This is a genomic window from Marinobacter sp. DUT-3 (genome assembly GCF_050379435.1).
Classification (GTDB): Bacteria; Pseudomonadota; Gammaproteobacteria; order Pseudomonadales; family Oleiphilaceae; genus Marinobacter.
The window spans coordinates 1-49,394 of record NZ_JBNRMG010000018.1 but is presented as its reverse complement, the minus strand read 5'-3'; the positions used below and the strand labels follow the sequence as shown (position 1 = coordinate 49,394).

Sequence of the window (49,394 nt, the reverse complement as noted above, 5' to 3'; positions counted from 1 at the left end):
CCCCCGTGCTCCCTCCCCCCCCACAAACAAGAACACAAACACAACACAATTTAATGAACCTTAAGCAAAATCCAACTGTCCAAGTTTCCGAGCGTGAACTAAGCTCAAAGTAACCAAACCGAAATCGGCCGCGCACCGTAAATCGGTTTGAAGTATCCATTTCTTCCACTAATAACCAGACACACCGCCCAGGTTGGCGGCGCCGACTGCAACAGGGATATTGCGTGAACTGAAAGCTGAAGAACAGCGAGCGAGGGGCCATCTATGAGCATTGTGCAGCACTTCAAAGACCGGTATGAATCAACTCAGGAGGAAGAATACTCCCTTGAGGAATACCTGGAGATCTGCAAAAAGGACCCAACGGCATACGCCACTGCCGCGGAGAGGATGTTACTGGCCATTGGCGAGCCAGAGTTAGTCGACACTTCCCGTGACTCCCGGCAGTCACGCATTTTTTCCAACAAGGTTATCAAACGCTACCCCGAGTTTTCCGAGTTCTATGGTATGGAAGATGCCGTGGAAAACATCGTCTCGTTCTTCCGTCACGCCGCCCAGGGGCTGGAAGAAAAGAAACAGATTCTCTATTTGCTGGGCCCGGTCGGTGGCGGTAAATCGTCACTGGCGGAAAAGCTCAAGTTTCTGATGCAGAAAGTCCCCTTCTATGCCATCAAGGGATCACCGGTAAACGAGTCGCCCCTTGGGTTGTTTGATCCGGGCGAGGATGGACCGATTCTTGAGGAAGAGTACGGCATTCCCCTTCGGTACCTGCAAAACATCATGTCGCCCTGGGCGGTGAAGCGCCTGCACGAATACGGCGGAGACATCAGCAAGTTCAAGGTGGTGAAAAAATACCCCTCGGTACTCGACCAGGTAGGTGTCTCCAAGACCGAACCCGGCGACGACAATAACCAGGACATTTCCGCGCTGGTGGGCAAGGTGAATATCCGCATGCTGGAGGATTTTTCCCAGGACGATCCGGATGCCTACAGCTTCAGTGGCGGTCTGTGCCGGGCCAATCAGGGGTTGTTAGAGTTTGTGGAGATGTTCAAGGCGCCGATCAAGGTGCTTCATCCGCTGCTGACAGCAACCCAGGAAGGCAACTACAACACCACCGAAGGCATGGGATCGGTGCCGTTTGACGGCATTATCCTGGCCCACTCCAACGAATCCGAGTGGCAGACCTTCCGTAACAACAAGCACAACGAGGCGTTCCTTGACCGGGTGTACATCGTCAAGGTGCCCTACTGTGTGCGGGTATCGGAAGAGATCGAGATCTACAAAAAGCTGCTCAAGAACAGCTCCCTCGCCGGCGCGCCCTGCGCACCGGATACCCTGGACATGCTGGCCCAGTTCTCGGTGCTGTCGCGGATCAAGGAGCCGGAGAATTCCAGCATCTTCTCCAAGATGCGGGTTTACGATGGCCAGAATATCAAGGACACCGACCCGAAAGCGAAATCGATGCAGGAGTACCGCGACGCGGCCGGGGTCAACGAGGGCATGGACGGCCTGTCCACCCGGTTTGCCTTCAAGATTCTCTCCAAGGTGTTTAACTTCGACACCTCGGAAGTGGCGGCCAACCCGGTCCATCTGCTGTATGTCCTGGAAAAACAGATTGAGCAGGAACAGTTCCAGCCGGAAACCCAGGAGCGCTACCTGCGCTTCATCAAGGAGTTCCTGGCGCCGCACTACGTCCAGTTCATCGGCAAGGAAATTCAGACCGCGTATCTGGAGAGCTACAGCGAATACGGCCAGAACCTGTTCGATCGCTATGTGACCTATGCCGACTTCTGGATTCAGGACCAGGAATACCGGGATCCGGAAACCGGCGAAATTCTCGACCGCTCCGCCATCAACGACGAGTTGGAGAAAATCGAGAAACCGGCCGGCATCAGCAACCCGAAGGACTTCCGCAACGAGGTGGTCAACTTCGTGTTGCGGGCGCGGGCGAACAACCAGGGGCGCAACCCCTCCTGGCTCAGCTATGAGAAGCTGCGCAGCGTGATTGAGAAGAAAATGTTCTCCAACACCGAGGATCTGCTGCCGGTTATCTCTTTCAACCCGAAAGCCAGCCAGGAAGATCAGAAGAAGCACAAGCAGTTCGTCGAGCGTATGGTCGATCGAGGCTACACGGAGAAACAGGTACGGCTGCTGGCCGAATGGTACCTGCGCGTCCGCAAGTCTCACTAAGTCAGTGAATGTTCACTGAACTGGAGTAAAGCTATGGGTATGACCCACATAGTCGACCGTCGCCTGAACGGCAAAAACAAGAGCGCAGTGAACCGGGAGCGGTTCCTGCGCCGCTACCGGCATCACATCAAAAAAGCGGTGGCTGACGCCGTACAGCGCCGCTCCATTACGGATATTGAGCGGGGTGAGAAAGTCAGCATCCCCTCCCGGGACATTGAAGAACCCATTTTTCATCACGGCCAGGGTGGCAACCGCGAGGTTGTTCACCCCGGGAACAAGGAGTTCGTTGCCGGCGATACCCTGCCCAAACCCCAGGGCGGTGGCGGCCAGGGGCAAGGACAGGGTCAGGCAAGTCCAGACGGGGAAGGCATGGATGAGTTTGCCTTCCAGATCACCCAGGAGGAGTTTCTCGACTTCCTGTTCGACGACCTGGAGCTGCCCAACCTCGCCCGCAAGAAACTCAAGGATACCGAAGCGTTCAAGTATGTCCGCTCGGGGTTCACCACCCAGGGCATACCCGCCAAGCTGGATGTGGTGCGTTCCCTCCGGGGCGCCCATGCCCGACGACTTGGCCTGGGGGGCGCCCGCAAGAAGAAGATTCGTGATCTGGAAGAACAGCTCGCCGCGCTGAAGTCCGCCCCGGATGATCTGGACGCGGCGTTCAGCCATGACGATCAGGTTCAGGCGCTTGAGGAGGAGATCGCGCGGCTCAAGGCCAACGTGAAGCGCATTCCCTTCATTGATGAAATCGACCTGCGCTACCGGCAGCACGTCAAGCAACCCCAGCCAGCCACCAGTGCGGTGATGTTCTGCCTGATGGATGTGTCCGGTTCGATGACGCAGATGCACAAGGACATCGCCAAACGCTTCTTCATTCTCTTGTACCTGTTTCTCAGGAAGAACTACAAGAAGATTGAAGTGGTCTTCATTCGCCACCACACCAGTGCCAAGGAGGTGGACGAGGAAGAGTTCTTCTACTCCCGGGAGACCGGCGGCACGATTGTGTCGAGTGCGCTGAAGCTGATGCACAAGATTATCGAATCCCGCTATTCCCCCAGTGAATGGAACATCTACGCCGCCCAGGCGTCGGATGGGGATAACTGGAACGACGACTCGCCCGTGTGCAGCAAGATTCTGTCGGAGAGTCTTCTGCCCCTGGTGCAATACTTTGCCTACGTGGAGATCACCCCGCAGGACCACCAGATGCTCTGGTACGAGTATGAGAAGATCCAGGAGCAGTTCCCCCAGAGCTTTGCCCTGCAACAGATCGCCGACCCGGGTGAGATCTACCCGGTGTTCCGCCAGTTGTTCGAGAGGAAAGCCGCATGAGTGACATCATCGACCGCCCGAACATTCCGGACAATGATCAATCGAAGGCCAGGGAACCGATCTCCACCAGTTCGGAATGGACCTTCGATCTGATCCGGCAATACGATGAGGAAATCGCCAAATGCGCCGAAGAATTCGGTCTGGATACGTACCCGAACCAGGTTGAAGTCATCAGCGCAGAGCAGATGATGGACGCCTACAGCTCCGTGGGCATGCCCGTGGGCTATCATCACTGGTCCTTTGGCAAACAGTTCCTGAGCACGTCCAAGGGTTACCAGCGTGGCCAGATGGGGCTGGCCTATGAAATAGTCATCAACTCCAATCCCTGCATCGCCTACCTGATGGAGGAGAATACCCTGCCGATGCAGGCGCTGGTGATTGCCCACGCTTCCTACGGCCATAATTCCTTCTTCAAGGGCAACTACCTGTTCCGCACCTGGACCGATGCCAGTGCGATTATCGATTATCTGGTCTTTGCCCGGCATTACGTCGCCGAGTGCGAGGAGCGTTACGGGGTGGATGCGGTTGAGGAAATTCTCGACTCCTGCCACGCGCTGATGAATTACGGCGTCGACCGCTACAAGCGGCCGGCGCCGATCTCGGCGGCAGAGGAATCAAGACGCCAGAAGGAACGGGAGGAATACCAGCAACGTCGCATCAATGACCTCTGGCGCACCATTCCCAAAATGGACGATGACGACGATCCGGTAGGGCGCAAAAAACGCTTCCCGGAGGACCCTCAGGAAAACATTCTCTATTTCATCGAGAAAAACGCCCCGTTGCTGGAAACCTGGCAACGGGAAATCATCCGTATCGTGCGCAAGCTGGCCCAGTACTTTTATCCCCAGCGCCAGACCCAGGTGATGAACGAAGGCTGGGCTTCTTTCTGGCATTACACTTTGCTGCACCGCCTGTATGAGAAAGGTCTGGTGAACGATGGTTTCATGCTGGAATTCCTGCAAAGCCATACGGCGGTGGTCTACCAGCCGCCCTTTGACAGCCCGTGGTATTCCGGCATTAACCCTTACACGCTGGGCTTTTCCATCTACACGGATCTGAGGCGGATCTGTGAAAACCCCACTGATGAAGACCGTCAGTGGTTCCCGGACATCGCCGGCACGGACTGGGTGGAAACCCTGCATTTCGCGATGAAGAACTTCAAGGACGAAAGCTTCATCCAGCAGTTCCTGTCCCCCAAGGTCATGCGGGATCTCAAACTGTTCTCGATCCAGAACGACGACCAGGAAGATGTTTACCGCATCACCGCCATTCACGACGAGGACGGTTACCGCGCCCTGCGGGAAAAACTGGCACGCCAGTACAACCTCAGTTACCGGGAACCGAACATTCAGGTGTGGAACGTGGACGTCAGGGGTGACCGCTCACTGACACTGCGACATATCCCGGTCGACCGGGTTCCGCTGGGCAATGAAACCGATGAGGTATTGCGGCACGCCCATCGTTTGTGGGGTTTTGACGTTCACCTGGAAAGTGTCGAGGAGGGCACGGTGGTGGAAGACCATCACTGCCCGCCGAGGGAGCTCGATGACGAGTAGCGTCAGAATGCCCATTCCAGGCCGGCGTAGAATGTTCGTCCCGGCCCCGGCTCGAAGTAGCCACGCTCTTCAACGGGTCGATCTGCGTTGGCGTTGATGCGCACGTTGGCAAAATAGTCTTCATCCAGCAGGTTGCGTACTCCCGCGTACAGGCTGAGGATCTGATCCGACACTCTCAGGCTGTCGCCTGCCCGCACCCCCAACAACCAATAATCACTGACCCGGGTCTGGTTGCTGTTTTCTGCATACAGATCCCCCGTGTATTGCCATTCCAGCGCGGCAAACCGGCTGCCCTGCCCCCGCCATTCCAGCTCGCTGACCCATTGTTCACGGGGCAGGCCCGGCAGCCGGTTTCCACTGGCATCGTTACCCTGCTCATCGGTGAATTCACGAAGCTTGTAATCCGCCAGTGTCAGCGCGCTGGTGACCCGCCAGGCGTAGGACAACTCCCAGGCCATACCCAGTTCGATGCCATCCCGATCGGTGCGGCCGGCATTCTCATAGAAGGTCCGACCACCCTGTTCAAAGGGCAGGATCTCGTCATCCACCCGAATGGAAAACACCGCGATATCGTAGCTGACACCATCACCGATGACCCCGCGCACCCCCACTTCCCGGTTCAATGCCTCCTGGGGGGCGATGTCCGGATTGAATCCGCCGCTGCCATCGGGGTTGGCGAATTCGGTGAAGGTCGGGGACTCGAAGGCCGTGCCGATGGTGCCGTAGATCTGATGCTGGGGCGCCAGGCGGTAACTGAGCCCCGCGACACCACTGACTTCCCGGAACGTCCGGCTGCCGGAATCGTCACCGTCTTCCCGGCGATGGTCACTGATGGAGAGTCTCAGGCGATCAAGGCGCGCCCCCAGGGAGAGGTTCAGCTGGTCCGTCAGCGCCAGGTCGCCCTGGGCAAATACTGCCGCATTGGTGGCGTTCTGGGTTTCATCCTGGGTCTGGCCCGTCACCTCGCCATCAAATGACACCTGATAGCGCCGCCGCTGATCCGACTGGCGATGTACATCCACCCCCGCGACCCAGGTCAACGGCAGGCCCGCCAGCTCGGACTCCTGCTGATAATCGGAGCTGATGCCATAGAACCGGCGATCATAGGCAACCCGGCTGGCGCCCGGGAACGGTAACTGCTGGGCAAAATCCCGCCGGCTGAAAAAGGTATTGAGGGTAAGCTGGCCTTTCAGCGCCGCGGCCTCTTCATACTGAAGCCCCAGGGTCTGCTGATTCACACTTTGGCCGGCATCCAGCCGTTTGGCCAGGAAGGTAGCCTGTTGCGGGTCCTCTTCGGCCTGGCTGCGGGTTAGCCCGCCGGGGTCTTCCGACTGCGGGTTGTGCAAGGCATTCAGGGTTGCGGTCAGCCGCCGACCCGGCTCCAGCTCATGGGAAACACGGCCGTTAAACAGGCCCTTTTCGGCCTCGCTCTGCTCCCGGTGACCGTTGACGTTGAGCCAGGACATGGTGGCGATGGCACTGGTAGAACCGGATGTGCCATTACCCTGAACCGTCGCCTTGCGGTAATCATGGCTGCCGCCATCAAGTCGAAGCCGTCCGCCGGCGGGCAGCTCATCCCCGCGTGCGGTGGTGATATCGAGTACGCCACCGGCGGCATTGCCATACTGAACCGATGACGGGCCGCGGATCACTTCGATGCGCTGGGCGGAGTCCAGGTCCACGGCGTCGATCTGGGACTGGCCATCCGGCAGGGTATAGGGAATGCCATCCACCTGAAGGCGGATACCGCGGATACCAAAAGGCGCCCTGGCGCCAAACCCACGGGTCGACAGTCTCAGGTTCTGGGCGAAGTTATAACGGTTCTGGAAAAACAGGCCGGGTACGGTGTCCAGGGATTCGTCCAGCTGCAACCGTTGCTGGCCCTGCCGAATTGCCGGCGCATTGACCACCGACACCGCCGCAGGCGTTTCATACAGATCACGAACCAGGCGCGGAGAGGTTACCTCCAGTACCAGTTCGTCATCCGTCCCGGTTGTCTGCTGTGCCAGTAGCGGTGAGCCGCAGCCCGCAGCTGCCAACACCGCCGCCAGTGATACCTGCCTGCCCCGTTTGATCCTGTTCAATGTAACCACCTGTCAGGGAGTCCATGAAATCCACAGCCAGAGCATAACCATTACGGTGACGGCTGAATACCCAGCAACAGTCGGAAGCCGGTGTCCCACCAGGCCGGAATATAGGTCACGACAAGCAACGCGGTCCCCATCACCAGTATCGGCAAAATGAAGCGGAAGTTCCTTTGCCAGAAGGTGCCGTGAAGGCTTTCCCACGCCGTTGGCAGGCCGACCACCTGACGGGTCAGCAAGTGGTTGAGGGCGACCGGCGGCGTCAGGTAGCCCATTTCGAAGGCCAGCACCGTCATTACCCAGAAATGCAGGGGATCAATTCCGTTCTTCAGAGCGATCGGCGCCAGGGTGGCGTTAACCAGCAGCACCGCCCCGTAGGGATCCATAATCATGCCGATAAATACCAACAGGCCCATCAGCAGAGTCAAGGTCAGCCAGACCGAGCCCAGCTGTTCCGGAAACAGTTCCAGCAGGCCCGACCGCTCGATCAGCCCACCAACACTCACCGACAGTGCCATCAGCATCAACAGGGCGCCAATCAACCCACTGGAGTCCCGCGTGGCTCGCATGACCGATTGAGAGAATCCCGCGGGAGGGAGGGCATTGCCCTGAGGGGCAGAATCGTCCTCATCCGGGTCACCGACTTTCAGGACCCATCGTTCATAGCCCACGACGAGCAACAGGATCAGCGGCAGGATGGCGGGGGCGGAGAACTCATCCAGCCCACGGTCCAGCAGGACATTCCACAGAGCCACCACTCCCGCAAAAATCGCAATGTACGGCAGTAAAGGAACCAGCGCACGGAGGGTGCCCGGCACCGCTTCCCGTAACGGAGCGATGCGGCCTGCGGATGCACCGCCCAACAGGAATACGTATACCGCATAGACCGTGGCCGTCAGCAACAGTACGCGGGCACCGGCACTGAACAGCTCATCCGTGGTGACACTGTTGTTGAGAGTGGCAACGATCACCACCAGCAAGCAGGGTCTGAGCATGGTCCCCATGGAGCCGGAGATGGCGGTGGTTGCCAGCGCCAGTTGCTCGGAAGTGCCGGCCCGCCGCAGTTCCCGGTAGAGGGTCAGGCCGGCGGCGAGAATAAAGATACCGGAAGCGCCGCTGTAGGCGGTGGGCAATGCCGTCAGCAACAATACCACCACGCCCAGCCATTTCGGTGGCAACTGCCAGGGACGGATAACATCGAAAACCTTACGGGGTAAATGGGTTCTCGCCAATAGCATGCCGACCCAGACATAAAGCCCCAGATTCAGGAACAGCGCCGACAACTCCGCCATCATGTTCAGGTAAACGGCGATGCCATGGTAGAAGCCGTGAAAGGCAAACTGCACGGTGGCGCTGATACACATGTAACTGTAGAGCGGCACACTCAGCAGCGAACGGGGCCAGCTGCCGCCAGGGGCCAGATCCGGTCTTGGCTGCCGAAATTGCCAGAGGGAGATCAGGGTCAGCGCGCCAAACCCCGCCACCCAGATGTCGTGCATGAAGAGATGGGCCAGGGGTATGCCTGCGTCCGCCTGAGCCAGTTCCTGCTGACGATAGAGCCAGGCCGAGGCCGTCAGCAGGCTGTTTGCGATCAGTTGGGCAAGGGTTGCCATCCGGTCGTCCCGACGGGATTCGACCGGACGCAACGCAATGTGCTGCCGCCCGAGGGTCGCCGCGGCGGCGCAGAACAACAACATGAAGCCCAGCAGCACACGCCGGTTGCCGGTGATCAGGACAACCGCCCGGGACAGGCCGGTCTCCATCAATGCAAAGGCCTGCACACCAGGGCCATTCAGGGATTGCAGACGATCCCATTCGGCACGCCGCTTCTTGCACGCAGCCGAAGTCGACATCACCGATGAGCGGATCTCTTCCCTGTCCAGATTACCGCCAAAGACATCGGCAAACGGATCAGCAGCCATTTCTGCCTTCTTCGCCGCCACCGCCAGTTCCACGGCGGCGTCAGCATCCGCTACCACCTGGCAATCCGGCGCGGAGATCTGCTCAATCACCCGCAAGTTGAAGTAATCCGGCCAGGTTTCCCCGCCAATCTCCAACAGACGGGAATGCAGCGTCTCCCCCACTGAGGCCAGCAGGGTGAGCACCAGGATTACCAGCATCGGCAGACTGGTCAGTGTGATGGACAGGGTGCGGCCACGACTGGCCGGCAGGTGTCGGGCGTCGGTGGTCATCCGTTACTCCACCGGATCGGTGCATTCCTCCCGGGCGCCATTCGCCCGGCACCGGATCTTGCGCTGCAGGGTCAGCATGTCCGCACTGTAGTAGCCCTTATCACGTAACTCCACCCGCGCCTGCTGCATCATTCGGTCGTATTCCCGGCGGTCCTCGGCGGGAATCTCAATCCACCACTTATCCGGCACTTTCTCTTCTTCCATGCGAACCCGGCTGATGATTTCATCGAACCCCTGGTAGAACGCTTCCCGGACGAATTGCGCCAGCTCGTTGGGTACCACTTCCGACCGACCAATCAACTGCGCTGTGATGTGGGTCAGGGGCAGATCGACAATACCGCCATCAGGCTCAAGCCCCTTGTATAGCTCCATGACTTCATAGGCGGCCAGTGGCGCCGCCAGCACATCCACAACACCGGTATTGAACATGTTCGGGGCGTTGACGATGTCCGCCACCACCGGGGTTGCCCCAATGCCGGAGATCATTTCCGCCTGGACCGGATCGTAGTCCAGTACCGCCACCCGTTTACCCGCGGCCTTGGCCAGGGTGTTGATTTTACGGTCATCGACGAACACATGCGCGGCTCCTGCCGGTGCAATGCCCATCACCACGTAACCGTTGCTGACCATGCGCTCGGCACTGCGGGAATCGGCCATCAGCTTCAGCCCCAGGCGCATCTGTTCCCTTTCCGGAAATCCGCCAATGGAATCCAGGGTACCGGTGTAACGGTTGAACAGCCGTGCCCTCAGCCCACTCATCAAGGCAGCATCACAGGTTCCGGATTTCAATTCCTCCACCATCACCGATTCACTGGTGTAAGGCACCATCTCGACATTAACGCCGAATTCAAGAATCTTCTTGCGCTGCTCCTGTGCTGCCCCGAAGACGGGTCCGGACCGACCGAAAATGTCCCAGATACACACCCGGTAAACGCGATCCGGGTCCGGCTCCAGGCCGGTCAGTTCCTGAAACGCTGCCACGCGCTCCTCAAGCGGAAGGGACTGGTTATAAATCGTGGATCGCAACTGGTCTTCATCGGACCAGGCAGCGGTGGAAAGCATGAGCAGCAGGCAGGCGGCCATCACCCGCATGACTATTGCGGAATTATGGGTAAGGTAAAACGTCATTGTTATTGTCCTGAGCTCCAGAGCGAAAGCTCAGGGTACCAGTGAAAGGCAACGGCCCCTCTGTCTCTGGTGGCAAGGGGGCCATGGCAAAAGTGTCAATAGCGCTGTCAGGAGGCCGGCGCCTTGATGGAGGATTGCGGAATGATGCTTCGACCATACATAGCCAGCACAAAACCGATCGGGAACATCAACACCCCGTATACCGCTGCCGGAATGGACATGGCACTGGATTCAAGCAACGTCAGGGTCACCATCAGCGCGATGGTCCCATTTTTGACCCCGAGCTCGACGGCGACCGCCAGGGACTCCCTTTGGGTCAGCCCAGCGCCCCGCCCGACCAGTAAGCCCAGGGCAATGCCGGCAATATTCAGCAGGATGGTGGCCGGGCCAGCCTGTTTCAGAAGATCCCATATCTGGTCACGCACACCGTAAATCAGGCCGACAATCAACACCGCCAGCACGACACCCCCAAAGATGCTGACCACACCCTCGGCCTTCTTCGCCATCGCCGGGTTTCGGGTCCGGACCACCATGCCGATGGCAACCGGGAACAGCACAATGCCAATAAGCATTCCCACGGTCTTCCATACCGGCAAGACGACGGCTTCCTGGGTGCCCATGTAGAAATCCAGCGCCAGATTGGTGAACAGCGGCAGGGTGAGAATGGTGATCAGGCTGGCACTCACGGTCAGGACAATGGACAGCGCGATGTTTCCACGGGCCAGCAGGACAAACAGATTGGACGTGGTTCCACCCGGGCAGGCAGCAATAATCACCAGGCCCACGGCAATCGCGGGTGGAACAGCCAGCAGGCTGGCCAGGGCAAAAGCCACCAGCGGCATCACCAGAATCTGAGCCACGGTTCCGACGATCATTCCCTTCGGATACACCGCAACCTGACGGAAATCGCGAACCGTCAGGGTCATCCCGATACCGATCATGATAATAAACAGGGCGACCGGTAACCCGGCTGAAATCATTGGGCTGGATTCCACACTGCCTCCAGATTGTTGTTTTTATGAAGTTAGTTGGCCATGAAAGGTAGCACAAGCCGGTCCCTCCCGGTGACAGACATTTCGCAACAACATGTAACGAACGCATCCCGTCACAGCGACTGACGATAGGGAACCATTGCCCCGGTTATTCGTGTGATTGATCCGTAATGTTGCGTATACTTTTGCAAAACAACTAATAATCCGTGCGGGCTGACAATAAGTAGCTGAAGCACAACAAGGACATAAGGACGAGACACGAATGAAACGCCTGGGAACCCTGGACGCCTCCTGGCTGGCAGTGGAATCTGAAGACACCCCCATGCACGTGGGTACGCTGCAGATTTTTTCTTTACCTGAAGGAGCCCCGGAGACCTTCCTCCGGGATATGATCAACCGGATGAAGGAAACCGGTGATGTGGCACCGCCCTGGTGCTCGAAACTGGCCTTTTCAGGATTTTTGGGGCGGCTGGTCGCTCCCGCCTGGAAAGTCGACAAGGACATCGACCTGGATTATCACGTACGCCACTCTGCCCTGCCAAAGCCCGGCGGAGAGCGTGAGCTCGGCATCCTGGTATCGCGCCTGCATTCCAACCCGCTGGACTTTTCCCGTCCACTCTGGGAATGCCATGTGATTGAAGGCCTGGAGAACAACCGTTTTGCCCTCTACACCAAGATGCATCACTCCATGATTGATGGCATCAGCGGCGTCCGCCTGATGCAAAGGGTGCTGACAACCGACCCGCACAAAACCGAGATGCTGCCGCCGTGGTCCGTCAAACCGGAGCGCCGCCGGGGCAGCAAGACCGATAAGGAAGCCACCATTCCCGCTGCGGTATCCCAGGCCATGGACGCCCTGAAACTGCAGGCGGATATGGCGCCCCGGCTGTGGCAGGCCATGAACCGGCTGATTCATTCAGCCCGGCATCCGGAGGATGGGCTGACGGCGCCTTTTACCGGCCCGCTATCCACCCTCAACCACCGGGTCACCGGCCAGCGCCGGTTTGCCACCCAGCATCACCAACTGGACCGGCTCAAGGAACTGGCCCGGGTGTCTGGCGGATCACTCAATGACATTGTGCTGTATCTGTGTGGTACCGCCCTGCGTCGTTTCCTGCTGGAACAGGATAACCTGCCGGACACACCCCTTACGGCCGGAATTCCGGTCAATATCCGCCCCGCGGATGACCAGGGCACCGGCACCCAGATCAGCTTCATGATCGCCTCGCTGGCAACGGACACCGCCGATCCCCTGGCCCGGCTGCAGGACATCAAGTCGTCTACCCGTCGCGCCAAGGAGCATCTGCAAAAGCTGCCCAAAAGCGCCTTGACCCAGTACACCATGTTGTTGATGTCGCCCTACATCCTGCAATTGATGTCCGGCATGGGGGGAAGGATGCGCCCAGTGTTCAACGTCACCATCTCCAACGTTCCGGGGCCTCAGCGCACCCTTTATTACGAAGGGGCAAAGCTGGAAGCCATGTACCCGGTGTCCCTGATTGCCCATGGCGGTGCGCTCAACATTACCTGCCTCAGTTATGCAGGCGCATTGAACTTCGGCTTCACGGGATGCCGGGATACGTTGCCCAGTATGCAGAAGCTCGCAGTGTATACCGGTGAAGCGCTGGACGAACTGGAAAGCCTGATTCTGCCTCCGCCGACTCCATCAGTCGCCAAGGTCAAAAGCGCACCCCGTAAAAAAGTCACCCCAAAAGCCTGAGGGCCGGGGCAGTCTGGTCAATCGTCTCCATATGACGTTGCATCGCGGCCGGATCAGTCAACGTGATCCGGCCATCACTCAGCTTCATAAACCAGTTGACAGTTTTTACCAATCACTCTTACCTACACTCGAGTATTGAACCGGGCACTGACCACAACAAAAACATCTGACAAGAGAGGCACGCCATGTCAGCACAGCTTTCAATTCCGTCCAAAAAGGATTCCGTCAGCGAAGAAGAATGGCAGCTTCGCACTGACCTCGCCGCCGCCTACCGGCTGGTCGCTCTTTACGGCTGGGACGACCTTGTTTTTACCCACATTTCCGCCCGGATTCCCGGTGACGAGCATCACTTCCTGATCAACCCCTACGGCATGATGTTTGAGGAGATCACCGCCTCCAGCCTGGTACGTGTGGATCAGGATGCCAACAAGATCGACCCCGATGACTTCGACATCAACCCCGCCGGCTTCACCATCCACAGCGCGATTCACGCGGTACGGGAAGATGCCGCCTGCGTCATGCATCTGCACACGACTGACGGTATTGCTGTTTCGGCCCAGCAGGAAGGTCTGATACCGCTATCCCAGCAGAGCCTGTTTGCGCTGGCCAGCCTGTCATACCACGACTACGAGGGTGTTGCGCTGAGGGAGGATGAAAAAGCGCGACTGCAAGCAGATCTGGGTAACGCCAACTTTATGATTCTTCGCAATCATGGCCTGCTGACCACCGGCACCAGCATTGCTGATGCCTTCCTGGCCATGTACATCCTGCAGACCTCCTGCGAAATCCAGGTCCGGGCGCTGTCTGGCAACCGCCCGCTGACGCCAATCCCCAGAGGCATTGTAGACACCATCAAACAGCAGGCGGAACAGGTCACCAAAGGTCTCGGCGGCAAACTGGCATGGCCGGGCCTGCTGCGTAAGCTCGATCGCATTGACGCCAGTTTCCGGGACTGAAAGGGATTCACCTTTATGCTTGCCAACCTGGGCCTTCTGGGCGGTCTTGTACTTCTAATTGTCATGGCCCTGCGCGGGGTCAACATTCTGATTGCAGCACTGGTATCCAGCCTGCTGGTCGCGGTCACCAATGGTCTGGGCATTTCTCCTGCGTTGCTGGAGCACTTTCCTTTTGGTCCGCTGGGGGCTTTCAGCTTCGCCGGTAAATTCTTTGTGCTGTTTCTGACCGGGGCCGTTTTCGGCAAGATGATGGCCTCCAGCGGGGCCGCCGGTTCCATTGCCAGCGCCATTACCCGGGGGCTGGGTGCCAAACACACCATTCTGATTACCATGCTGGTGTGCGCACTGCTCACTTACGGTGGTGTGGTGGTATTTGTGGTGATCTTCACCATGTACCCACTGGGCGTCGCGTTAATGCGAGAGGCCAACCTTCCCAAACGTCTGTTCTGCGGGGCCACAGCACTGGGCGCTGGCACTTTCACCATGACCGCATTGCCCGGCACGCCGTCCATCCACAACGTCATCGCCGCGTCAGCACTGGGCACGGATCTTTTTGCAGGCGCATTGATCGGTCTCACCGCGGCCGTTGTGATGTTTGTGGTTGGCATGGTGTATCTGGAGCGTCAATGGACAAAGGCTCGTGCAGCCGGTGAAGGGTATTCGGTGAACGCCCAGGACGAGTATATGGAGAGCATGGCGCCGGCACTCCAGCACGGCCCGAAGTGGCAGCTGAGCATTCTGCCGCTGGCATTGGTACTGGGAACCATTATTCTGCCCAGACTGCTGGTTGCCCTGGGCCTGGCAGATAATGAGACCGCCGTGATTGGCGAGCTGATCGGTTTTGCCAATGCCGAACCCATCATCTGGCCAAGCATTGCGCTGGTCATTGGTGCCGCCAGCTGCGTGGTGCTGTTCCCGGATTTTCGCAAGAAGGCCATGGAGAGCATGGGCGCAGGTGCAAACGATGCCATCATGCCTTTGCTCAACACCGCAGCGGTGATCGGTTTTGGCAGCGTCGTCACCCAGACCGAGGGCTTCAGCGCGTTCGCCCAATGGGTGCTGAATCTTCCGCTGCCTCCGCTGCTCTCGGTGTTCGCTTCAGTCAGTGTGGTTTCCGCGATTGTGGGCTCCGGCTCTGGCGGACTGCAGATCTTCATGCAGACGTTTGCGGAAAACTACCTTTCCATGGGGGTGGATCCGGAAGAGCTCCACCGCATTGCGACATTGGGCTCTGGCGGTATTGATTCACTGCCCCACTGCGGAGCCGTCATCGCCATGCTGACGATCATGGGCCTGAAGCACAAAGAGGCTTACAAGGATATTTTTATGGTCACCGTTGCCATCCCGGTGCTGGCAACGCTGATCGCCATTGGCATGGCGTCGCTGGTCTGAGGTGCCCGCTTCAGGCGCCCTCGCTCTTCCAGTGAGCGGCGCCCACAAAAATCAGCTGAAGGAAGCGGGTGGTCCGCTTCCGGATCTGGTCAACCTGGTAATCGTCATCCGGTGAAACGCCCAGCAGGTCCGTAAGACAGAACGCCACCGTCCGTACCACCAGGTCGCAGGTCATATCCAGATCGGCGTCACTCAGGTGTTCCGCCAGCCGCATACGCCTCAGGTCATTAGCCAGCTCGCTGGCGAAGAACCGCATCTCACTGCGAATCCCTTCCTGCACGGCGCGGCTCTCCCCCGCCAGGCCCTGAGCCATAAAGAAGAAGAAGCTACGGTTTGCCTGCACGTGGTTTATAAAAATGCCGACCGATTCTTCCATCAACTTGTCAGCCTGCAACACATTGTTGCGCGCTTCCCGCATCATGCGCCTGAGCACAAGTCCCAGTTCATCGACAAGCTGCAACCCCAGATCGTCCATGTTGCGGAAGTGCCGATAGAAGGACGTGGGTACCACACCTGCCTGACGAGTCACTTCGCGTATGCCCAGACTGGCAAAATGCCGGCCCTTGCCAACGAGGGTTAATGCCGCACTCATCAGTTTTTCCCGGGTCTCTCCCGGCTTGCGCCGCTGCTTTTCTGCCATGCCCTCACCGTACTGCAGGTTTCAGTTATATCAGGTACACAAGTGTACACATTTCGGAAAGATAAAGTACCTGAAGCTTGTCATTTTGCGCCAAGAGAAAAAATACCGATTGCCCACCAACAACTCCCTGTGTACAGTCGTACACATAAGTGAACAACTGTACACAACGGTGCAGATAGAGAGAGCCATTATGTTATCCAGAATCGAAAAAACATCCGCATTACAGTGGCTGGGCAAGCAGCTTTTTAACCGGGAAGATCCGGCTGCTTTTTTTGACCCGCTGCTGGAACGCATCAACCCGATGTGGGTACAACAGTACACACCAGCGCGGGTTGAACGTATTGAAGACGAGACCGCCGACACCAAAACTTTCGTTCTGAAACCGGCGAAACGTTGGGCAGGATTCCAGGCCGGTCAGCATGTGAACATCTGTATTGATATTGATGGCGTACGCCGGAACCGGACCTTCAGCCTGTCCAGCGCTCCCGCGCAATGGCACGACAACGGAACCGTTACGTTGACCATCAAGCGCCTGCCGGGCGGTCTTGTCACCAACTGGATGCACGACAACCTGCAGCCGGGCGCCACCCTTGGCCTGGGCGAAGCGTTTGGCGACTTCCTGACACCGGAAGCCGGTGAACCACTGCTCTATATCGCTGGTGGCAGTGGCATCACGCCGGTTCTGAGCCAACTGGAAACCCTGGCGGCCTCCAATTATGAGGCGCCGGTCACCCTGTTGTATTTCGTGCGCACCCAGGCAGACATCATTGCCGCGCAGAAACTGTACGAGCTGCGCCAGAACTGGAACGCGCTCACTCTCAACATTATTGCGACCAATGAGAGTGAAACGCCGCGCTTCCTGAAAGAAGCCGATCTTGACGAAGTATCCGGCATTGACGCTCGCCGCTGCTACCTGTGCGGCCCGAAGGGCCTGATGGATCTGGCCACAGACTTGCTCACCCAACGCGGGATTACCGAAGACCGGATGCACAGCACCTTCTTCGCAGCTCCAAAAGCGGCTCTGGATACCGACGCCCTGGGAGGCGAGGTTCGCTTCAGCAATAGCGATATCAACGTGTCGTCAGAAGGCGACGCTCCGCTACTGGACATTGCCGAGGCCGCTAAGCTGTCACCCCGTTACGGCTGCCGCATGGGGATTTGTCATCAGTGCAGCTGCAAGAAAACCAGCGGCACCGTCGTTAATCGTTTAACCGGAAAAAGCTCCGGGCCCGGAGAGGAGAACATTCAATTGTGCATATCCGTTCCTCAGGGCCCCGTTACCGTTGAGCTTTAACTGAAAAAGACAGGAGTACCATCATGAAACAGATGAACGAAGCACAACTGAACGAGCTTGAACAAGACCTGAACGCCATCCGCGATGAGGTAATCGCCGATCTGGGTGAGCGTGACGCCAACTATATCCGTCGCGTCGTGCGTCTGCACCGGGCGCTGGAAGTCAGCGGCCGGGTGATGATGCCCTTCGGCTTTATTCCCCCGGTTTTTGTCGCGGCTACAGCGGCGCTGGGCATCTCCAAGATCATCGAGAACATGGAAATCGGCCACAACGTCATGCACGGTCAGTACGACTGGATGAACGATCCGTCCCTGCACTCACAGACCTACGAGTGGGACACCGTGTGCACCGGCGACTCCTGGCGTCTGACCCACAACTACGAGCACCACACCTACACCAACATCATTGGTAAGGACCGGGACTATGGCTATGCCCTGCTCCGCCTGAGCGATGACGAGAAATGGCGCCCGGCCCACAGCCTGCAGTTCATCAACTACATTCTGCTGAGCGTATTTTTCCAGTGGGGCGTGGGGCTGCATGAGCTGGAATTTGAGCGTATTCGCCGCGGCGAAGTCAGCCTGAAAGAGAAACTGCCGTTCCTGAAAGGGTTCTTCCGCAAGGGTGGCCGTCAGGCGTTCAAGGATTACGTGTTCTTCCCGCTGATCACCTTCCCGGTTGCACCGATCGTGCTGGCCGGCAATATCAGCGCCAACCTGATGCGTAACCTGTGGTCATCCACGGTGATCTTCTGCGGCCACTTCACCCAGGATGCAGAGACCTTTACCGAGGAAGAGTGTGAAGGTGAAAGCAAGGGGCACTGGTACCTGCGTCAGCTGACCGGGTCATCCAACTTCTCGGGTAACCGGTTTGTTCACCTGCTGAGTGGCCACCTGAGCTATCAGATGGAGCACCACGTATTCCCGGATCTGCCGGCACACCGCTACCCGGAAATCTCAGAGAAGGTCCAGGCGGTCTGCAAGAAGCATGGTATCCACTACAATACCGGCAGCTTCGCCGGACAGTATGGCACCGTGCTCAAGCGGATCCTCAGCTACTCACTGCCTGATCGCCTGCGGGAGAAGTGGACAGCTCTGCCTCAATCAGCCTGATTCAGGCAATCTGTAACAATCTGAGTAATTGCGGCCGGTGCTGGTTCTGAACCACATCGGCCAGCGTGTATTTGTCGAGGGTTTCCAGAAACGCTTTCAGAGCCTCCCCAAACATCGACTTCAGCCCGCATACTGGCGTGATCCGGCAGGCAGCGCCCGACGAGAAACATTCAACAATATTCATATCCTGCTCAGTTTCTCTCACCAGTACACCAATATTAATGTCTTCCGGCGCCATATGCAGGCGCATGCCCCCGTTCTTACCCCGGATCGTTTCGATGTATCCCTTCTTGTTAAGCTGATGAACCACCTTCATCAGGTGATTCTTGGAGATATCGTAGCTGTCGGCAATTTCCTGGATGGTAGCCAGGCGGTCACCCTGCACTGCCAGATAGATCAGCACACGCATCGAATAGTCTGTGTAGCGGGTGATGTGCATTCGTTTACTCCAAGGATGCGAATGAGAAGCTCAAGACGACGGCCTGGTAATCAGGAAGGCCGCCAGCCCTATAAAAAACAGGCCAAGCGCCGCCAACAAAGCTGTCGACGCGCCTGACAGGAAAAGAATCGACCAGCTGATCACCAACATCACACAGGCGAGAACCTTGCCACGCCTGGGTACTGCCCTACGCTCTCTCCAGTTCTCAATAGCCGGCCCGAACGTACGATGATTTTCCAGCCATGAAGCAAATTCCGGCGACCCTTTACTGGCGAAAAAGGCGGCCAGCAATATGAAGGGGGTGGTCGGCAGTAACGGAAGCACGACACCCAGCAGACCGATTCCAGCGAACATATACGCTAGAAACTTGAATACGGTTTTTCCGGGAGCGTCGCTCATCTGCAAAGACTCTGTCACCTGACGTTGTGCTCTATAGTCTACCAGCAATCAGTGCACAGACCTTCCCAGTTGCTTCAACGACACCAGCCTCGCCACATAGGCAATCTTGATACCCACCGCAAACAGCAACGTTCCGATGTGTGCCAGTATCTGATACGGCATGGCCAGCAGGCCGGACAAAGGGTAAGCCAATAGCACGGTCACAAGCAGCCCTACTGCTGACCAGAAAAGCGCGCCGTTGGAAAAGGACAACAACCTCTCCATCACACCCCCTCCATAACAAATATAATGAATACACCTTAAAGATTAATGTCGTTTGCGCACGCACGCAACCAGTATCTGCGTCCATACCCATTATTGGTGACTTAACTACCACCAAATATATCAACTCATGGCGTTTACACTCTCAAATATAAAGATGTATTATTTTTACATCTTAACTGGGGCGTGAACGCATGCTTCATCAACATACTCAACCCGGAATCACATTCTCTCCATCGTATCGATGGTCATAAGGGAGACGCTCAACATGGCCAAATACCGCCGTCTATGGTTTTTACTGATCGCAATCGTGGGGGTTACCTTCACGTTGCTGGGATACTTTGGTGCAGAGGTCTACCGCGCTGCACCCCCCATTCCGGATCGGGTTGTGTCCGCCAACGGCGACACCCTGATGACCGAAGAAAGCATTCTCGACGGCCAGACTGCCTGGCAGTCGGTCGGCGGCATGCAGCTTGGCTCCATATGGGGGCATGGGGCCTACCAGGCACCTGACTGGACGGCTGACTGGTTGCACAGGGAACTGGAAACCTGGCTGGAAATTGCTGCTCAGGAAGAGTACGGGCAAGACTGGCACAGCCTCAGCGGGCAGGAGCAGAACGCCCTTCAGTACGACCTGAAGACCGAATACCGCACCAACACCTACGACGACGCCACCAGCACCCTTCACCTGTCGGAACGCAGGACTGCCGCCATTGCCGAAACAGCCGACTACTACAGCCGGCTGTTCAGCAACGCACCGGAGCTGCAGTCCACCCGTGAAAACTACGCGATGAAGGAGAACACCCTGCCCAGCGCCGAGCGCCGCGAGCAGATGACCGAGTTCTTCTTCTGGACCGCCTGGGCTGCCGCCACGGAGCGTCCCGATAGTGACGTCACCTACACCAATAACTGGCCCCACGAGCCTTTGATTGACAACAAACCCAGCGCGGAAAACGTCGTCTGGTCGTTGATCAGTGTGGTACTACTGATTGCCGGCGTAGGTGGTCTGATCTGGGCCTGGGCTTTCCTGCGCAAAGAAGATGAGGAACCGGAAGCGCCGCTCAAGGATCCGCTGAGCGCCGTCGGGCTCACGCCTTCCCAGAAAGCACTGGGCAAATACCTGTTACTGGTGGTGGGTCTGTTCACCTTCCAGGTCATGCTCGGCGGCTTTACCGCGCATTACACGGTGGAAGGTCAGAGCTTCTACGGCATCAACACCTCGGAATGGTTCCCCTATTCCCTGCTGCGTACCTGGCACATTCAGGCCGCCATGTTCTGGATCGCCACCGGCTTCCTGGCCGCCGGCCTGTTCCTCGCTCCCATCATCAATGGTGGCAAGGACCCGAAATTCCAGAAACTGGGTGTCGACCTTCTGTTCTGGGCTCTGGTGGTTGTAGTTGGCGGATCCTTCATCGGCAACTTCCTGGCCATCTCGCAGATCATGCCAGCGAACCTCAGCTTCATGCTGGGTCACCAGGGTTACGAGTATGTGGACCTTGGCCGCCTCTGGCAGATTGGCAAATTCCTCGGCATCGTGTTCTGGCTGGTACTGATGCTTCGCGGCATTGTGCCTGCCCTGCGTCAGCCCGGTGACAAGAACCTGCTGGCCCTGCTGACCGCCTCGGTAGTCGCCATCGGCCTGTTTTACGGCGCCGGTTTCTTCTATGGCGAGCGCACTCACATCTCCATCATGGAATACTGGCGCTGGTGGATTGTCCACCTGTGGGTAGAAGGCTTCTTCGAGGTGTTCGCCACCGCTGCCCTGGCGTTCATCTTCTGCAGCATGGGCCTGGTGTCCCGCACCGTGGCGACATCCGCCAGCCTGGCCTCGGCCAGCCTGTTCATGCTCGGTGGTGTACCGGGCACCTTCCACCACCTGTACTTCTCCGGCACCACCACTCCGGTGATGGCGGTGGGTGCTACCTTCAGTGCGCTGGAAGTGGTGCCGCTGGTGGTTCTCGGCTACGAGGCCTGGGAAAACTGGCGCCTGAAGTCCCGCGCTCCGTGGATGGAAAATATCCGCTGGCCGCTGACCTTCTTCGTGGCTGTTGCCTTCTGGAACATGCTGGGTGCAGGCGTACTCGGGTTCATGATCAACCCACCGATCGCGCTGTATTACATCCAGGGGCTGAACACTACGCCCACCCACGCCCATGCAGCCTTGTTCGGTGTCTACGGCTTCCTGGCCCTGGGTTTCGCACTGATGATCCTGCGCTACATCCGCCCGCGCATTGTCTTTGACGAGCGGTTGATGAAGGTGGGCTTCTGGTGGCTGAACATTGGCCTGGTACTGATGCTGTTCACCAGCCTGCTGCCCATCGGCATCATCCAATTCGTGGCCAGCGCCAGCGAAGGCCTGTGGTACGCCCGCAGCGAAGCCTTCATGCAGAGTGATATTCTGCAGACCCTGCGCTGGGTGAGAACCATTGGCGACGTGGTCTTCATCATTGGCGCCCTGGCGGTAACCTGGCAGGTAGTGAAAGGGATCTTCTTCCCGGATCTGCGGCCTGTCGAGACAATCCCCGAAGGAGCCGCTCCCGAGCAGGCGTAAGTCTGTCCGCCCACAGCGGGGTCGATGTCGGCCCCGCTTTCATTTCTGGCCAGGAGTTACTCCGCGAGAGGTATCGGATTGAGGCGAATTATCTGCAATACTATGGTTATCCTTTATACAAAGCTTCCAGATGGGGACACCTGCCCATGGCACAATCCAAGCTGACAGACCGTTTCGGTCGCACCGTTAACTACGTGCGCCTGTCCGTTACTGACCGCTGCGATTTCCGCTGCGTGTACTGCATGGCCGAGGAAATGACGTTCCTGCCCCGCCAGCAAGTGCTGACACTGGAAGAGATTGCCCGCGTGGCTAGAACCTTTGTTTCCCTGGGTACCGAGAAAATCCGGCTGACCGGGGGCGAGCCTTTAGTACGGCGGGATATTCTGGAACTGGTCAAGGAAATCGGCAGCTACGGTCTGCGGGACTTTGCCATGACCACTAACGGCAGCCAGTTGCCAACCATGGCAGAGCCACTGCGCAAAGCCGGACTCAAACGGCTGAATATCAGCCTGGATTCCCTGGATGCCGACAAGTTCAGCCGCATCACCCGCACCGGCAAGCTTGCCCAGGTGCTTGATGGTATCGACGCTGCCAAAGAAGCCGGTTTTGAAGGCATCAAGCTCAATACCGTGGTCATGAAAGGTGGTAACGACCAGGAAGTGCCGGAACTGGTGGAGTTTGCCCGCAAGAAGAAGGTGGACATTACCTTTATCGAGGAAATGCCACTGGGTGAAATCTCCGAGCATGACCGTGGTGAGGTGCTATGCACCAGTGATGAGGTTCGGGATATCATCAGCCAGCGCCATGAACTGGTCCCCACGCCTGAAGATTCCGGTGGCCCTGCCCGCTATTACCGGATGCCGGACAGCGATGTCCGTGTCGGTTTTATTTCGCCCCATTCCCACAACTTCTGCTCTACCTGCAACCGCGTTCGGGTAACGGTAGAAGGCCGCCTGCTGCTTTGTCTTGGCAATGAGCATTCCGTCGACCTGCGTCGTGTTCTGCGCGGCCATCCGGTCACTAATGACAAGCTGCGGGAAACCATCATTAACGCCATGGACCTGAAACCTGAGCGTCATCACTTCTCTACTGAAGGTGATGTCCAGATTCTTCGGTTTATGAATATGACTGGAGGCTGAGGCCCTGAATCTCTGACCCGGAGTTAACGCCCGGAAGGGGGTGGGCCCTCCGGGCTCATGCGACTTTAGTGATTGCCGTCGTGATTACCCATGTCCATGTTGTGGCCCGACATAGTCTGACTCATGTCCTGGGTCAGGTGTTGCATAGTCACCTCTTTGAACCCGACTACTTCTCCACCAAATTCATTGGCGAACTCTACCGCTGAATTTTCCGTTGCAAACGAAGCCAGGGTTGGCCCCATGGCGCCAGTGCGCTCTGATCCCACCACAAAGAAAGCTTTCCGGGCGTCGATCAATGCGGTGTCGTCCGGGCGTTCCCAGTCAGTCTGGGCCATGTCGTGGACGTAGAGGGTGTGGTCACGCTTTGCGTTTTCGGGCTGCAGCGCCCAGGAGAACATGTCGCGGGTTGAACAGAACTTGTGTACTTGCTGCTCGCGGGCGGTGATGGCTTCGCCTTTTGGCCCACCGAAACCGGTGATAGCCATGCCGCAGACGTGGCATTCATCACCGGATTCGAAATGGACCGGCCCGGGCTTTTCGATGACCTGCTCTTGAGGTTCGGAGCAACCGGCCAGAAAGATGGCAAACACCACCACGGCAGACAATGCTTTAAAACTAACAGTACGCATGGAACTCTCCGGATCAGATTCGGCGGCGACGGAACAGGGCCCAGGCGCCAGCAAGGGGGATGACAAACCAGAGCACCAGGGCGAACCACAACCCATTGGCACCAATGGGAAGATCCGCACCGAGGCTCAGTACGCCGCTTAGCTGGGCGCCCTCGCCGAAGGCGACGATGTTGAGCAGGCGGTAGATATCCGTGGGGTTCAGCATCAGCAGCCAGGGCAACAGTTCGGGGTTCAGTTTGCCCTCGCTGGCTACCAGGGTGCCCAACAGCATCAGGTCAAAGATCAGTACGAAAAAGAACCAGATACCGAGGGCCAGGCCTGCCGCTACGGGCTTTTCACTGACTCGCACGCTGATCAGGTAAGCCAGCGCTATAAAGCCCCAGCCCAGCAGGATGGTGGAGACAATAAACCGAAACATGGCGGCGGCCAGAGCGCCAATGGCCACATCGTCAACCAGAAGGGCGATGGCAACCCCGGCAACCCCAAAGCCGAGCAGCGTGGCAAATGCCAGGGTCAGGCTATGGCCGAGGAATTTTCCGAACAGCAACTGGCCACGACTGAGCGGATAAGTCATCAGCAGCAGTAGAGTTCCGCCTTCTTCCTCTCCCACGATGGCGTCGTAGGCCAGCAGCAGGGCGATCAGAGGGATCAGGAAAATGCCCAGGCTGGCGAGACTGGCAATGGTGGCAGGTGTAGAGGCATAACCCACCTGCCCCGAGGCCGCTGCGCCAAACCACGCAATACCCAGGGCCAGCACCGCAAATACCAGCGCGATGGCAATCAACCAGCGATTGCGCAGGCTGTCACTGAGTTCCTTACGGGCGATGGTCCAGATACTGTTCACTGGGCACCTCCACGATGGGCCAGGCCACCGGAGCCGATAAAGTGCACGTACACGTCCTCCAGAGTGGGCTGGTGAATGCCCAGATCCTGAACCTCCCCGGAAGCCAGCAGGGCCCGGATCATGTCCATTTTTTCAGATGGGCGTACGTCCACGTGCAGGCGTCCGTTGCCCTTTTTGATCATCAGGCCATTGCCCGCCGAGGCTCCTGCAATAACCTTCTCCAACGACAGCACGCCATTGGCAGGTTCAATGGACAGGGTTACCGGCATGTTTGCCTGTCGGCGCAACGCCGTCAGATCACCCACAGCTTTCAAAGCGCCGTCGGTAAGAATCGCCGCACGGTCGATATAGGGCTCCACCCCCGGCAGCACATGGGAACAAAGCACAATGCCCGTGCCTTCATCCCTTAATTTGCGCAGCAGCCGGTACAGATCCGCCGTTGCCACGGGGTCCAGCCCCACGGTGGGCTCATCCAGCATCAACAGCTTCGGTTTGCCCAGAAGGGCCTGAGCGAGTCCCAGCCGCTGACGCATACCCTTGGAATAGGTTTTCACCCGCGCGTTCACGGCATCGCCAAGGCCCACCTGCTGCAGTAGCTCCGGCACCTGTTTCAGGGGCGCACTTTTAAGGCGGGCAAAGTGATTCAGTATCTCCCGTCCGGTCAGCTGCGGGTAGAACATGACATTCTCCGGCAGATAACCAATGTGCTGGCTGACATGGGGATCACCCGCCTCGCCGCCAAGCACCGACAACTTGCCCTGGGTCGGCGTCATCAGCCCCAGTATCAACTTGATACTGGTAGTTTTGCCCGCACCATTGTGGCCAAACAGCCCAAGGATCTCCCCTGGCTCCAGGCGCAGATCAACGCCGTGCAAAACCGGAGTCCTGTCGTACCGGTAACTCACATTCTCAAGACGGAAACAGCTCATCAGGACTCCGGTTGTATAGATTCGGGCTGACTCATCAGCGGGTGAGAATCGCTGACACCAGCGGCTTTGACCACGGGAAACGCATCTTGCACCCAGCGCAGGGTATCCACCGCCGGGCTGTACATCAGCACCTTGGCCTCCGGGTAGGTCCACAGCAACCGATCCACATTGTCATTGGGCTCATACGCTACATCCCCAATACCGTCCTGATTGCGATCCCACCCGAGATAATCACTCCAGTAGTTGCCTCTACCCTCCTTCGACCACTCCTGGGTACGGGTCGCCACATACTTCACCTGGCGCTGATTATTCACGAACGCATTACTGAACACCTCGTTGTCCTCCGACCCCGCTGTCAGGTGAATGCCGATATCGCTGTCCCGGAACACATTGTCCTCGAAGGTGTTGTACAACGAGTTATAAATAAACACCGCCTTACCCTCCGCCCCGGAAATCGACACACCTGCCGTCTGGCCCTGCGACACCCCGGTCACAACATTACCCCGCAACTGAGAATTGGTAATGAAATTCATCAGAATGCCGTAATTCTCATCGTTCTCGGACCGGTTATTGATCACCTTCAGATACTTGCTCTGCATCAACGCATACCCGGTCCGAGTCCCCCGGGTCACATTGCCCTCCAGCAGATTGTGCATCGAATACATGTAATGAATGCCATAGCGCAGATCCGTCATCAGATTGTTACGGATCTCATTGTTATTGGCGGTTTCAATATAAATCGCATCCCGGGTCTGACTGATGTCATTACCCTCAATCAACGCCCCGGTGGTATTAAACAGATGAATCCCATTCCCCCGGTCCTGGGACCGGATGGCGGAATCCCCACGAATGTGGTTATTGCGAACCGTCACGTCCTTTGTGGCATCGAGCCAGATCCCGAACGCCGGCCCCTGCAAACGGTTATTCTCGATAACCGCCCTCCGGGCTTCCCGCGCCACAAAAATCCCGGCATCCAGCTCATTCAGATCGCCTCCCCAGTTACGCACCTGGCAACCGGAAAACGTCACCTCCGCCGCCAGGATATCGATAGCATTACCCACACCGCCACCGTCAATCACCGTATCGGCATGACACGACACCGTGACACCGGGCACCCGGAAATCCAGCGGCGGAAGTTGCTCGGGAGGCAGCTCAAAGACAGCACCGGGTTCCAGTGCATCCAGCTGATCCTGCAGGTCCGCTTGAGCGGTCAGCGATAACAGAGCGACTGTCAGGGCCACTCCGTAACGCAAAATTTGAATCATCAACTTCTCTCTGGGAAAGAAACGTTAAGAGGCCAGCACCAAAAGTGCGGCAATCCAAGTGGAGAGACCTTTCCAAAACTGTGCGGAGCCAAGGATGGCGGAGCCCAAGCGCCACATGGGCTCGGCCGAGCGCTTATGAAGCAAAGCTTCATGCGACAGCCGAGCGACAGCAATCTATGATTGCTGGCCGGACCCGCTTGCGGGTGCCGCAAGGAGCGTGTTTTGGAAAGGTCTCTCCACTTGGGTTGCTACTCCAAAGCCTGATGGCCGGAACCCCCGAGGGAGTTCCGACCGAAGCCTTGATCAGGCCTTCTCCACCAACATGCGCCCCCCCATCTCCATATGCAGCGCATGACAGAACCAGTTGCAGTAATACCAGTAAACCCCCGGCTTACCCGCCGTAAAGGTCACCGACGCCGTCTGCTGCGGACTGATCTCCATACTCACTCCATGGTTCACCATACAGAACCCGTGAGTCACATCCTCCACGGAATCCAGATTGGTCACATACACCGAAACCTCGTCACCCTCCTTCACCTTGAACTCCGTCATCCCGTACTGCGGCGCCACAGACGTCATGTAAACACGCACCTTGTTGCCGTCGCGGATAACCTCGTTGGCCCCCTCCAAGGTGATACCGTCTTTCTCCGCCTGCGCCCGGGCACTGGCGAATGAAGGATCGTCACGGGTGTAAATCTTCTTCGTCTTGATCTGATCACGACGAATCAGAATACAGTCATGGGGCTCCGCGTAGGTCGGGCCGTCATGAACCAGCTTCATCTCCTCACCGGAAATATCGATCAGCTGATCGTTCTCCGGATGCAACGGCCCAACCGGCAGGAAACGGTCCTTGGAGAACTTGGACAGAACTACCAGCCACTTGCCGTCGGCATCGCGGGACTCGGTCAGCGACGCATGGTTGTGCCCCGGCTGGTAATGCACATCCAGTTTCTGGCGGATGTAATTGGTCTTCTCACCATTGTAATTCTTGATGGCATCGGCGATGTTCCACTTGCACACCTGGCTGTCGATAAACAGCGTGGTATAGGCGTTACCGCGACCATCAAAGGTGGTATGCAGCGGCCCAAGACCCAGCTCCGGCTCTGCCACGATGGCATCGCGCAGCTCGATGTTGTCATCGAAGACGTCGTCCAGCTTGTCGATCTGGATAACCGAACAGGTTGGGGATAGCTTGCCATTGGCAATGAAGTACTTGCCGTCTGGCGATGTGTTCAGACCGTGCGGGTTCTTCGGCACCGGAATGTAACGGGTCAGCTTCGAGCCCTCACGCCCGTCCACCACCGGTACGTCAGAATCACCAACGGTCTTGAAATCGCCGTTCTTGACCGCGGCTTCAATCCGCTCGACGTTAAACACCACCACCCAGTCGCGGTCGTTGCGCATGGTGCCGGCCAGATCCACCGCTTTCTCCGAGTTGTAACAGGTAGAGGCGGCGTACTTGCCGGTATAGTCGGCGTCCGTGTTATCCAGGTTACCGTCGACAATCACCTGCCAGGCCACTTCCATGGTGTCTGCATTAATGGCGCTGAACATGGTGTAACTGTTTTCCAGGCTGTAGTCGCTGCCGTCATTGGGATGCGGAATCACGAACTCGGCATTACAGAACACGTATTTGGTGCGAGGCACTTTCTGCAGTCGCAGGCCGTGAATGGCCTGAACGTTCGGCACATGGGTAATCTTGTCCGTCTTCATGATATCCAGACGGATGCGGGCAACGCGGCTGTTGGCCTTGTCATTGATAAACAGGTACTTGCCGTCGTAACGACCGTCTTCCATGGAAATGTGGGGGTGGTGACAGTCACCGTTCAGGTAAGTCTTGTCATGCCCCAGTACGTCCTTGCTTTCATTGGTGATGCCCCAGCCGGTGGCGGAGTCCACGTTGAACACCGGAATACGCATCAGCTCACGCATGGAAGGCACGCCCAGAACACGCACTTCGCCCTGGTGACCACCGCTCCAGAAGCCGTAATACTCGTCCAGCTCGCCGGGCGCAACATGGACCTTGTTTTTGGCGTCCTTGACCGCAGCAGCCCAGGACTCCCGCGTCATGACGGCACCGCCAAGCCCTGTTGCGCCCACGGCGCCTGCCAGTGCGGTTGCCCCCAGGAATTTTCGGCGGCTCAGGCCGTTTTCATCCAGTGCATCTTTGCCAGGTTCTTCTCTCTTTTTCATAGCGTCCAACTCCGTTGTTGGTAATGGCGGTATTGCGTATCGTTTCACTGCATTTCCTATGTCACCTGGGTGACCGGTATCTGTTCCGGATGGCCCGGTGCGTTATGGCCACGGCGTTTGCCGCGGCGCTTTACGATCAGCGGTGGGCACTTGTTGTCATTGAAATAGGTCACCTGGCAATCAAGGCAATAGTGGCACTCCATGTAGTTGATCCTGCCATCAGGGTGAATGGCCTGTACTTCACACTCGTGTTCACACAACCGGCACGGGTTTCCGCATTCCCTGCGGCGTTTCAGCCAATCGAACACTCTCAGTTTGGTGGGCAACGCCAGCGCGGCTCCCAGCGGGCACATATAGCGACAGAACACCTTGCGGGTGAACAGGTTGACCACCAGCAACATCACCGCGTAGGTCACAAACGGCCAACTGCGGTCGAACCGGAGGGTAATGGCGGTCTTGAACGGTTCGATTTCCGCCAGTTGCTCCGCCGTGGATAAGGAATCCAGAGACACCCCGAACAGCCCGAGAAGAATGAGGTATTTGATGGCCCATAAGCGCTCGTGAACCGCAAAGGGCAGATCGTACTGGGGCACCTTCAGTTTGCGGGCAATCTCGTTGAGCAGTTCCTGCAAGGCGCCGAATGGGCAAAGCCAGCCACAATAGACCGCACGCCCCCACAACAGGACAATTCCAGCGACAGCAGCCCAGAGCACAAACATGATGGGATCGATCAGAAAGGTATCCCAGCTGAAGTCACTGACAAGGCTGTGCACGAAAGTCAGCACGTTCACAATCGAGAGCTGGCCCAGTGCGTACCAGCCAATAAAGAACAGGGTGTAAGTCAGAAAGGCATGGCGGATGTAACGGATCAACCTGGGGCGACTGGCCAACCAGTCCTGGAAGAACAGGATCAGCAACAGCACGACGATGCCCGCGCCCAGCACCGCCACCTGGAACTGGCGCTGGTACCAAACCTGGACCCACAGGGGCTGCGTTTCCAGCCATTCTTCCTCGGTCAATTCCGCATTTGGCCGGGAGTAGTAATGATCCGGCAACTGGTACTCGAGCGGGAATACAGCAAATTCACTGTCCAGCGGGCCGGTCTGGCGCTTGACCGACAACTCGAGCGACCAGGGTGTACCCGGGTCGAAGTTATACTGCTGGCGGATGATGAAGATCGCCATTTCGGAAAAGCGAGGCATACCTTCTGCGTAGACGTCGCTCAGGCGGTGATAGTCCAGATCGCGGAAATTGAAGGTATCGCCAAACTGACGCACCTGTATGCGGTCGAAAATACCGCCACGCACGTAACCGGAGCCCTTGAAAGAGTATTCACCGTCAGCCATAACGGCGATCGCATGCTCACCCTCTTCCAGTTCGGACATCAACCACTGGTACTGGCTCTCTCCCAGCAGGTTTTTCCCAACGGTGGGCACATTGAGGTAACCGGTGTAGAGATCGATCAGTGTCTCATCGCGCTCGGCCGGTGCGGCTTCATCAATGCCTTCCGCCCCGGTTCCCTTGAAGGCGTCGTCTACCTGCCCACGGGTAAGCAACAAACGACGTACGGAGCCGTCACCGGTCAGGTCAGCCCAGCTTTTTTCGGTAAATTTACCGGTTCGAAGTTCCGCCATCGGTGGCCTGGAGTCACTTCCTCCTTCAACCAGCCCCAGCTCGGCACCCACCCGGTGGGCGGTTTTCATGATGACCTCGTTGATCACCATCACTGTGACCGTGGCGCCGGAAAGGCCGTCTACCGATACCCGTGTGTCTGATGAGCGACCGCCCACGGTCACCCGCTGATCCGCCGCCAGCCCGGTGTACTGATCGGTAAAGATATCCAGTTTGCTCTCGGGAATGCCCACCAGAAGAATGGGCTCGTCGTGGGCAATTACCCGTGTTGCCTTGATGACGCCCTCGGTATCCAGCACCACGATGGCGTTTACCGGTTTGCCGGAGTAGGCCGGTGTCTGCACGAAATCCAGCGTCTGGTAGGCATAGCCCAGGAGCTCTTCACCATTGCGAAGCTCCTGAATTGCGCGATTGCCTTCCGTGGGTGAAATGTCTGAAACAGAGGGGAACGCCTGCGCGATCACCTGTCGGGCGGCCAGTGGCTCATAGGTATCGGGAGCCGCTGCCATGGCCGCCATCATTGGAAACAGAACCAGACACGCCAGCGAGATAATGGATGTGACAGCACGTTGAATAAAACTCACGACACCCCCGAGGGATACCTGCATGAATAGAGTAGCGACAGAAGAAATACTAATGGCTTGGCGCGTTGGGATATTTGATATTTCTCACTGCGAACGGGCTGCTTAGATAAAGCTAGCCGATATAACACAAACTTCAAATACCTCTTTCCATGCGCCTATCCAAGAACAACCGCCTGACCTTCACGGTCCAGAGGCAGGTAGTTTCCGACGTGGCCCAGGCGGACGGATTCCACCATCATGGTGAGGGGTTGTTGTGCTTCATCGGAGGAAGGCGCCATGCCTCCACGGCCGGACATGGCTGCGACAAAGACCACATCCCACGTTTGTCCTGTCTGACGCGATTCTTCAACGAGAGCGCGAAAGTCATGCACTTCATCCGGAGATTTGTCGACACATACAACCGGGGTCAGGGCGCCGCCCTCCCCTCTGGAAAAGGCGGCCTTCTCGGCTGCCGACGCATCGTCCGGAAGTTCCGCGCGACAGAATACAAACAGCAGGCGCTGGGGTTCTGCTTCGGCATTGGCGGCTTTGAGCAAGTCGGAATAGCTGGAGATCATGTGCTGGGTATCCTGTGTTCTGAAAATAGGGTCAGTCCTGACCGTCAATGAGTCGAAGCTGGCGACGGCGCTGGAGAACCGTTTGGCAAACTTCGTCCACGGACTCATCGCCGTAGCTCTGTTCGTAGTGTTTTTTGAAGCCAAAGTCGTACAGGCGGACATGGTCATCCGGCACAACACCAACGTTTTCCAGGCACTCCCGTGCGCAGTGGAGCGGGCAACCATCAATCACCACAATCGGGCGCCCGGAACGTGCGGTTTTGACCAGCGCAGGGACTTTGCCCCCGACACCGGAAATACAGGACATCTCGAACTCACCCGCGTGGTCGAGCCTGACGGCGGCATTGTTGGCGAGCTGCGCGACGTCGGAACAACCGGAACAGGAATAGATCAGCGGTCGTTGCTTTCTGGTTTTCATGGTCCCTCCACCGATGGGCCGTGACACCCGGAAAACTACTGGCTGATCTGGACCAGCCGGCCGGGGTCTGAGATAAACAGGCGGCTGCGATTGACCCGTACCAGGCCATTCGACTTCAGGTCTGCCAGAATCCGGGAAAAGGTTTCCGGCTGCATGGCCAGACGGGACGCCACCAGGCATTTCGGTAACGGCAACTCCACTTCCCCGCCTTCATCGGCGCCATTCGGCAGCAGGTCTATCAGGTACCGGATCAGGCGATCCCGGGCGCTTTGTACTGTCATGATTTCGAGGTCGTGAAAGCGTGCCACAGCGCGCCTGGCATAATGGCGAAGTGCCGCCTGGGTGTATTCGGGCTTTCTCTCCAGCAGTTCCTGGTACGCCTTGACGGGGATCATCAGTACTTCACTGGATTTGAGCGCTTCGGCGTAACAGGCGTATTTTGCCGGGTCGGCGTAGATCATGACTTCCGCGAAGCAGTCGCCAGGGGCAATGCTTTCCAGTGTGCGATCTATGCCGGAGGCGTCCAGGCGATACAGGCGGAGCCGGCCGGAGATCACGAAGAAGAAGTGGTGGGCCGGCATGTCCTGGCGGTACAGCAGTTGATGATGGCCAAGGCGCAGGCGTCTGGACTGTTGCATCAGTGCGGTGAGGTCCGCATCGCTCAGTGATGAGAACAGTGCATGCTTGCGCATGGGCGCCAACCGGTCATCTTCGTCAAAAGCTTTGTTCACCGCGACCAGAACCGGTTTGCTGTATCGTGTTTCGGCGGATTGTAATAGTGCCATGATGTTTGCCTCTGCATTAATAATGCATTTCATATCTGGCTTTTATGGTAGTGGGGCGAGAGGGGGAAATCGCTCCCCCGTTGTGGGTAGTTGGTGGGTTCTTTCTGAGTAATTGATTTACCTCAAAGAAGAGGTTGGCTGGTCATTTGTTCCTTTACATGGGAGCACAGGCCTACGGGTGGGACCACTTCCCAAAACACGCTCCTTGCGGCACATCCATGTGGCGCTTGGGCTCCGCCATCCATGGCTCCGCACAGTTTTGGAAAGTGGTCCCACCCGCAGGCCTCCGTACATTGGAGTTAATCTCGGGGTACTCCCCTTATTGCATCAAGGGTGAATCAGGAATTTCTAGATCCACACCCTCCACACCGGTTTCCGCAGCCAGAACCTGTAGGTATTGACGGAACGCCCGTCGGGTGACGCTTTCGCTCAGGTATTGTCGTATCTGCGGCTTCACGTGTTCGTAGGGCAATTGTTCGCCGTCTATTCGCTGGTCCACGCGGACGATGTGCCAGCCGTAGCGGCTTTCGATCAGTTCCGGGTTGAGGCCTTCCTGGAGGGACAGGACGGGGCGTTCGAATTCTTCTACCGTCTGGCCTTTGCTGATCTGACCCAGGCTGCCGCCCTGGTGGCGGGATTCGCAGGCGGAGTATTGTTTGGCCAGTTCGGCGAACTGGGCGCGGCCGTCGAGCAGGGAAGACAGGAGCTGCCGGCCGGCTTCTTCCTGGCGGATGCGTTCCTGGACGTCGTCCGGGGCAGCGGCCAGGAGGATGTGGCTCACCGCCAATAGAGTCGGGCTGCGGAAGCGGCCGGGGTTGGCGGCGTAGAAGCGTTCACAGTCCTGCTCGGTGGGTTCGGGGACGTCAAGTTCCTGTTCCAGTACGCGGGCAATGCGGTCTTCTTCGTCGGCGATGTCGTCCAGTTGCAGGCGGCTGGCCTGTTGCAGGAGGAGCTCGCGGATGACGAGGCTTTTGGCCGCCTCGTGCCAGGCTTCGGCGACTTCTTCGGCCGGGTGGTGCTGCATTTCCCGGGCGATGTCGTCTTCGCCGATGAGGGTGTCACCCACGTAGACCGGCGGGAACTGGTTTCTGGGTTTTTCGGCTTCACCTACTGGTATAAGTTGCATGATGTTTCTCCTCACGCGCGCTTGCGCACCACCTGATACTTCCGCCCGAAATACTCCACCGGCACGCTCAACATGTGCACCAACCGGGTGAACGGGAACAGCACGAAGATGGTCAGGCCCAGGAAGATGTGGGTCTTGTAGATCCAGTGCACGTCGGCGATGTAGTCCGCCACGCCGCCCTGCAGGGTGAAGATTCCCTGGGCCCAGGCAGAGAATTTGAGCATGGTGCCGCCATCCAGGTGCCCCATGGTTGGCAGTATGGTTGCCAGCCCGAGGGCCAGTTGAATCACCAGGATCACGATGATCATGTTGTCGGCAAAGCTGCTGCTGGCCCGCACGCGGGGGTCGGTCAGCCGGCGCCAGGCCAGCATACCGCCGCCGATAATCGCCATCACTCCGGCAATACCGCCCACCACGATCGCCATGACCTGCTTGGTGCCCGGGGTCATGAATGGCTCGTAGAGCGCGTGTGGCGTCAGCAGGCCAACCAGGTGGCCGAAGAAGATCACCAGTACGCCCACATGAAACAGTACGCTGGCCATTACCATATTCTTCTTGCGCAGCATCTGGCTCGAATGCGCTTTCCAGGTGAACTGACCCTGGTCGTAGCGCGCCCAGGTACCAATCACCATGATGACGATGGCAACGTAGGGGTAGATTCCGAATAACAGTGTGTTCAGATAAGACATTGTCGTTTCCTCCCGCGCCCTCAGGCGCCTCCTGCCTGACGGGGCGTTGCATCCGTTATCAGCTGGTCGCTCAGGTGAATGGTCTGGGTCTGTTCCAGTTCGCGGCGGCGCTGGCCAACAACGCCTCCGGTACTGCAGGAGCTTCCCTGATCGTCCACAAACTTCACCATTTCCTCTTCCCAGACTTTATCCAGGGCTTCCGGGGTGTCGTCGCGTTCTTCGGAGGCCACGAGTTGCGCCAGCTCCCGGCGGTCGGTTTGCCGACCGGACAATTCCAGTAATGAGTCCATCACTACGTGATAGAGACTCTCGCGCTGATAGAGTCGTTCACCCAGCAAACCCAGAATGTGGTGGATGTCTTCCAGCCAGTTTCTGATTTCATCCCATGGCCTGGTAGAGAGATACTCCAGGAACAGTGGCAGGTAATCCGGCAGTTCCCTCGCATCAATTTCCAGACCGTTGGTGCGGTATTGCTCCATCAGATCCACCATGGCCTGGCCGCGGTCCCGGGATTCGCCATGTACATGCTCGAACAACAACAGCGATGTCGCCCTTCCCCTGTCGAAAGTCCCCACGTAGTTTTCCTGCATGTCCATCAGGTCGTCGTCACACACCAACTCGATGCATCGGAGCAGCTGTGCTTTGTTCTTTCTCGGCAGCCGGTTGTCCTCCAGGACAGCAGCCACCAGGGCATCCCTGGATTTCTGCAGTTCGGCGGTAGGGTATTCCAGCAGCCTTGCCATAACTTTCAGTAGTTGCATGATGGCCTCCTTATTCCTGTAGCTGTCTGGGATCTACCTGCTTCACGGTAGACAGTTTCTGGACCATGCTGGTGGTCTGTTTGCGACCGCCGAACATGTTGAATTCGCTATCGCCGTTGCAGCCGTCACCGAAGCTGAAGCCACAACCATTGCGCTCGCCGTAGGCGGTGGCGTCCGGGAATGCTTCCTTCGCCAGTTCACGATGGCTGGTGGGGATCACGAAGCGGTCTTCGTAATTGGCAATGGCCAGGTAGCGGTACATTTCGTCCGCCTGGGCCTTGGTCAGCCCGGCTTCCTGCAGTGCCCGCAGGTCTTCCTTGCCTTCCACGGTTTCCGCGCGCTTGTACAGGCGCATGGCCATGATCCGCTTGAGGGCCCGTACAATCGGCTTCTCGTCACCGGCGGTGAGCAGGTTGGCCAGGTACTTCACCGGAATCCGCAGGCTTTCGATCTTCGGCAGTATGCCGTCGAACTCGACCTTGCCGGCTTCCGCCGCGGACTGGATCGGGCTCAGGGGCGGCACGTACCAGACCATGGGCAGGGTGCGGTATTCCGGGTGCAGTGGCAGGGCCAGTTTCCAGTCCACCGCCATCTTGTAGACCGGGCTTTGCTGGGCGGCTTCGATGACGTTCATCGGAATGCCGTCTTTCTTCGCCTGCTCGATCACGTTCGGATCGTTCGGGTCCAGGAAGATTTCCAGCTGCTTCTCGTACAGTTCATGCTCGCCCGGGGCGCTGGCCACTTCCTCGATGCGGTCCGCGTCGTACAGCAGTACGCCCAGGTAGCGGATACGGCCGACACAGGTCTCAGAGCAGACGGTGGGCAGGCCGGCTTCAATGCGCGGGTAGCAGAAAATGCACTTTTCGGACTTGCCGGTTTTCCAGTTGAAGTAGATCTTCTTGTACGGGCAGCCGGAGACACACATCCGCCAGCCACGGCACTTGTCCTGGTCGATCAGAACAATGCCGTCCTCTTCCCGCTTGTAGATGGCGCCGCTGGGGCAGCTGGCCACACACGTGGGATTCAGGCAGTGCTCGCACAGACGCGGCAGGTACATCATGAAGGTGTTTTCGAACTGGCCGTAGATGTCCGCCTGGACCTGATCGAAGTTCTTGTCCTTGCGGCGCTTGGCAAATTCGGTGCCCAGGATTTCTTCCCAGTTGGGACCCCATTCGATTTTCTGCATGCGTTGGCCGGAGATCAGTGAGCGTGGCCGGGCAACTGGTTGATGCTTGCTGTCACCTGCGGTGTGCAAATGCTGGTAGTCGAAATCGAACGGCTCGTAATAGTCGTCAATTTCCGGCAGGTCCGGGTTGGCGAAGATGTTCGCCAATACCCGGAAGCGGCCACCGATTTTCGGGCGGATCTTGCCAGAGCTGTCACGCATCCAGCCGCCTTTCCACTTGTCCTGGTTCTCCCACTCTTTCGGGTAGCCGATACCGGGCTTGGTTTCGACGTTGTTGAACCAGGCGTATTCCATGCCTTCACGGCTGGTCCATACGTTTTTGCAGGTTACTGAACAGGTGTGGCAACCGATGCACTTGTCCAGGTTCAGTACCATGCCGACTTGGGAACGGATTTTCATTTTACAGCCTCCTGAACAGTGTCATTGCCTTCACCGTCGAGCCAGTCGACGTTGTGCATCTTGCGCACCACCACGAACTCATCGCGGTTGGAGCCTACGGTGCCGTAGTAGTTGAACCCGTAGGAATACTGGGCGTAACCGCCGATCATATGGGTCGGCTTCGGGCACACCCGGGTGACCGAGTTGTGAATACCGCCCCGGGTACCGGTGATCTCGGAGCCTGGAATATTCACGATGCGCTCCTGTGCGTGATACATCATCACCATCCCCGGCATGACCCGCTGGCTGACCACCGCCCGCGCCGCAATGGCGCCGTTGGCGTTGAACAGTTCGATCCAGTCGTTGTCTTCGATTTGCATCTCTTTGGCGTCGTCCTCGCTCAGCCAGACAATCGGGCCACCGCGGGACAGGGTCAGCATCAGCAGGTTGTCGCTGTAGGTGCTGTGGATGCCCCACTTCTGGTGCGGCGTGATCCAGTTCAGCGCTTTCTCCGGGTTACCGTTGCTGCGCTGGTTCAGCATGCTGCTGACTGTCTTGGTGTTAATGGGCGGACGATAGACCAGCAGGCTTTCACCGAAGGCGCGCATCCACTCATGGTCCTGGTAGAACTGCTGACGACCGGTCAGGGTGCGCCACGGGATCAGCTCGTGGACGTTGGTGTAGCCGGCGTTGTAGGACACGTGCTCGTCTTCCAGACCTGACCATGTGGGGCTGGAGATGATCTTGCGCGGCTGAGCCACGATGTCCCGGAAGCGGATTTTTTCCTCTTCCTTGTTCTTCGCCAGGTGGGAGTGGTCCAGTCCGGTAAACTCGGACAGGGCAGCCCAGGCCTTCACCGCCACCTGGCCATTGGTTTCCGGCGCAAGCGTCAGGATCACTTCCGCCGCATCAATGGCGCTTTCAATCTTCGGACGACCGGCGTTGGCACCGTCTATATGTTTGTAGTTCAGCTCACCGAGGAACTTCACTTCCTTCTCGGTATTCCAGTTGATGCCCTTGCCGCCGTTACCCAGCTTGTCCATCAGCGGCCCAAGGGAGGTAAAGCGTGCATAGGTGTTCGGGTAGTCCCGCTCCACGGTGATGAAGTTGGGCGCGGTCTTGCCCGGGATCAGGTCGCACTCACCGCGCTTCCAGTCCTTCACATCGAACGGCTGGCCCAGCTCCGCCGGTGCGTCGTGCAGCAGCGGCAGGGTGACCACGTCTTTCTCGACACCCAGGTGGCCTTCGGTGGCCTTGGAGAATGCCTTGGCAATGCCCTTGTAGATCTCCCAGTCACTGCGGGCTTCCCAGGCCGGGTCAGTAGCGGCGGTCAGCGGGTGGATGAACGGGTGCATATCCGACGTATTCAGGTCGTTCTTCTCGTACCAGGTGGCCGTGGGCAGAACGATGTCCGAGTACAGACAGGTGGTGGACATGCGGAAGTCCAGGGTCACCAGCAGGTCGAGCTTGCCTTCCGGCGCCTCGTCGTGCCATTTCACCTCTTCCGGCTTGGCGCCGCCTTCAACACCCAGGTCTTTGCCCTGCAGGCCACTCTTTGTGCCCAGCAGATACTTGAGCATGTACTCGTGGCCCTTACCGGAGGAGCCCAGCAGGTTGGAGCGCCACACAAACAGGTTGCGCGGGCAGTTCTGCTTCGCTTCAGGATCTTCGCTGGCGAAGGCCAGTGAGCCGTCCTTCATGGATTGTGCGACGTAATCGGCCACTTCCATGCCGGCTTTCTCAGCTTCCGCAGCAATACCCAGCGGATTGCGGTTAAGCTGCGGCGCGGAGGGCAGCCAGCCCATACGCTCGGCGCGGACGTTGTAGTCGATGAGGCTGCCGCCGAATTTGGACTTGTCCGCCAGCGGCGACAGGATCTCGTCCACACCCAGTTTCTCGTAGCGCCACTGGCCGGAGTGGGCATAGAAGAAGGAGGTGGAATTCATGTGGCGCGGTGGGCGCTGCCAGTCCAGGCCGAAGGCTAGTGGCTGCCAGCCGGTCTGCGGGCGCAGTTTTTCCTGGCCAACGTAGTGGGCCCAGCCACCACCGCTCTGGCCGATACAGCCACACAGGATCAGCATGTTGATCAGACCACGGTAGTTCATGTCCATGTGGTACCAGTGGTTCATACCGGCACCGACGATGACCATGGAACGGCCCTTGGTCTTGTCCGCGTTGTCGGCGAACTCGCGGGCAATGCGAATCACTTTGTCAGCAGGCACACCGGTGATCTTTTCCTGCCAGGCGGGGGTGTAAGGCTTCACCTCATCATAGGAAGTGGCACCATCGTCATCGCCCAGGCCACGGCTGATGCCGTAGTTGGCCACCATCAAATCGAATACCGTAACCACGCGGCCTTCGCTGCCGTCAGCCAGCTGCACTTTGCGGCTGCCCAGCTTGTGGGTCAGGGTGTCGGAGACTTCCACGTGGTTGTAGTGATCGTGCTCGATACCACCGAAGTAAGGAAAGGCGACGTCCACAACGTCATCGTGCTTCTCGACCATGGACAGCTGCAGCTCTACATCCTGGGTGCTGGCAGTCTGCTTGAGATTCCACTTGCCCTTCTCACCCCAGCGGTAACCGATAGAGCCATTGGGGGCGGTCAGCTGGTTGGTTTTCTCGTCGATGGCGATGGTTTTCCACTCGGGGTTGTTCTCTTCCCCCAGGCCATCCACCAGGTCACTGGCACGCAGGAAGCGGCCCGGCACGTAGCGACCGTCCTCACGCTGCTCCAGCATCACCAGGTACGGCATGTCGGTGTAGCGGCGCACGTAATCGGTGAAGTACTCACTGGGCTTGTCGACGTGGAACTCTTTGAGAATCACGTGGCCCATGGCCATGCCCAGAGCCGCATCGGTGCCCTGCTTGGGGTTCATCCACTCGTCGGACAGCTTGGACACTTCCGCGTAGTCCGGAGTGATAGCAACGGTCTTGGTGCCCTTGTAACGCACTTCGGTAAAGAAGTGGGCGTCCGGGGTACGGGTCTGGGGTACGTTGGAGCCCCAGGCGATGATGTAGCCGGAGTTGTACCAGTCCGCGGACTCGGGAACGTCGGTCTGCTCACCCCAGGTTTGCGGGGAAGCCGGCGGCAGGTCGCAGTACCAGTCGTAGAAACTCATGCACACACCACCGATCATGGACAGGTAGCGGCTGCCGGCGGCGTAGGACACCATGGACATGGCCGGAATCGGAGAGAAGCCGATGATGCGGTCCGGGCCATACTGTTTGGCGGTGTAGACGTTGGAGGCTGCGATCAGCTCGTTGACTTCGTCCCAGCTGGAGCGTACGAAGCCGCCCATGCCACGGCGGGGCTTGTATTCGGCGGTTTTCTTCGGGTCCTCCACGATGGAAGCCCAGGCATCCACCGGATCCTTGCGTTCAACTTTTGCAGCGCGCCAGAGCTTCATCAGATGCTTTCGCATCAGCGGGTACTTCAGGCGGTTGGCGCTGTACATGTACCAGGAGTAGCTGGCGCCACGGGGGCAGCCGCGGGGCTCGTGGTTGGGCAGATCCGGACGGGTACGGGGGTAGTCGGTCTGCTGGGTTTCCCAGGTGACCAGGCCATTCTTGACGTAGATTTTCCAGCTGCAGGAGCCGGTGCAGTTTACACCGTGGGTGGAACGCACGATCTTGTCGTGCTGCCAGCGCTGGCGATAGCTGTCTTCCCACTCGCGACTGACATCGTGGGTTTCGCCGTGGCCGTTGGCGAACGGCTCGCGCTTCTTCCTGAAGTAATTCAGTTTGTCGATCAAATGACTCATGGTCTCTCTCTCCATCTGCCCGTCTGCCGGATCACTGTTCTGATGCGGCTCCGATTTGAGACCATTGTGTGGGAGAAAAACCCTGAAATCTGCGTGGTTACTACCTCATAACCCGGGTCTACCACCCCCGGGGTATAACGCCTATACACCAGTGTGGAGTAACGCCTGACGCTCACTGCGCCTTTGACTGCGGGCAAACAGAAACAGACAGCCCGCGAACAACGGAAACAGGATCATGAAAACAGCACTGCGAACCCCGAGCCACTGGTTGACCGCGCCGAACAGCAACGGCAAAAGGAATGCCACCGAGCAGGCGATCACCAGCAGCAAGCCAGCAGCAAAAGCCGCACCGTCACGATTTTCCGCCACCAACATGCGCTGAATGCCTCCCATGGCACACCCCAGGGCAATGCCCAGTAACACCACAAAGATTCGTTCGAGTACCAACGGCAGCACAAACTCAACCTCGATGGTTTTTTCTACCCCCTGAACAAGGAGTGTCATCGGCGGGTAAGACAGCACGAACAGAGCAATCAGGCAGAAACCCAGCGCGCGGACCATGACCCTCCCGGTGCCGAATCTGTCCGACAGTCCGCCACCCGCTATCTGAGCCAGGGCTCCGGGAATCACAAACCACTGGGCCAGACTCGCTCCATCCCTGGTGGTCAGTTCAAAACGGGACGTCAGATAGTCGGGCAACCACAATGCAAGAGCAAAAAAGCTCCCGGCTACCAGACCAAAATACAGACACAACTGCCACATCCGTATTGAGCGCAATCTGTCCAGTAGTGGCGTGGGAGGGTCATTCGAGCCCGGGCGGCCGGCGTCCCCTTCGTCGGTCAGCAGGACCATCAGCACGAGAACGAGTAGAAGTACCGTCAGGTAAGCCAGCGGGACACCCTGCCAGGAAAATGCACGGTGTAATAACGGGATAAGGTAATAACTCAGGCCCGCCCCCGTCACTCCTGCGCCAAACACCCCCAGGGCAAGCCCCAAATGCCGGTCTGAAGAATGGCTGGCCACGAACTGAAGACCGGCACTGTAAAAACCCGCCGCCAGCCCAAGTCCGGAAGAAGCCACCAGATAGCCCCAGAATGTCTCTGCATTGAGGACCAACACCATGCATGCTGCCAACCCCGCCAGACAGGCAATCATGACCCGCCTGGCCCCCAGGTACTGGGCGGCCAGGCCCGCGGGAACCGCCAGCATCGCCCCCGTGGCCATGGGCATAGCCAGCAACAGGCTGAACTGTACACCGCTCAATGCCATGGTCTCACGCAGATGCACGCCGGCTACGGCAAACAATGTCCAGCATCCGGCAGCCACCACAAAGCCGGTTACGGCGAGCGGCAGCACCACCAATAGCGAAGTGAGGTTGTCATCATCCTGGTCACGGTTGAAATCCATGGCACTGCCCATCATAAGCCGGCGGGAAACCTGACTTTCAGTTTCATGTTTTGATGTCTTCGGGGTCAAAGACTATGATGGGTTATCACCTATCGGGGTAACTCACTATCTTCAAATAGGTATACTCCAGCGGCATGCTGGGTCAAAATCACGATCCACCAGAGCCCCACTGAGCGGCCACATGAATTCAAAAGTTCCCCTTATTAACAGAATCACCATTACCGTCGGCGCCATTGTGCTCACTGCAGTTATCGGCATGGTGATGACCCTGGGCGTGGCCCGGAGCATTGAGGGGAACGCCACGGCCATCAACCTTGCCGGCTCGTTGCGTATGGGGGCCTTTGAACTGCTGACCACGGCCTCCACCGGCAACGAAACCCGGTCAGATCTATCGTCTCGGATCGAGCAGTATGAAAAACGCCTTTCCAATGAAGGTTTCAGGCATGCTATTCCGACCGAGGAGAGTCATCCGCTCGCACGCCGCTACCAGGACATGCTGGACGCGTGGCACAGACAACTCAGACCGGCAATAGAATCCGGAGAGGACCCCGGGGCAAGGCTGACAACCACCCGGGACTATGTGTCCATCGTCAACGACCTGGTAGCGATGCTGGAAAACCGGACGGAAGCCCGAGTCGAACTCTTGCGCCTGATCCAGATATTCAGCCTTGTGTTCTCAGTACTGATCGTCGCCGCCCTGTTTCTGGACCTGAAAAATCGCGTCCTGCGACCGCTACGCAAACTCGTTGGTATCGCTGTCGCAGTGGGTGAGAAAGATTTCTCGCGCAAGGCCAATCTCAGCGGCACTGACGAGCTCTCACAGCTGGGCAATGCGTTCGACCAGATGACCAGCCAACTCGCACTGAGCTATTCCGAACTGGAGGAAGAAGCCAGGGAGAAAACCCGGGAACTGGAAATCAGCCATTCGGCCCTGGAACTGCTCCACTCGGCCAGCCGCTCCCTGTTCGCCAACCATGACCTTTGCAGCGGCGCTATACCGATGCTTCAGGAACTGGAGCAACTTCTGGGCATTGGCCCTATCCGGCTGTTCCTTCATGACAAGCATTCCAGCGAACCGGTGGAGGCGATTACCACGTCCACCAACGAACGCCCGTTTTATTGCCGGGATCGCCACTGCAATGCCTGCCTGGTAACCCCCGAGGAATATGACGACCTCCCCGGTGAAGACAATGATGGGCGACGTCTGCTGCTACCGATTCGCACACCAAACCTGCTGCTGGGAACCCTGGAAGTATGGTATCCCGCAGACAAAGGGCTGCCGGATACCGCGCGCCGGCTGCTTGAAACCCTCAGTGATCAACTCGCAACCGCCATATTCCTTGAACGTCAGATCACCGAAGAACAGCAATTAACCCTGGCGGAGGAGAGAGCGGTCATCGCCCGGGAGCTTCACGATTCTCTGGCGCAGTCCCTGTCTTACCTGAAGATGCAGGTGGCCAGATTACGACGCCTGAACATTACCGGCGAATACCAGACAGCTCACAACCTTATTCTCGAAGAACTCAGTACCGGGTTGAACAGCGCCTACCGGCAACTCCGGGAGCTCTTGACCACTTTCCGTCTGAAGCTGGACACCCCTGACCTGGCATCCGCCCTACGGCAAACCATTGATGAATTTTCTGAACGGCTGGGTTACCAGGTAAAACTTGAGTACAACCTGCCACTCCAGACCCTGTCGCCAAATGAGGAAATCCACACGCTCCAGATCGTTCGGGAGGGGCTGGCCAATGCCGTCAAGCATGCCGAGGCCACCGAAATCGCCGTTCAGGTACTGTTCGAATCACCGCGCGTGCGGATCAGGATACTGGATAATGGCAAGGGGCTGCCTGGAGGTGACCAACCGCTGCAACACTACGGCCTTATTATCATGCAGGACCGCGCCCGCACACTCGGAGGCAAGGTCGGCATTCACAACAGGGAAAACGCAGGTGTGGAAGTGTCGCTGACGTTCGTACCTAAAAGCCGCCACCTGATTACTTCAGAGGTATCCAATGGCTGATACTCTGACCCATGACAAAGACAGAGGAGGATCCATGTCAGAAACCCCCGCGAGCATCCTGCTGATTGATGACCACCCGCTACTTCGACAGGGCATCAAACAGTTGATCGAAATGGAAGACGATATGCAGGTGGTCGGCGAGGCAAGCAATGCCACTGATGGCATCCGCATAGCAACGGAACTCGAACCGGACCTGATCCTGATGGATCTGAACATGCCGGAAGTCAATGGCATTGAAGCACTCAAGACGCTACGGGAGCAGAGCATCAGCTCCCGCATTGTGATGTTCACCGTCTCCGACCACGAAGACGACGTGGTAGCCGCCCTGAGAGCCGGTGCCGATGGCTATCTGCTCAAGGATATGGAACCGGAAGATATGATCCAGCAACTGCACCAGGCAGCTGTCGGCAAACTGGTGATCAGTGACCGCCTCACCACACTCCTGGCAGAAGCCCTGCGCTCACAGAAGCCCCAGCAGTCCTCCCGCCCGGACTTCGACAGCCTGACCCCGCGGGAAAAGGACATCCTGCGTCTGATTGCCGAGGGCCTGTCCAACAAGATGATTGGCCGCAAGCTGGATATCAGCGATGGCACCGTGAAAGTTCACGTGAAGCATCTGCTGAAAAAGCTGAACTTACGCTCTCGGGTGGAAGTGGCGGTATGGGCGGTGGAAGAAGGCCTTCACAAGGGCTGAGTAATATCAAATCGTTGCCATCGGCTTTGCTTTACTCTGGACGGGTCTCTGACTGACCGGAGTTAAGTCATGGTATTTTCAAAACACACAATTGCCCCTTTCAACAGCGCCCTGTTCCAGCAATCCCTCACAGTCCTGGGGGAATACCTGCCTTCACCGGGGCCAACGCTGGGCGCTATTGATCGAAGGATCCCTTTGCCCGTCAAACAGCTGGTTGCTGAAGCACCACTGAACCGCCTGTTTGCCGCCGCAATCGCCGACGGTGAATTTGACGATTTCGAGGGCCGCCGTATCCGGCTGGAAATTAATGGTGGACAACCAGGCGTCACTATCGGCTTCTGGGCCGGTCGACTGCGCATTATAGATGGCCTGGGTGAAGCGACGATTCGCGGCTCCCTACCTGCCTTTAAAACGCTTGCTGAACGCCGGCTGGATCCAGACCAACTGTTCTTCCAGCGTCGCCTGGTCATTGAAGGCGACACGGAGCTGGGGCTCGGGCTGAAGAACCTGCTCGACAGCCTGGAATGGGATTTCCGGTCTATTTTCAGATAAACACTAACGCACGACCAACTCCATACCCGGACGACCGTACCAGTATCCATTACATGGAGGCGCTTCCACCAAAGCCAATGGATCCTGCTCTGGCACCTCACCACGGCGAACCCTGTCAAACCGGCGGACGACTGTCTCCATGCCCTGGTGTTCCGGGCTCAGACGCACCATAGACACCCCCATGTCATCCATATCCGGCAGCTCCCGCATCAGGTCATAACGGGAACCAGACAAGGTTGATATCCCATTCAGGCGAAACAGTTCCTGTGATTCCCTTGAGCGCAATTCCATGCCGTCCGGGTGCTGCAGACAGCGGAACTCGCAGTTGTCCTTCGGCAGGTTGTAATGGCGCGCAGTAAAGCAACGGGAGGACCAGGCCAGGGGCAGGAAGCCCCAGGCGAACACTTCCGCGGGCAAGTCCATGCCTTCTTCTTTCAAGCCTTTGATAAGCTCATCCAGGGTTTCCTTCCCCAGCTCCACCGGCAGGTTCCAGCCCTTCAGACCCTGCTTTGCCAGTACCTTGAGCGTGGCCACATTGTATGTGTTCATGGACGGGCCGGTAACAAATGGAATGCCGTTGCGAATAGCTACCTGCATGGCGCTCTGGTCATTAGCTTCCACCATGAACTCGTTCTGATCGCAAATTCTTCGCAAGCGACGAAGGTCGGCCTCGGACTCAATCAGAGTTTGGGTAGAAAGCACTATCTCTTTACCACAGGCTTTCAGATCGCGGGCCAGATCGAACCAGTCATCGGGTTTCAGTTCCCGCCGGCGTGAGCACACGGCTTCGCCGAGGTAGATAGTGTCTACCGGCCACTCGGCGGCCTTGCCGTAGAAATCAAAAACCGTCTGTTTGGACCAGAACCACAGAATCGGCCCGAGTGAGAGTTTCATCATACCGAGTAAACCTTATTTCCACTTACGGTGGTAGGCGCCCAGGGTGGTCAGGCCGCCTTCGGAGAGGCTGGAGAGTGTGTTCCGCCAGCTGGATTCGACCGTGAAGTCATCCGGAGCTACGTCCAGGTGATCCAGAGCCTGTCGCCAGGTGCGCGCCACATCCGCGATGTAGGCGGGACTGCGCTGACGGCCCTCAATTTTCACGGCACTGATACCCAGCGACTTCAGCTCCGGCAGCAGGTCCATCGTGTTCAGACTGACCGGTTCCTCAATAGCGTGATACACATTGCCCTCGACCTCAAAACGGCCCTTGCACAGGGTCGGGTAGCCAGCGGATTCGCCGTCGCCATAGCGGTCAATCAACACATCGTTCAGGCGCGATTCCAGCCCCTGGGCCGTTTCCTGCCAGCGCACAGCTTTGGCCGGCGAGCAGGCGCCACGGGTATTCGGAGATTCGTCCGTAAGGTAGGAGGAAAGATAGCAGCGCCCCTCCGCCATAATGCACAGACTGCCAAAGGCGAAGACTTCCAGCTCAACCGGGCTGTGTTTTGCAACACCCCGCACCTGATCCAGCGAAAGCACTCGGGGCAACACGGCACGGCGGATATCGAAGTTGTCCTTGTAGAAAGACAGAGCCTCGTGACTGGTGGCAGAGCCTTGTACGGACAGGTGACGGGGGATATGCGGGTACTTGTTGGCGGCGTAATCCAGCAGCCCCATATCGGCCAGGATGATGGCATCCACACCCAAGGCAGCGGCCCGGTCCACTGCCGCTTTCCAATGTTCCCAACCATCCGGTTGCGGATAGGTGTTGATGGCACAAAATACCCGGCTGCCTTTGGAGTGGGCATACCCGATGCCTTCGGCGGCACGTTTGTCGTTGAAATTCAGTCCTGCAAACTGCCGGGCGTTGGTGCTGTCACGGAAACCGAAATACACCGCATCGGCGCCGTTATCCACGGCAATTTTCAGGGCCGGCAAGCTACCGGCCGGGCAGACGAGCTCCATAAACATCTCCGCTGAACAGGTGGAGATAACGTTATCGGCAAATCATGCTCAATGCCTTGATCATTATCAGCGGATCAGCCTGTCAGATAATGCGCGAGAACCTCTGACTCGCTCCCGCTTTGCGATACAGGTCAAAGATCTGGCAGATAGCGCGGATCAATAGCCGGCCGGCGGGCTGAACCTGCAGCGTTTGACCGTCGTCCGCAATCAACTCGTCACCAATCATCGGGGTCAGTCGGTGCAGTTCATCAGCAAAGTAACGGTCGAGATTTCCCCCCCAAATATCTGAAAACTGTTGCCGATCCAGACGGAACTGACAGATAAGCTGACCGATCACCCAGCGGCGAATGCGATCGTCCCGGGTCAGGTTCACGCCTTTGGTAATGGCAAGCTGGCCGGCATCGATAGCCGCTTCCCAGGACGGCAGGTCGTGATTGTTCTGGAAGTAGGCATCATTGGTCTGGCCGATGGCGGATACGCCCAGAGACACCAGGTCGCAATCGGAATGGGTGGTGTAACCCTGAAAGTTCCGGTGCAGTCGCCCCTGTCTCTGGGCCACTGCCAGACTGTCGTCGGGCTTGGCGAAATGGTCCATGCCGATGTATTCGTAACCTGCCTCCAGCAACCGGTTGATGGTGTTGTGCAGGATAGTCAGCTTCTGCTGGGGCGTAGGCAGGGTATCGGCCAGAATCCGGGTCTGTGGGTAGAACCGGTCCGGCAGGTGGGCGTAGCTGAACACCGAGAGCCGGTCCGGTGACATCTCGATGACTGCCTCCAGGGTTTCCGCAAAACTCTCCGGTGTCTGGTGTGGCAAGCCGTAGATCAGGTCCAGGTTGATGGAGCGGAAACCGAGTCGGCGGGCCTCGTTCAGCACGGCCTCGGTCATGTCACGGGGCTGGATGCGGTTCACCGCCTTCTGCACCTGGGGATTCACATCCTGCACCCCCAGGCTGATACGGTTGAAGCCCAACTGCCACAAGGTGGAAAGGGTGTCCTGGTCCACTTCGCGCGGATCGATCTCCACGCTGTAGTCACGATCTTCATTGGTCTGCAGGTTGAACAGTTCACCATAACCCGCCATCAAATGCGCCATGACATCGTTCGGCAGGAAGGTGGGCGTGCCGCCGCCCCAGTGCAATTGCTTGACCGGTCGGTCCGCGCCGAAAAGCCGGGACTGTATCGCGGCTTCCTTCAGCAATCTTTCCACGTACGGAATGGCCTTGTGGCGCTGTTTGGTGATCACTTTGTTGCAGGCGCAGTAGTAACAAAGGTGGGCGCAGAATGGCAGATGGGTATAGAGGGATAACGGCCGACCGCTGGCCTTGCTGCGGGCAGCGGCCTCCACCATGTCTGTTATCGGGTAGTTCTGGTTGAATTCCACGGCCGTCGGATAGGAGGTATAGCGCGGACCGCTCAGGTCATAACGCCTGATCAGCGCGTCATCCCAGATAAATTCCGGGAGGGTGGATTCATTGGATGCAAATGCGGGCGTGGAAATCATAACAGGAACTCTGAACGTCGAAATGGGGGCAAGCCGGAAAGTCGCCATTTTATGGCAACCTGGGCGACGACCACTTGATGTGGGTCAGCTTACCGATACGATGATTTTATCAACCTCCCGACTGAACCACCCTTGTGCTGTTGGCGTATTTCACCCTACCTCTTTATGAGGATCACATGGTGTCGGCCGCCCGGCGGGTGGAGAGGGCCC

Annotated in this window: 39 protein-coding genes; 13 read left to right on the top strand and 26 right to left on the bottom strand. The window is 57.9% G+C overall.

The window, feature by feature from the left end:
• The first annotated feature begins 264 nt into the window (after positions 1-264).
• Genes ACQUWM_RS18545 through ACQUWM_RS18535 form a run of 3 tightly spaced genes read left to right on the top strand, consistent with a single transcriptional unit; the run spans position 265 to position 5,072 of the window.
• Entirely contained in the window at positions 265-2,187 is a 1,923-nt protein-coding gene (locus tag ACQUWM_RS18545; protein WP_407002499.1) for a PrkA family serine protein kinase, read from the top strand.
• A 33-nt stretch (positions 2,188-2,220) separates the two neighbouring features.
• Positions 2,221-3,516, top strand: a complete 1,296-nt coding sequence (locus tag ACQUWM_RS18540; RefSeq protein WP_407002500.1) for a YeaH/YhbH family protein — start codon at positions 2,221-2,223, stop codon at positions 3,514-3,516.
• On the top strand, positions 3,513-5,072 hold the full coding sequence (locus ACQUWM_RS18535; RefSeq protein ID WP_407002501.1) for a SpoVR family protein: 1,560 nt from the start codon (positions 3,513-3,515) through the stop codon (positions 5,070-5,072). The genes ACQUWM_RS18540 and ACQUWM_RS18535 overlap by 4 nt, the downstream gene beginning before the upstream one ends.
• Positions 5,073-5,074: 2 nt before the next feature.
• On the opposite strand, the gene ACQUWM_RS18530 is transcribed toward ACQUWM_RS18535, so the two are convergent.
• The 4 genes from ACQUWM_RS18530 to ACQUWM_RS18515 form a co-directional block, all read right to left on the bottom strand.
• The gene (locus tag ACQUWM_RS18530) at positions 5,075-7,156 is read right to left on the bottom strand and encodes a TonB-dependent receptor family protein (protein WP_428923079.1); all 2,082 of its coding nucleotides are present in this window, start codon (positions 7,154-7,156) and stop codon (positions 5,075-5,077) included.
• Positions 7,157-7,206: 50 nt separating this feature from the next.
• On the bottom strand, positions 7,207-9,348 hold the full coding sequence (locus ACQUWM_RS18525; protein ID WP_428923078.1) for a TRAP transporter large permease subunit: 2,142 nt from the start codon (positions 9,346-9,348) through the stop codon (positions 7,207-7,209).
• A gap of 3 nt (positions 9,349-9,351) precedes the next feature.
• Entirely contained in the window at positions 9,352-10,476 is a 1,125-nt protein-coding gene (locus ACQUWM_RS18520) for a putative solute-binding protein (RefSeq protein WP_428923077.1), read from the bottom strand.
• Positions 10,477-10,583: 107 nt separating this feature from the next.
• A complete protein-coding gene (locus ACQUWM_RS18515; RefSeq protein WP_407002505.1) occupies positions 10,584-11,471 on the bottom strand; it encodes a bile acid:sodium symporter family protein in 888 nt (295 codons plus the stop codon).
• 259 nt (positions 11,472-11,730) lie between these two features.
• Here ACQUWM_RS18515 and ACQUWM_RS18510 point away from each other — a divergent pair, with 259 nt between their 5' ends.
• The 3 genes from ACQUWM_RS18510 to ACQUWM_RS18500 all read left to right on the top strand — a co-directional run bounded on the left by ACQUWM_RS18510 (position 11,731) and on the right by ACQUWM_RS18500 (position 15,536).
• Positions 11,731-13,188 carry a WS/DGAT/MGAT family O-acyltransferase gene (locus ACQUWM_RS18510; protein WP_428923076.1) on the top strand — a complete coding sequence of 486 codons (1,458 nt, stop codon included), beginning with the start codon at positions 11,731-11,733 and terminating at the stop codon, positions 13,186-13,188.
• Positions 13,189-13,373: 185 nt separating this feature from the next.
• On the top strand, positions 13,374-14,144 hold the full coding sequence (locus tag ACQUWM_RS18505) for a class II aldolase/adducin family protein (protein WP_428923075.1): 771 nt from the start codon (positions 13,374-13,376) through the stop codon (positions 14,142-14,144).
• 15 nt (positions 14,145-14,159) lie between these two features.
• The gene (locus ACQUWM_RS18500) at positions 14,160-15,536 is read left to right on the top strand and encodes a GntP family permease (protein WP_428923074.1); all 1,377 of its coding nucleotides are present in this window, start codon (positions 14,160-14,162) and stop codon (positions 15,534-15,536) included.
• 10 nt (positions 15,537-15,546) lie between these two features.
• Here the strand turns inward: ACQUWM_RS18500 and ACQUWM_RS18495 are convergent, their stop codons facing one another.
• Positions 15,547-16,176: a TetR family transcriptional regulator gene (locus tag ACQUWM_RS18495; protein ID WP_428923073.1), complete on the bottom strand. Its 630-nt coding sequence runs from the start codon at positions 16,174-16,176 to the stop codon at positions 15,547-15,549.
• A gap of 190 nt (positions 16,177-16,366) precedes the next feature.
• Here ACQUWM_RS18495 and ACQUWM_RS18490 point away from each other — a divergent pair, with 190 nt between their 5' ends.
• The gene (locus ACQUWM_RS18490; protein WP_428923072.1) at positions 16,367-17,470 is read left to right on the top strand and encodes a ferredoxin reductase; all 1,104 of its coding nucleotides are present in this window, start codon (positions 16,367-16,369) and stop codon (positions 17,468-17,470) included.
• Between the two features lie 23 nt (positions 17,471-17,493).
• Positions 17,494-18,579 carry a fatty acid desaturase family protein gene (locus ACQUWM_RS18485; protein WP_428923071.1) on the top strand — a complete coding sequence of 362 codons (1,086 nt, stop codon included), beginning with the start codon at positions 17,494-17,496 and terminating at the stop codon, positions 18,577-18,579.
• Between the two features lies 1 nt (position 18,580).
• On the opposite strand, the gene ACQUWM_RS18480 is transcribed toward ACQUWM_RS18485, so the two are convergent.
• From ACQUWM_RS18480 to ACQUWM_RS18470, 3 genes are read right to left on the bottom strand one after another with little or no spacing between them, the layout of a single operon-like run.
• The gene (locus ACQUWM_RS18480) at positions 18,581-19,018 is read right to left on the bottom strand and encodes an RrF2 family transcriptional regulator (protein ID WP_428923070.1); all 438 of its coding nucleotides are present in this window, start codon (positions 19,016-19,018) and stop codon (positions 18,581-18,583) included.
• 30 nt (positions 19,019-19,048) lie between these two features.
• On the bottom strand, positions 19,049-19,417 hold the full coding sequence (locus tag ACQUWM_RS18475; protein ID WP_428923069.1) for a YbaN family protein: 369 nt from the start codon (positions 19,415-19,417) through the stop codon (positions 19,049-19,051).
• Between the two features lie 48 nt (positions 19,418-19,465).
• Positions 19,466-19,669, bottom strand: coding sequence for a hypothetical protein (locus ACQUWM_RS18470; RefSeq protein ID WP_428923068.1), 204 nt, complete (start codon positions 19,667-19,669; stop codon positions 19,466-19,468).
• Positions 19,670-19,946: 277 nt separating this feature from the next.
• Here ACQUWM_RS18470 and ACQUWM_RS18465 point away from each other — a divergent pair, with 277 nt between their 5' ends.
• Both ACQUWM_RS18465 and moaA read left to right on the top strand, forming a co-directional pair.
• Positions 19,947-22,229 (top strand): nitric-oxide reductase large subunit, encoded by a 2,283-nt coding sequence (locus tag ACQUWM_RS18465; RefSeq protein WP_428923067.1) that lies wholly within the window; start codon positions 19,947-19,949, stop codon positions 22,227-22,229.
• A 146-nt stretch (positions 22,230-22,375) separates the two neighbouring features.
• A complete protein-coding gene (gene moaA, locus ACQUWM_RS18460) occupies positions 22,376-23,368 on the top strand; it encodes a GTP 3',8-cyclase MoaA (protein WP_407002513.1) in 993 nt (330 codons plus the stop codon).
• 65 nt (positions 23,369-23,433) lie between these two features.
• Here the strand turns inward: moaA and ACQUWM_RS18455 are convergent, their stop codons facing one another.
• From ACQUWM_RS18455 to ACQUWM_RS18385, 15 genes are all read right to left on the bottom strand, one after another.
• Complete coding sequence (locus ACQUWM_RS18455; protein ID WP_428923066.1) at positions 23,434-23,997, bottom strand: nitrous oxide reductase accessory protein NosL; 564 nt, start codon at positions 23,995-23,997, stop codon at positions 23,434-23,436.
• A 13-nt stretch (positions 23,998-24,010) separates the two neighbouring features.
• Positions 24,011-24,841: an ABC transporter permease gene (locus ACQUWM_RS18450; RefSeq protein ID WP_407002515.1), complete on the bottom strand. Its 831-nt coding sequence runs from the start codon at positions 24,839-24,841 to the stop codon at positions 24,011-24,013.
• Positions 24,838-25,770 carry an ABC transporter ATP-binding protein gene (locus ACQUWM_RS18445; protein WP_407002516.1) on the bottom strand — a complete coding sequence of 311 codons (933 nt, stop codon included), beginning with the start codon at positions 25,768-25,770 and terminating at the stop codon, positions 24,838-24,840. Before ACQUWM_RS18445 ends, ACQUWM_RS18450 begins: the two co-directional genes overlap by 4 nt.
• Positions 25,770-27,035: a nitrous oxide reductase family maturation protein NosD gene (locus ACQUWM_RS18440; RefSeq protein ID WP_428923065.1), complete on the bottom strand. Its 1,266-nt coding sequence runs from the start codon at positions 27,033-27,035 to the stop codon at positions 25,770-25,772. Before ACQUWM_RS18440 ends, ACQUWM_RS18445 begins: the two co-directional genes overlap by 1 nt.
• A 303-nt stretch (positions 27,036-27,338) precedes the next feature.
• Positions 27,339-29,228, bottom strand: coding sequence for a TAT-dependent nitrous-oxide reductase (nosZ, locus tag ACQUWM_RS18435; protein WP_428923064.1), 1,890 nt, complete (start codon positions 29,226-29,228; stop codon positions 27,339-27,341).
• Between the two features lie 56 nt (positions 29,229-29,284).
• A complete protein-coding gene (gene nosR, locus ACQUWM_RS18430) occupies positions 29,285-31,381 on the bottom strand; it encodes a transcriptional regulator NosR (RefSeq protein WP_428923080.1) in 2,097 nt (698 codons plus the stop codon).
• A 218-nt stretch (positions 31,382-31,599) separates the two neighbouring features.
• Complete coding sequence (locus ACQUWM_RS18425; RefSeq protein WP_407002519.1) at positions 31,600-32,001, bottom strand: ribonucleotide reductase subunit alpha; 402 nt, start codon at positions 31,999-32,001, stop codon at positions 31,600-31,602.
• Between the two features lie 31 nt (positions 32,002-32,032).
• Positions 32,033-32,419: a putative zinc-binding protein gene (locus tag ACQUWM_RS18420; RefSeq protein WP_407002520.1), complete on the bottom strand. Its 387-nt coding sequence runs from the start codon at positions 32,417-32,419 to the stop codon at positions 32,033-32,035.
• 35 nt (positions 32,420-32,454) lie between these two features.
• The gene (locus ACQUWM_RS18415; RefSeq protein WP_407002521.1) at positions 32,455-33,204 is read right to left on the bottom strand and encodes a Crp/Fnr family transcriptional regulator; all 750 of its coding nucleotides are present in this window, start codon (positions 33,202-33,204) and stop codon (positions 32,455-32,457) included.
• Positions 33,205-33,523: 319 nt separating this feature from the next.
• Complete coding sequence (locus tag ACQUWM_RS18410) at positions 33,524-34,330, bottom strand: peptidylprolyl isomerase (protein ID WP_428923063.1); 807 nt, start codon at positions 34,328-34,330, stop codon at positions 33,524-33,526.
• An 11-nt stretch (positions 34,331-34,341) separates the two neighbouring features.
• A complete protein-coding gene (gene narI / locus ACQUWM_RS18405) occupies positions 34,342-35,019 on the bottom strand; it encodes a respiratory nitrate reductase subunit gamma (protein ID WP_407002523.1) in 678 nt (225 codons plus the stop codon).
• A gap of 20 nt (positions 35,020-35,039) precedes the next feature.
• Entirely contained in the window at positions 35,040-35,780 is a 741-nt protein-coding gene (narJ, locus tag ACQUWM_RS18400) for a nitrate reductase molybdenum cofactor assembly chaperone (RefSeq protein WP_428923062.1), read from the bottom strand.
• A gap of 10 nt (positions 35,781-35,790) precedes the next feature.
• Positions 35,791-37,365: a nitrate reductase subunit beta gene (gene narH / locus ACQUWM_RS18395; RefSeq protein WP_407002525.1), complete on the bottom strand. Its 1,575-nt coding sequence runs from the start codon at positions 37,363-37,365 to the stop codon at positions 35,791-35,793.
• On the bottom strand, positions 37,362-41,105 hold the full coding sequence (locus tag ACQUWM_RS18390) for a nitrate reductase subunit alpha (protein WP_428923061.1): 3,744 nt from the start codon (positions 41,103-41,105) through the stop codon (positions 37,362-37,364). The genes narH and ACQUWM_RS18390 overlap by 4 nt, the downstream gene beginning before the upstream one ends.
• Positions 41,106-41,246: 141 nt before the next feature.
• Positions 41,247-42,512 (bottom strand): MFS transporter, encoded by a 1,266-nt coding sequence (locus ACQUWM_RS18385; RefSeq protein ID WP_428923060.1) that lies wholly within the window; start codon positions 42,510-42,512, stop codon positions 41,247-41,249.
• Between the two features lie 181 nt (positions 42,513-42,693).
• Here ACQUWM_RS18385 and ACQUWM_RS18380 point away from each other — a divergent pair, with 181 nt between their 5' ends.
• The 3 genes from ACQUWM_RS18380 (at position 42,694) to ubiT (ending at position 45,778) form a co-directional block, all read left to right on the top strand.
• A complete protein-coding gene (locus ACQUWM_RS18380; protein ID WP_428923059.1) occupies positions 42,694-44,532 on the top strand; it encodes a histidine kinase in 1,839 nt (612 codons plus the stop codon).
• Between the two features lie 34 nt (positions 44,533-44,566).
• Positions 44,567-45,226 carry a two-component system response regulator NarL gene (gene narL / locus ACQUWM_RS18375; protein WP_428923058.1) on the top strand — a complete coding sequence of 220 codons (660 nt, stop codon included), beginning with the start codon at positions 44,567-44,569 and terminating at the stop codon, positions 45,224-45,226.
• A gap of 69 nt (positions 45,227-45,295) precedes the next feature.
• A complete protein-coding gene (gene ubiT / locus ACQUWM_RS18370; RefSeq protein ID WP_407002530.1) occupies positions 45,296-45,778 on the top strand; it encodes a ubiquinone anaerobic biosynthesis accessory factor UbiT in 483 nt (160 codons plus the stop codon).
• A 3-nt stretch (positions 45,779-45,781) separates the two neighbouring features.
• On the opposite strand, the gene ACQUWM_RS18365 is transcribed toward ubiT, so the two are convergent.
• The 3 genes from ACQUWM_RS18365 to hemN form a co-directional block, all read right to left on the bottom strand.
• Positions 45,782-46,675 (bottom strand): U32 family peptidase, encoded by an 894-nt coding sequence (locus ACQUWM_RS18365; RefSeq protein ID WP_428923057.1) that lies wholly within the window; start codon positions 46,673-46,675, stop codon positions 45,782-45,784.
• Between the two features lie 12 nt (positions 46,676-46,687).
• Positions 46,688-47,683: a ubiquinone anaerobic biosynthesis protein UbiU gene (gene ubiU, locus ACQUWM_RS18360; RefSeq protein ID WP_407002532.1), complete on the bottom strand. Its 996-nt coding sequence runs from the start codon at positions 47,681-47,683 to the stop codon at positions 46,688-46,690.
• Between the two features lie 82 nt (positions 47,684-47,765).
• The gene (hemN, locus tag ACQUWM_RS18355; RefSeq protein WP_428923056.1) at positions 47,766-49,184 is read right to left on the bottom strand and encodes an oxygen-independent coproporphyrinogen III oxidase; all 1,419 of its coding nucleotides are present in this window, start codon (positions 49,182-49,184) and stop codon (positions 47,766-47,768) included.
• Positions 49,185-49,394 lie beyond the last annotated feature (210 nt).

Excerpts from the sequence above, each read along its gene's own strand:
- ACQUWM_RS18545 (WP_407002499.1), top strand. The coding sequence starts at position 265 with ATGAGCATTGTGCAGCACTTCAAAGACCGGTATGAATCAACTCAGGAG.
- ACQUWM_RS18540 (WP_407002500.1), top strand. The coding sequence starts at position 2,221 with ATGGGTATGACCCACATAGTCGACCGTCGCCTGAACGGCAAAAACAAG.
- ACQUWM_RS18535 (WP_407002501.1), top strand. The coding sequence starts at position 3,513 with ATGAGTGACATCATCGACCGCCCGAACATTCCGGACAATGATCAATCG.
- ACQUWM_RS18525 (WP_428923078.1), bottom strand. The coding sequence starts at position 9,348 with ATGACCACCGACGCCCGACACCTGCCGGCCAGTCGTGGCCGCACCCTG.
- ACQUWM_RS18520 (WP_428923077.1), bottom strand. The coding sequence starts at position 10,476 with ATGACGTTTTACCTTACCCATAATTCCGCAATAGTCATGCGGGTGATG.
- ACQUWM_RS18510 (WP_428923076.1), top strand. The coding sequence starts at position 11,731 with ATGAAACGCCTGGGAACCCTGGACGCCTCCTGGCTGGCAGTGGAATCT.
- ACQUWM_RS18505 (WP_428923075.1), top strand. The coding sequence starts at position 13,374 with ATGTCAGCACAGCTTTCAATTCCGTCCAAAAAGGATTCCGTCAGCGAA.
- ACQUWM_RS18500 (WP_428923074.1), top strand. The coding sequence starts at position 14,160 with ATGCTTGCCAACCTGGGCCTTCTGGGCGGTCTTGTACTTCTAATTGTC.
- ACQUWM_RS18495 (WP_428923073.1), bottom strand. The coding sequence starts at position 16,176 with ATGGCAGAAAAGCAGCGGCGCAAGCCGGGAGAGACCCGGGAAAAACTG.
- ACQUWM_RS18490 (WP_428923072.1), top strand. The coding sequence starts at position 16,367 with ATGTTATCCAGAATCGAAAAAACATCCGCATTACAGTGGCTGGGCAAG.
- ACQUWM_RS18485 (WP_428923071.1), top strand. The coding sequence starts at position 17,494 with ATGAAACAGATGAACGAAGCACAACTGAACGAGCTTGAACAAGACCTG.
- ACQUWM_RS18480 (WP_428923070.1), bottom strand. The coding sequence starts at position 19,018 with ATGCACATCACCCGCTACACAGACTATTCGATGCGTGTGCTGATCTAT.
- ACQUWM_RS18475 (WP_428923069.1), bottom strand. The coding sequence starts at position 19,417 with ATGAGCGACGCTCCCGGAAAAACCGTATTCAAGTTTCTAGCGTATATG.
- ACQUWM_RS18465 (WP_428923067.1), top strand. The coding sequence starts at position 19,947 with ATGGCCAAATACCGCCGTCTATGGTTTTTACTGATCGCAATCGTGGGG.
- moaA (WP_407002513.1), top strand. The coding sequence starts at position 22,376 with ATGGCACAATCCAAGCTGACAGACCGTTTCGGTCGCACCGTTAACTAC.
- ACQUWM_RS18455 (WP_428923066.1), bottom strand. The coding sequence starts at position 23,997 with ATGCGTACTGTTAGTTTTAAAGCATTGTCTGCCGTGGTGGTGTTTGCC.
- ACQUWM_RS18445 (WP_407002516.1), bottom strand. The coding sequence starts at position 25,770 with ATGAGCTGTTTCCGTCTTGAGAATGTGAGTTACCGGTACGACAGGACT.
- ACQUWM_RS18440 (WP_428923065.1), bottom strand. The coding sequence starts at position 27,035 with ATGATTCAAATTTTGCGTTACGGAGTGGCCCTGACAGTCGCTCTGTTA.
- nosZ (WP_428923064.1), bottom strand. The coding sequence starts at position 29,228 with ATGAAAAAGAGAGAAGAACCTGGCAAAGATGCACTGGATGAAAACGGC.
- nosR (WP_428923080.1), bottom strand. The coding sequence starts at position 31,381 with ATGATGGCGGCCATGGCAGCGGCTCCCGATACCTATGAGCCACTGGCC.
- ACQUWM_RS18425 (WP_407002519.1), bottom strand. The coding sequence starts at position 32,001 with ATGATCTCCAGCTATTCCGACTTGCTCAAAGCCGCCAATGCCGAAGCA.
- ACQUWM_RS18420 (WP_407002520.1), bottom strand. The coding sequence starts at position 32,419 with ATGAAAACCAGAAAGCAACGACCGCTGATCTATTCCTGTTCCGGTTGT.
- ACQUWM_RS18415 (WP_407002521.1), bottom strand. The coding sequence starts at position 33,204 with ATGGCACTATTACAATCCGCCGAAACACGATACAGCAAACCGGTTCTG.
- ACQUWM_RS18410 (WP_428923063.1), bottom strand. The coding sequence starts at position 34,330 with ATGCAACTTATACCAGTAGGTGAAGCCGAAAAACCCAGAAACCAGTTC.
- narI (WP_407002523.1), bottom strand. The coding sequence starts at position 35,019 with ATGTCTTATCTGAACACACTGTTATTCGGAATCTACCCCTACGTTGCC.
- narJ (WP_428923062.1), bottom strand. The coding sequence starts at position 35,780 with ATGCAACTACTGAAAGTTATGGCAAGGCTGCTGGAATACCCTACCGCC.
- narH (WP_407002525.1), bottom strand. The coding sequence starts at position 37,365 with ATGAAAATCCGTTCCCAAGTCGGCATGGTACTGAACCTGGACAAGTGC.
- ACQUWM_RS18390 (WP_428923061.1), bottom strand. The coding sequence starts at position 41,105 with ATGAGTCATTTGATCGACAAACTGAATTACTTCAGGAAGAAGCGCGAG.
- ACQUWM_RS18385 (WP_428923060.1), bottom strand. The coding sequence starts at position 42,512 with ATGGATTTCAACCGTGACCAGGATGATGACAACCTCACTTCGCTATTG.
- ACQUWM_RS18380 (WP_428923059.1), top strand. The coding sequence starts at position 42,694 with ATGAATTCAAAAGTTCCCCTTATTAACAGAATCACCATTACCGTCGGC.
- narL (WP_428923058.1), top strand. The coding sequence starts at position 44,567 with ATGTCAGAAACCCCCGCGAGCATCCTGCTGATTGATGACCACCCGCTA.
- ubiT (WP_407002530.1), top strand. The coding sequence starts at position 45,296 with ATGGTATTTTCAAAACACACAATTGCCCCTTTCAACAGCGCCCTGTTC.
- ACQUWM_RS18365 (WP_428923057.1), bottom strand. The coding sequence starts at position 46,675 with ATGATGAAACTCTCACTCGGGCCGATTCTGTGGTTCTGGTCCAAACAG.
- ubiU (WP_407002532.1), bottom strand. The coding sequence starts at position 47,683 with ATGGAGCTCGTCTGCCCGGCCGGTAGCTTGCCGGCCCTGAAAATTGCC.
- hemN (WP_428923056.1), bottom strand. The coding sequence starts at position 49,184 with ATGATTTCCACGCCCGCATTTGCATCCAATGAATCCACCCTCCCGGAA.